General features: G+C 72.3%; 50 protein-coding genes and 3 tRNA genes (2 of these 53 cut by a window edge). 30 read left to right on the forward strand and 23 right to left on the reverse strand.

Translation table 11 applies throughout. The features are described 5' to 3' along the window. A protein-coding gene (locus tag ACWC97_RS04575) for a hypothetical protein (protein ID WP_450647382.1) crosses the window boundary here: on the reverse strand, nt 1-292 show its 5' portion. Its footprint begins 140 nt before the window's first position; only the first 292 of its 432 coding nucleotides appear in the window; it begins with the start codon at nt 290-292; its stop codon lies off the left edge, out of view. Between the two features lie 93 nt (nt 293-385). Here ACWC97_RS04575 and ACWC97_RS04580 point away from each other — a divergent pair, with 93 nt between their 5' ends. From ACWC97_RS04580 to ACWC97_RS04620, 9 genes are all read left to right on the forward strand, one after another. After that, nucleotides 386-712: an SCO4225 family membrane protein gene (locus ACWC97_RS04580; RefSeq protein ID WP_352273973.1), complete on the forward strand. Its 327-nt coding sequence runs from the start codon at nt 386-388 to the stop codon at nt 710-712. Between the two features lie 592 nt (nt 713-1,304). Continuing rightward, on the forward strand, nt 1,305-2,900 hold the full coding sequence (locus ACWC97_RS04585; RefSeq protein WP_450647384.1) for an ABC transporter substrate-binding protein: 1,596 nt from the start codon (nt 1,305-1,307) through the stop codon (nt 2,898-2,900). Nucleotides 2,901-3,105: 205 nt separating this feature from the next. Further along, nucleotides 3,106-4,296 (forward strand): acyl-CoA dehydrogenase family protein, encoded by a 1,191-nt coding sequence (locus ACWC97_RS04590; protein WP_450647472.1) that lies wholly within the window; start codon nt 3,106-3,108, stop codon nt 4,294-4,296. After that, nucleotides 4,293-5,267, forward strand: a complete 975-nt coding sequence (locus ACWC97_RS04595) for a bifunctional MaoC family dehydratase N-terminal/OB-fold nucleic acid binding domain-containing protein (RefSeq protein ID WP_450647386.1) — start codon at nt 4,293-4,295, stop codon at nt 5,265-5,267. The genes ACWC97_RS04590 and ACWC97_RS04595 overlap by 4 nt, the downstream gene beginning before the upstream one ends. A 1-nt stretch (nt 5,268) precedes the next feature. Next, nucleotides 5,269-6,303: an acyl-CoA dehydrogenase family protein gene (locus tag ACWC97_RS04600; RefSeq protein WP_450647387.1), complete on the forward strand. Its 1,035-nt coding sequence runs from the start codon at nt 5,269-5,271 to the stop codon at nt 6,301-6,303. Beyond that, a complete protein-coding gene (locus ACWC97_RS04605; RefSeq protein WP_450647389.1) occupies nt 6,300-6,743 on the forward strand; it encodes a MaoC family dehydratase in 444 nt (147 codons plus the stop codon). Before ACWC97_RS04600 ends, ACWC97_RS04605 begins: the two co-directional genes overlap by 4 nt. Beyond that, a complete protein-coding gene (locus tag ACWC97_RS04610) occupies nt 6,740-7,906 on the forward strand; it encodes a lipid-transfer protein (RefSeq protein WP_352273968.1) in 1,167 nt (388 codons plus the stop codon). The genes ACWC97_RS04605 and ACWC97_RS04610 overlap by 4 nt, the downstream gene beginning before the upstream one ends. 170 nt (nt 7,907-8,076) lie before the next feature. Further along, nucleotides 8,077-8,691, forward strand: coding sequence for a SigE family RNA polymerase sigma factor (locus ACWC97_RS04615; RefSeq protein WP_352273967.1), 615 nt, complete (start codon nt 8,077-8,079; stop codon nt 8,689-8,691). 158 nt (nt 8,692-8,849) lie between these two features. Continuing rightward, entirely contained in the window at nt 8,850-10,496 is a 1,647-nt protein-coding gene (locus tag ACWC97_RS04620; protein ID WP_450647392.1) for a long-chain fatty acid--CoA ligase, read from the forward strand. Between the two features lie 151 nt (nt 10,497-10,647). Here ACWC97_RS04620 and ACWC97_RS04625 read toward each other — a convergent pair whose 3' ends face one another. Together ACWC97_RS04625 and ACWC97_RS04630 are read right to left on the reverse strand one after the other, a co-directional pair. Then, a complete protein-coding gene (locus tag ACWC97_RS04625) occupies nt 10,648-14,625 on the reverse strand; it encodes a PAS domain-containing protein (protein WP_450647393.1) in 3,978 nt (1,325 codons plus the stop codon). 169 nt (nt 14,626-14,794) lie between these two features. Next, nucleotides 14,795-15,268 carry an SSI family serine proteinase inhibitor gene (locus ACWC97_RS04630; protein ID WP_450647395.1) on the reverse strand — a complete coding sequence of 158 codons (474 nt, stop codon included), beginning with the start codon at nt 15,266-15,268 and terminating at the stop codon, nt 14,795-14,797. A 282-nt stretch (nt 15,269-15,550) separates the two neighbouring features. Between ACWC97_RS04630 and ACWC97_RS04635 the strand changes: the two genes are divergently transcribed. Beyond that, a tRNA-Ser gene (locus tag ACWC97_RS04635) sits at nt 15,551-15,641 on the forward strand. Nucleotides 15,642-15,734: 93 nt separating this feature from the next. Here ACWC97_RS04635 and ACWC97_RS04640 read toward each other — a convergent pair. Next, nucleotides 15,735-17,132, reverse strand: a complete 1,398-nt coding sequence (locus ACWC97_RS04640) for a DUF7507 domain-containing protein (RefSeq protein ID WP_450647397.1) — start codon at nt 17,130-17,132, stop codon at nt 15,735-15,737. Nucleotides 17,133-17,641: 509 nt separating this feature from the next. On the opposite strand from ACWC97_RS04640, the gene ACWC97_RS04645 reads away from it, so the two are divergent. After that, a tRNA-Arg gene (locus tag ACWC97_RS04645) sits at nt 17,642-17,714 on the forward strand. A 336-nt stretch (nt 17,715-18,050) separates the two neighbouring features. After that, on the forward strand, nt 18,051-18,311 hold the full coding sequence (locus ACWC97_RS04650) for a hypothetical protein (RefSeq protein WP_352273962.1): 261 nt from the start codon (nt 18,051-18,053) through the stop codon (nt 18,309-18,311). A gap of 279 nt (nt 18,312-18,590) precedes the next feature. Here ACWC97_RS04650 and ACWC97_RS04655 read toward each other — a convergent pair whose 3' ends face one another. Then, on the reverse strand, nt 18,591-18,920 hold the full coding sequence (locus ACWC97_RS04655; protein ID WP_450647399.1) for a hypothetical protein: 330 nt from the start codon (nt 18,918-18,920) through the stop codon (nt 18,591-18,593). Between the two features lie 67 nt (nt 18,921-18,987). Here ACWC97_RS04655 and ACWC97_RS04660 point away from each other — a divergent pair, with 67 nt between their 5' ends. The 6 genes from ACWC97_RS04660 to ACWC97_RS04685 all read left to right on the forward strand — a co-directional run bounded on the left by ACWC97_RS04660 (nt 18,988) and on the right by ACWC97_RS04685 (nt 27,258). After that, complete coding sequence (locus ACWC97_RS04660; RefSeq protein WP_450647401.1) at nt 18,988-19,923, forward strand: DUF2797 domain-containing protein; 936 nt, start codon at nt 18,988-18,990, stop codon at nt 19,921-19,923. A 108-nt stretch (nt 19,924-20,031) separates the two neighbouring features. Next, on the forward strand, nt 20,032-20,910 hold the full coding sequence (locus ACWC97_RS04665; protein WP_450647403.1) for an amidohydrolase family protein: 879 nt from the start codon (nt 20,032-20,034) through the stop codon (nt 20,908-20,910). A gap of 127 nt (nt 20,911-21,037) precedes the next feature. Further along, a complete protein-coding gene (locus ACWC97_RS04670; protein WP_352273958.1) occupies nt 21,038-21,775 on the forward strand; it encodes a response regulator transcription factor in 738 nt (245 codons plus the stop codon). Between the two features lie 31 nt (nt 21,776-21,806). After that, on the forward strand, nt 21,807-23,591 hold the full coding sequence (locus ACWC97_RS04675) for a sensor histidine kinase (protein ID WP_352274223.1): 1,785 nt from the start codon (nt 21,807-21,809) through the stop codon (nt 23,589-23,591). A 95-nt stretch (nt 23,592-23,686) separates the two neighbouring features. Beyond that, on the forward strand, nt 23,687-25,012 hold the full coding sequence (locus ACWC97_RS04680) for a glycosyltransferase (RefSeq protein WP_450647405.1): 1,326 nt from the start codon (nt 23,687-23,689) through the stop codon (nt 25,010-25,012). Beyond that, nucleotides 25,009-27,258, forward strand: coding sequence for an ArnT family glycosyltransferase (locus tag ACWC97_RS04685; RefSeq protein WP_450647407.1), 2,250 nt, complete (start codon nt 25,009-25,011; stop codon nt 27,256-27,258). Before ACWC97_RS04680 ends, ACWC97_RS04685 begins: the two co-directional genes overlap by 4 nt. Nucleotides 27,259-27,264: 6 nt before the next feature. Here ACWC97_RS04685 and ACWC97_RS04690 read toward each other — a convergent pair whose 3' ends face one another. After that, nucleotides 27,265-28,128, reverse strand: coding sequence for an endonuclease/exonuclease/phosphatase family protein (locus tag ACWC97_RS04690; protein WP_352273955.1), 864 nt, complete (start codon nt 28,126-28,128; stop codon nt 27,265-27,267). Between the two features lie 150 nt (nt 28,129-28,278). Here ACWC97_RS04690 and ACWC97_RS04695 point away from each other — a divergent pair, with 150 nt between their 5' ends. Then, complete coding sequence (locus ACWC97_RS04695; protein WP_450647409.1) at nt 28,279-29,808, forward strand: MFS transporter; 1,530 nt, start codon at nt 28,279-28,281, stop codon at nt 29,806-29,808. 33 nt (nt 29,809-29,841) lie between these two features. Continuing rightward, nucleotides 29,842-30,600, forward strand: a complete 759-nt coding sequence (locus tag ACWC97_RS04700) for a TetR/AcrR family transcriptional regulator (RefSeq protein WP_352273953.1) — start codon at nt 29,842-29,844, stop codon at nt 30,598-30,600. Between the two features lie 150 nt (nt 30,601-30,750). Here the strand turns inward: ACWC97_RS04700 and ACWC97_RS04705 are convergent, their stop codons facing one another. From ACWC97_RS04705 to ACWC97_RS04715, 3 genes are all read right to left on the reverse strand, one after another. Next, entirely contained in the window at nt 30,751-31,566 is an 816-nt protein-coding gene (locus tag ACWC97_RS04705; protein ID WP_352273952.1) for a YceI family protein, read from the reverse strand. Between the two features lie 153 nt (nt 31,567-31,719). After that, the gene (locus ACWC97_RS04710; protein ID WP_450647411.1) at nt 31,720-34,224 is read right to left on the reverse strand and encodes an MFS transporter; all 2,505 of its coding nucleotides are present in this window, start codon (nt 34,222-34,224) and stop codon (nt 31,720-31,722) included. A gap of 23 nt (nt 34,225-34,247) precedes the next feature. Next, nucleotides 34,248-34,775, reverse strand: a complete 528-nt coding sequence (locus ACWC97_RS04715; protein WP_450647412.1) for a MarR family winged helix-turn-helix transcriptional regulator — start codon at nt 34,773-34,775, stop codon at nt 34,248-34,250. Nucleotides 34,776-35,309: 534 nt separating this feature from the next. Between ACWC97_RS04715 and ACWC97_RS04720 the strand changes: the two genes are divergently transcribed. Further along, entirely contained in the window at nt 35,310-35,522 is a 213-nt protein-coding gene (locus ACWC97_RS04720; protein WP_352273949.1) for a hypothetical protein, read from the forward strand. 47 nt (nt 35,523-35,569) lie between these two features. On the opposite strand, the gene ACWC97_RS04725 is transcribed toward ACWC97_RS04720, so the two are convergent. From ACWC97_RS04725 to ACWC97_RS04770, 10 genes are all read right to left on the reverse strand, one after another. Then, nucleotides 35,570-36,352 (reverse strand): hypothetical protein, encoded by a 783-nt coding sequence (locus ACWC97_RS04725; protein WP_450647414.1) that lies wholly within the window; start codon nt 36,350-36,352, stop codon nt 35,570-35,572. Nucleotides 36,353-36,418: 66 nt separating this feature from the next. Further along, nucleotides 36,419-37,279, reverse strand: a complete 861-nt coding sequence (locus ACWC97_RS04730) for an RNA polymerase sigma factor SigF (RefSeq protein WP_352273947.1) — start codon at nt 37,277-37,279, stop codon at nt 36,419-36,421. A 235-nt stretch (nt 37,280-37,514) separates the two neighbouring features. Then, on the reverse strand, nt 37,515-38,444 hold the full coding sequence (locus ACWC97_RS04735; RefSeq protein WP_450647416.1) for a SigB/SigF/SigG family RNA polymerase sigma factor: 930 nt from the start codon (nt 38,442-38,444) through the stop codon (nt 37,515-37,517). A gap of 204 nt (nt 38,445-38,648) precedes the next feature. Next, on the reverse strand, nt 38,649-38,942 hold the full coding sequence (locus ACWC97_RS04740; RefSeq protein ID WP_352273945.1) for a Dabb family protein: 294 nt from the start codon (nt 38,940-38,942) through the stop codon (nt 38,649-38,651). A 31-nt stretch (nt 38,943-38,973) separates the two neighbouring features. After that, nucleotides 38,974-39,201 (reverse strand): hypothetical protein, encoded by a 228-nt coding sequence (locus ACWC97_RS04745; RefSeq protein WP_352274240.1) that lies wholly within the window; start codon nt 39,199-39,201, stop codon nt 38,974-38,976. A 493-nt stretch (nt 39,202-39,694) separates the two neighbouring features. Continuing rightward, nucleotides 39,695-40,690, reverse strand: a complete 996-nt coding sequence (locus ACWC97_RS04750; protein WP_450647418.1) for an FAD-dependent oxidoreductase — start codon at nt 40,688-40,690, stop codon at nt 39,695-39,697. 247 nt (nt 40,691-40,937) lie between these two features. Beyond that, nucleotides 40,938-41,022, reverse strand: a tRNA-Ser gene (locus tag ACWC97_RS04755). 45 nt (nt 41,023-41,067) lie between these two features. Beyond that, nucleotides 41,068-41,496: a tRNA adenosine(34) deaminase TadA gene (tadA, locus tag ACWC97_RS04760; protein ID WP_352274222.1), complete on the reverse strand. Its 429-nt coding sequence runs from the start codon at nt 41,494-41,496 to the stop codon at nt 41,068-41,070. Between the two features lie 90 nt (nt 41,497-41,586). Next, complete coding sequence (locus ACWC97_RS04765) at nt 41,587-42,189, reverse strand: tRNA adenosine deaminase-associated protein (protein WP_352274221.1); 603 nt, start codon at nt 42,187-42,189, stop codon at nt 41,587-41,589. A gap of 230 nt (nt 42,190-42,419) precedes the next feature. Further along, nucleotides 42,420-42,707: a hypothetical protein gene (locus tag ACWC97_RS04770; protein WP_352273942.1), complete on the reverse strand. Its 288-nt coding sequence runs from the start codon at nt 42,705-42,707 to the stop codon at nt 42,420-42,422. Nucleotides 42,708-42,810: 103 nt separating this feature from the next. Here ACWC97_RS04770 and upp point away from each other — a divergent pair, with 103 nt between their 5' ends. After that, nucleotides 42,811-43,446, forward strand: a complete 636-nt coding sequence (gene upp, locus ACWC97_RS04775) for a uracil phosphoribosyltransferase (protein WP_352273941.1) — start codon at nt 42,811-42,813, stop codon at nt 43,444-43,446. A 90-nt stretch (nt 43,447-43,536) separates the two neighbouring features. Here the strand turns inward: upp and ACWC97_RS04780 are convergent, their stop codons facing one another. Beyond that, nucleotides 43,537-44,139 carry a LytR C-terminal domain-containing protein gene (locus tag ACWC97_RS04780; RefSeq protein ID WP_352274220.1) on the reverse strand — a complete coding sequence of 201 codons (603 nt, stop codon included), beginning with the start codon at nt 44,137-44,139 and terminating at the stop codon, nt 43,537-43,539. A 179-nt stretch (nt 44,140-44,318) separates the two neighbouring features. Then, nucleotides 44,319-44,615: a type II toxin-antitoxin system VapB family antitoxin gene (locus tag ACWC97_RS04785; protein ID WP_072488263.1), complete on the reverse strand. Its 297-nt coding sequence runs from the start codon at nt 44,613-44,615 to the stop codon at nt 44,319-44,321. A 102-nt stretch (nt 44,616-44,717) separates the two neighbouring features. Here ACWC97_RS04785 and ACWC97_RS04790 point away from each other — a divergent pair, with 102 nt between their 5' ends. Further along, nucleotides 44,718-46,583, forward strand: coding sequence for a helicase HerA-like domain-containing protein (locus tag ACWC97_RS04790; RefSeq protein ID WP_450647420.1), 1,866 nt, complete (start codon nt 44,718-44,720; stop codon nt 46,581-46,583). 43 nt (nt 46,584-46,626) lie between these two features. Here ACWC97_RS04790 and ACWC97_RS04795 read toward each other — a convergent pair whose 3' ends face one another. Beyond that, a complete protein-coding gene (locus tag ACWC97_RS04795; protein WP_352273939.1) occupies nt 46,627-47,250 on the reverse strand; it encodes an HhH-GPD-type base excision DNA repair protein in 624 nt (207 codons plus the stop codon). Nucleotides 47,251-47,475: 225 nt separating this feature from the next. Here ACWC97_RS04795 and ACWC97_RS04800 point away from each other — a divergent pair, with 225 nt between their 5' ends. Continuing rightward, a complete protein-coding gene (locus ACWC97_RS04800; protein WP_352273938.1) occupies nt 47,476-48,327 on the forward strand; it encodes an eCIS core domain-containing protein in 852 nt (283 codons plus the stop codon). Between the two features lie 105 nt (nt 48,328-48,432). On the opposite strand, the gene ACWC97_RS04805 is transcribed toward ACWC97_RS04800, so the two are convergent. Then, complete coding sequence (locus ACWC97_RS04805) at nt 48,433-49,752, reverse strand: COG1470 family protein (RefSeq protein ID WP_450647422.1); 1,320 nt, start codon at nt 49,750-49,752, stop codon at nt 48,433-48,435. A gap of 209 nt (nt 49,753-49,961) precedes the next feature. Here ACWC97_RS04805 and ACWC97_RS04810 point away from each other — a divergent pair, with 209 nt between their 5' ends. The 6 genes from ACWC97_RS04810 to ACWC97_RS04835 all read left to right on the forward strand — a co-directional run. After that, nucleotides 49,962-50,588 (forward strand): helix-turn-helix transcriptional regulator, encoded by a 627-nt coding sequence (locus tag ACWC97_RS04810; protein WP_352273936.1) that lies wholly within the window; start codon nt 49,962-49,964, stop codon nt 50,586-50,588. A 213-nt stretch (nt 50,589-50,801) separates the two neighbouring features. Beyond that, nucleotides 50,802-52,892 carry an HYR domain-containing protein gene (locus ACWC97_RS04815; RefSeq protein WP_450647424.1) on the forward strand — a complete coding sequence of 697 codons (2,091 nt, stop codon included), beginning with the start codon at nt 50,802-50,804 and terminating at the stop codon, nt 52,890-52,892. A 28-nt stretch (nt 52,893-52,920) separates the two neighbouring features. Continuing rightward, entirely contained in the window at nt 52,921-53,724 is an 804-nt protein-coding gene (locus ACWC97_RS04820) for a DUF4255 domain-containing protein (protein ID WP_450647426.1), read from the forward strand. Beyond that, complete coding sequence (locus ACWC97_RS04825; RefSeq protein WP_450647428.1) at nt 53,721-55,784, forward strand: ATP-binding protein; 2,064 nt, start codon at nt 53,721-53,723, stop codon at nt 55,782-55,784. The genes ACWC97_RS04820 and ACWC97_RS04825 overlap by 4 nt, the downstream gene beginning before the upstream one ends. Before the next feature lie 122 nt (nt 55,785-55,906). Then, on the forward strand, nt 55,907-56,704 hold the full coding sequence (locus tag ACWC97_RS04830) for an alpha/beta fold hydrolase (protein ID WP_450647430.1): 798 nt from the start codon (nt 55,907-55,909) through the stop codon (nt 56,702-56,704). Beyond that, nucleotides 56,701-57,671: the 5' portion of a cytochrome P450 gene (locus ACWC97_RS04835; protein ID WP_450647432.1), read on the forward strand. The gene runs 304 nt beyond the window's last position; 971 of the gene's 1,275 nt are visible here — the first part of the coding sequence; its start codon is at nt 56,701-56,703; its stop codon lies beyond the right edge, outside the window. Before ACWC97_RS04830 ends, ACWC97_RS04835 begins: the two co-directional genes overlap by 4 nt.

The raw sequence follows: 57,671 nt of genomic DNA on the forward strand, positions 1-57,671 counted from the left end.
GGTGCAGAGCATCGAGTCGCACCTTCAACGCCTCGGCCTCGGCCTCGGCGGGATCGGACCAGAGCGCGTGCGGCGACTTCATGTCGCAGCCCGGTCTGACGACGATCCTTCCCGCTGCGGTCTCCCGTAGATCGGCCTCGGCCATCTCGGTCATGAAACGGGTGGAGCCGCAGATCGCGACGATACGCGGGAGGCTCAGCAGCCTCTTCGCGTCGGCGAGCTTCTCCTCGGGGGTCAGTGGTTGCGGGTGGGGCACTGGTTCCTCCTGGCGATGTGTCTCTGATCTGCTCATGGGGGCGAGTTGAGTCGAACGTGAGTACGGCTACTCACGACGGGGGTTCGGGCCATCGCGAGCATGGAGGCACCAACAACTTCGGGGGAACCGATGAACGTTCGTGCTCTGGTCCGTATGACCTTCTGCAATGCCGCCTCGGCCGTCTATCTGGGGATCGTCGCCGCGGCCTTCGTGTTCGAGCTGGCCGTCGTGCTGTTCGGGGATCCGGGGATGGTCGGGGTGTGGCCCGTGCTGCTCACCGCGCCCACCTCGCTGGTGGTCGTGGGGGCGGCGGGAGCGGTCTGGGGGACGGGGGCGTCTGCCTGGTTCCTGTTCGTCGCACCCGTCGTGGGGGCTCTGGTCCAGTCGTTCGCGCTGGGGGCGCTGTGGAGTGCGCTGCGTGGCCGACGGGGGCGGATGCGCCCGGCTCAGGGCTGAACCGGATGCCGTCAACGCCCTTGCGAAGTCTGTGAGTTGACTGTGCAAGCGGCCCGGGAAGGGATTCCGGATGCCCTGATAGCCCGCTGTTTCGTGGAATGTGCTGCCGGGTCGGGCGGGTGCGCGGGAGGGGTGGATTCCGGACGGAGTGGGGGCCGTCCGGGGCGCCTCGGCGGGGAGGTCTATATCACGTTTGATCGAGGAGTCTCCGCTGACCAGCGGTGTGGGGGCCGTCAGGCAAGGGAAGTCGCGGCGGGGACCGTTCGATACCAGCCATCTGCTGCGATCGAGCCGGTCGGAAGTGATCGGTCTTGTTGAAAGAGGGGGCGCGACATCACGCCACCTCCTACTAGATTGTCAAAGCGCCACGCGACCGATCATGTTCTGCATCCCGCCGTTCATCAGCTGTCATTTGGCAGCCCGTCACTAGAGAGAATCCTGGCGAACACCATGTCCGGGCAGGCTGTGCACCTGTACCGCCGCGTACGGCCGGGCTGACAGAGCTGGATGGTCGCGACGTTAGCAGTAGATCTGACCTGATCCGGTTGTCCGGGGTCCCCACGCCTCCGGCCGAGAGTATGAGGCACGTTCTGTGAAGGTTCGTACGAGACGATCGGCCGCGTTGATGTCCGGCGGACTGGCGGCGGTGCTGCTGCTGACGGGGTGTGGCTCGGAGGACCAGATCTGGCCGTTCGAGAGCGGCAAGGACCGGATGGTGGTCGGGATGTCCGACGACATCCTGTCGACGGACCCGGCCGCGGGGTACGACCCCGGTTCCTGGCTGCTCTTCAACAACGTCTTCCAGTCGCTGCTGAGCTTCCCGCCCGGAGCCTCCACCCCGGTGCCGGAGGCCGCCGACGAGTGCGGGTTCTCGGACGGCAGCAAGACGTACACCTGCACGCTGCGCGACGGTCTGAAGTTCAGCAACGGCCACAGCCTCACCTCGACGGACGTCAAGTACTCCTTCGACCGGGCCATCAAGATCAACCACCCGGCGGGACCGGCGCCGCTGCTCTCCACGATCGCCTCGATCAGCACTCCGGACGACAAGACCGTCGTGTTCCGGCTCAAGGTGCCCGACGCCACGTTCCCCAGCAAGATCGCCTCGGGCGCCGGCTCCATCGTGGACAGCCGGGTCTATCCCAAGGACGGTCTGCTCACGAGCGGGAAGACAGTCGGGTCCGGGCCGTACAAGCTGGATTCCATCGACAAGGAGCGGGCCGACTTCTCGGTCTACTCCGGCTATCACGGAACCGCCCAGATGAAGAACGACGGCGTGACGATGAAGCTCTACCGGGGAAATCAGCAGGCGCTCAAGTCCGCCCTGGAGAAGGGCGATGTCGATATCGCGTACCGCGGTCTCACCGCCAAGACGATAGCCGACCTGGACACCTCGCCCACCGCCGACAAGGACGGTCTCGACGTCGTCCAGGGCAGCAGCGCGGAAGTCCAGCACATGGTCTTCAACGTCGACGACCCGGTGGTCGGCAAGCTCGCCGTGCGCAAGGCCATCGCCTACCTCATCGACCGGTATGCCCTGGTCAGCAAGGTGTACGAGTCCACGGCGACCCCGCTGTACTCGATCGTCCCGGTCGGCATCACGGGGCACGGCAACTCCTTCTTCAACGTCTACGGGGACAAGCCGCAGCCGCAGAAGGCGAAACAGGTCCTGCGGGACGCTGGAATAACCGAGAAGGTGCGGCTGGTCCTCTGGTCCACGCCCAGCCGGTACGGCCCGGCCACCGACGACGAATTCCAGACCATCGCCGATCAGCTCAACGCCAGCGGGCTCTTCGACGCCAATATGAGGTCCGTTCCCTTCGGTGAGTACGAGAAGGGAATCGCCGAAGGAAAGTACGGCGTCTACGTGAAGGGCTGGGTGCCGGACTATCCCGACCCCGACAACTTCACCCAGCCGTTCTTCGGCGAGGGAAACGTCCTGTCGAACAACTACGACAACAGCGACATCACCAAGGAGATCATTCCGCAGACCTCGTCGATGACCGACCGGTCGAGCGCCCGGTCGGCGTTCATCAAGCTCCAGGACACCGTGGCCCGCGATCTGCCGCTGCTGCCGCTCTGGCAGGGCAAGCAGTACGCCGTCGCCAAGGACAACGTCCGGGGGCTCCAGAACTGCCTGGACACATCGACGGTCTTCCGGTTCTGGGAACTCAGTTCGGCCGGGTAGGCGGCCTCTTCCGAGTCCTGCCGGGACGTCGTGGAACGGCCCGTGCGCGAGTGCTTCGGCACCGTGCGCGGGCCGTTCGTCGTTCCCGGCCCCGGCGGGAGGGGGTGACGGGTGGCGGGCGTCGGTGACCTTGACAGGAACCGCGTATCTGACGGACAGTCAGAAACCCTGATCCGTGAGCACCCTGATCCGGGAGGCGGCCGCCGTGCACCTCGCCCCGACGGAGCGCCAGCTGCGGCTGCGCGCCGAACTCCGCGCCTACTTCCGTGAGGTGATGCCCGCGAGGAGTGCGGGTACGGCCCCGGGGGCGATGGACCCCGACGAGCAGCGGCGCGTCCTGCGCGCGATCGGTGCCGACGGGATGCTCGGACTCGGCTGGCCGGTCGAGTACGGCGGCCAGGGGCGCGGCGCGGACGAGCAGTTCATCTTCTTCGACGAGGCGTACCGGGCGGGCGCCCCCGTCTCGATGGTCACCCTCAACACCGTCGGCCCGACGCTGATGAAGTACGGGACCGAGGAGCAGAAGGCGTACTTCCTGCCCCGGATCCTCAGCGGCGAGCTCGTCTTCGCCATCGGTTACAGCGAGCCGGAGGCCGGGACGGACCTCGCCTCGATGCGCACCCGGGCGGTGCGCGGACAGGACGCCGACGGGAGCGGCCACTGGGTGATCGACGGGCAGAAGATCTTCACCAGCAACGCCCAGAACGCCGACTGGATCTGGCTCGCCTGCCGCACCGATCCCGAGGCGCCCAAGCACCGCGGCATCTCGATCGTGCTCGTCCCGACCGACGCCCCCGGCTTCTCCTGGACCCCGATCGAGACCGTGGGCGGGCTGACCACGACCGCCACCTACTACGACGGGATCCGGGTGCCCGCCACCCATCTCGTCGGGCCGGAGAACGGGGGCTGGGGGCTGATCACCAACCAGCTGAACCACGAGCGGGTGGCGCTCGCGGCGATCGGGATGCAGGCCGAGGACTTCTACGAGGCGGCGCTCGCCCACGCCCGTACCCCGGACCCGGAGACCGGGCGGCGCCCGGCCGACCAGCCGTGGGTACGGACCCGGCTGGCCGAGGCGTACGCCCGGCTGGCGGCGACCCGGCTGCTCAACTGGCGTCTGGTGGCGGAGGTCGGGGCGGGGTCACCGGCGCCGGGCGAGGCGAGCGGGGTGAAGTTCGCCGGGACCGAGAGCGCCGTGGAGGTGTACCGGATGTGCCAGGAGATCGTCGGCGAGGCCGGGCTGCTGAGGGGCGGCTCGCCCGGGGCCTTCGGGGACGGGGAACTGGAGCGGATGAACCGGGCGGCGCAGATCAACACCTTCGGGGGCGGGGTGAGCGAGGTGCAGCGGGAGATCGTCGCGACGATGCGGCTCGGCATGACGAGGGGCAGGCGGTGACGGTGGTGCGGGAGGGGAACGAGGCGGGCCCGGGGAACGACGAGCTGTACGGGCGGCTCAAAGCCTTCGAGGGGCGGCCCGCGGCGACCGCCGGCACCGGGAAGGACCCGGTCAACGCGCCGATGATCAGGCACTGGTGCGAGGCGATGGGCGACGGGAACCCGGCGTACACCGGGCCGGACGCGATCGCCCCGCCGACGATGCTGCAGGCGTGGACGATGGGCGGCCTCTCCGGCCACACCGACCGCTCGGCGGCGTACGAGGAACTGTTCGCGCTGCTCGACGGGGCCGGGTACACCTCGGTGGTCGCGACCGACTGCGAGCAGGAGTACCTGCGGCCGCTGCGGCCCGGGGACCGGATCTCCTTCGACGCGGTGATCGAGGCCGTCTCGGAACGGAAGACGACGAAGCTGGGCACCGGCCACTTCGTCACCACGCGGATGGACGTCCGGGCGGACGGGGAACTCGCGGGCACGCACCGCTTCCGCATCCTCAAGTACGCGCCCGCCGCGAAACCGCGATCCCCGGAGAAGGCGAAACCGGAGCCCGCGAAGAAGGCGGTGCGCCCCCGGCCCGTGGTCAACCGCGACAACGCGGGGTTCTGGCAGGGCGTGGCCGAGCACCGGCTGCTGATCCAGCGCTGCGTCGGCTGCGGCACCCTGCGCTTCCCCTGGCTGCCCGGCTGCAACGCCTGCGGCGGCCTGGAGTGGGACACGGTCGAGGCGAGCGGGGAGGGCACCGTCCACAGCCATGTGGTGATGCACCATCCGCCGTTCCCCGCCTTCGCCCCGGACGGCGGGGGCGGTCCGTACGCGGTCGCGCTGATCGAGCTGGCCGAAGGGGTGCGGATGGTGAGCAACGTCGTCGGGGTGCCGTACGACAAGGTCCGCATCGGTATGCCGGTGCGGCTGGAATTCCTGCGTACGGAACCGGAGTTGGAGCTTCCGGTGTTCCGGGGAGGCGAGGGCTGAGATGGATTTCGCACCCACCGAGGAGCAGTCCGAGGCGCGACGGCTGGCGGCCCGGATCTTCGGCGACCTGTCGACGCCCGAGCGGCTGGCGATCGCGGGCACCGGCACGGACGCCGAGCTGTGGAAGGAGCTGTGCGCGGCCGGGCTGACCGCGGCCGTCGAGGAGATCGGGCTGCTGGGCCTGGTGCTGCTGCTGGAGGAGCAGGGGCGCACAACGGCGCAGGTGCCGTTTGCGGCGAGCTGCGTCCACGGGCTGCTGGCGGTGGCCGCACACGGCAGCGACGAGCAGCGGGAGCGGCTGCTGCCCGCGCTCCGGGACGGCACGGCCGTCGCCACCGGGGCGTTCCCGGAGCGCGGCGGCGTACGGTCCGACGGCGACAAGCGGCTGACCGGGAGCGTGCCGTACGTGCCGTGGCTGCGGGACGCGACGCTGGTGCTCGTCCCGGACCGGGAGCGGCGGCTGTGGCTCGTCGCGGCCGGCGGGCCCGGGGTGCTGGCCGAGCCGGTGGAGACGACCGCGCCGTGGTCGGCGGCGCGGCTGGTGCTGGACGGGGCGGTGGGGGAGCGGCTCGGCGGCGAGGGGGCGTACGCGGGCGTGCTGGCGATGGCACGGACGGCGTTCGCCGGGGTGCAGGCGGGGGTGTGCGCCGGCTCGCTGGCCCGTGCCGTGGCGCATGTGAACACCCGGGAGCAGTTCGGGCGCCCGCTCGCCACCAAGCAGGGGGTGCTGCTGCGGGCCGCCGACGCCCATATGGACACCGAGGCCATCCGGGTCACCGCGTACGAGGCCGCCTGGCGCCACGACGCGGGACTGCCGTACACCCAACGGGCGTTGACCGCTGCCTGGTGGGCGTCGGAGGCGGGGAAGCGGGTGGTGCACGCCGGACAGCATCTGCACGGCGGCACCGGCGCGGACCTCGACCACCCCGTGCACCGCCACTTCCTCTGGGGGCGCCAGCTCGACGCCCATCTGGGGTGCGGCGGCGAAGTGCTCCAGGAACTCGGTGACGCGCTGGTGAAGGAGGGCATGGAGTGAAGGCCGGTGACGAGCTCGCACCGCTGGAGATCGCGGTGACCCGCACCCTGATCGTGGCGGGCGCGATCGCCTCCCGCGACTACCAGGACGTGCACCACGACGCCGGACTCGCCCGGGAGAAGGGCTCCCCGGACATCTTCATGAACATCCTGACGACCAACGGCCTGGTCGGCCGGTACATCACCGACCGGCTCGGCCCCCGGACGGTGCTCCGCAAGGTCGCCATCCGGCTGGGCGCGCCCAACTACCCCGGCGACACGATGGTGTTGCGCGGCACGGTCACCGCCGTGGGCGGCGACGGGACGGCCGAGATCGCCGTCGTCGGCACCAACGGCATCGGCCGTCACGTCACCGGGACCGTGACGGTGGAGGTCGAACCGGACACGAACGAACCGGACACGGACGACATGGACAGGGACGAGGGGCGGGTGGCGGCATGAGCGTACGCGGGGCCGACCGGCTGGGCGGCCGGGCCGCCGTCGTCGGGATCGGCGCGACGGAGTTCTCCAAGGACTCCGGGCGCAGCGAGCTGAAGCTGGCCGTCGAGGCGGTCCGGGCCGCCCTGGACGACGCCGGGCTGACCCCCGCCGACGTCGACGGGCTGGTCACCTTCACCATGGACACCAGCCCGGAGATCACCGTCGCCCAGGCGGCCGGGATCGGCGAGCTGTCGTTCTTCTCCCGCGTCCACTACGGCGGCGGCGCGGCCTGCGCCACCGTGCAGCAGGCGGCGATGGCCGTGGCCTGCGGGGTGGCCGACGTCGTGGTCTGCTACCGCGCGTTCAACGAGCGTTCCGGGCGCCGCTTCGGCTCCGGCGTGCAGCGGCGGGAGCCCACCGCCGAAGGCACCGCGCTCGGCTGGAACCTGCCCTTCGGGCTGCTCACCCCGGCCTCCTGGGTCGCCATGGCCGCCCAGCGCTATCTGCACACCTACGGGCTGACGCCGGAGGCCTTCGGGCACGTCGCGGTCACCGACCGGCGCCACGCCGCCCGGAACCCGGCCGCGTACTTCTACGGGAAGCCGATCACCCTGGCCGACCACGCCGCCTCGCGGTGGATCGTCGAACCGCTGCGGCTGCTGGACTGCTGCCAGGAGACCGACGGCGGGCAGGCGATCGTCGTCACCAGCACCGAGCGGGCCCGGGACCTGCGCCGACCGCCCGCCGTGGTCGTGGCCGCCGCGCAGGGTGCCGGGCGGGCACAGGAGCAGATGACCAGCTTCTACCGCGACGACCTGACCGGACTGCCCGAGATGGGCGTGGTCGCCCGGCAGCTCTGGCGCACCTCCGGCCTCTCCCCCGCCGAGATCGACGTGGGCATCCTCTACGACCACTTCACCCCGTTCGTCCTGATGCAGCTGGAGGAGTTCGGCTTCTGCGGGCCGGGCGAGGCGGCCGACTTCGTCGCGGCGGACGCACTGCCCCTGAACACGCACGGGGGCCAGCTCGGGGAGGCGTACCTCCACGGGATGAACGGGATCGCGGAGGCGGTCCGGCAGATCCGCGGAACGTCGGTGAACCAGGTCCCGGGCGCCGCGAGAACCCTGGTCACCGCGGGCACCGGCGTCCCCACGTCCGGTCTGGTCCTGGGCGCGGACGGCTGATCCCGGGCCCGCCCGTGCCCCTCGGACCCCGACGGCGCCCCCTGATCCGGGCCGACGCGGACTCCACCCACAGGAGGTGGGGCAGTCCCCACCCCTACGTCCTGAGTCGGACGCGCTTTCGGGACCTGGGGCCGATCCCCGTGACGGCGCCCGCTCATAGCGTGGAAGGCATGACCACGCCAGTCTGCACAGGCGGCTCCGGGGGAGCCGTCACCACCGGGCACCGCCCGTACTCCGGGCACGTACCGCGTGCCGCACGGCCCGCGCACACCGCGCGAGCCCCGTACGCCCCGTATCCGTCGTTCACCTCTTTCGTCCGGGCGCGGGGGCCGGTGCTGCTGCGCGCCGCGCGCTCGCTCACCGCCAACCCGAGCGACGCCGAGGACCTGCTGCAGACCGCGCTCACCAAGACCTACGTGGCCTGGGACCGGATCGAGGACCACCGGGCGCTGGACGGATACGTCCGCCGGGCGCTGGTGAACACCAGGACCTCGCAGTGGCGCAAGCGCAAGGTCGACGAGTTCGCCTGCGAGGAGCTGCCGGAGCCGGAGACCGTCCAGGGCCCGGACCCGGCCGAGCACCAGGTGCTGCGTGACGCGATGTGGCGCGCCGTGCTCAGGCTGCCGGACCGGCAGCGCGCGATGGTGGTGCTGCGCTACTACGAGGATCTGAGCGAGGCCCAGACGGCCGAGGTGCTCGGAGTCTCCGTCGGTACGGTCAAGAGCGCGGTCTCGCGGGCGCTCGGCAAGCTCAGGGAGGACCCGGAGCTGGCTCCGGTGCGGTGACCGGCGCAGGCGGGACCGACGGGCCAACCAGTCGAAAGAGTCGAACGAAAAAGTCGAACGAAACTGATTCGTACTCCCGGAAGTAGTGACATACCGAGTGGTATGTGCGCAGAATCAGGCCAACCCTACTGCCGCGTAGCGCCCACCGGGAGGACGCCGTGCTGAGCACCATGCAGGACGTACCGCTGACTGTCACCCGCATCCTCCACCATGGGATGACCATTCATGGGAAGTCGCAGGTCACGACCTGGACCGAGGCCGGACCGCGGCGCCGCAGCTTCGCGGAGACCGGCCGGCGGGCGACGCGGCTCGCGCACGCGCTCCACGACGACCTCGGCATCGACGGCGACCAGCGGGTGGCCACGCTCATGTGGAACAACGCGGAGCATGTCGAGGCATACCTCGCGATTCCCTCCATGGGTGCGGTGCTGCACACGCTCAACCTGCGGCTCCCCGCCGAACAGCTGGTCTGGATCGTCGCGCACGCCGACGACAAGGTCGTGATCGTCAACGGCTCCCTGCTGCCGCTCCTCGCCCCGCTCCTGCCGCAGATGCCCTCGGTCGAGCACGTCGTCGTCGCCGGTCCGGGCGACCTCTCCCTCCTCGACGGGGCCACGCCCCGGGTGCACGACTACGAGGATCTGATCGCCGGCCGGCCCGACCACTACGACTGGCCCGAGCTGGACGAACGCCAGGCCGCCGCCCTCTGCTACACCTCCGGCACCACCGGCGACCCCAAGGGCGTCGTCTACTCCCACCGCTCCATCTACCTGCACTCCATGCAGGTCAACATGGCCGAGTCGATGGGGCTGACCGACCGGGACACCACGCTGGTCGTCGTGCCCCAGTTCCACGTGAACGCGTGGGGCCTGCCGCACGCCACGTTCATGTCCGGCGTCAGCATGCTCATGCCGGACCGGTTCCTCCAGCCCGCCCCGCTCGCCGAGATGATAGAGAGCGAGCGGCCGACCCACGCCGCCGCCGTCCCCACCATCTGGCAGGGGCTGCTCGCCGAGGTCACCGCCCGCCCCCGCGACCTGACCTCCATGGCCCGGGTCACCATCGGCGGCGCCGCCTGCCCGCCCTCCCTCATGGAGGCGTACGACAAGCTGGGCGTCCGCCTCTGCCACGCCTGGGGCATGACGGAGACCTCGCCGCTCGGCACCATGGCCCACCCGCCCGCCGGGCTGACCGCGGAGGAGGAATGGCCCTACCGCGTCACCCAGGGGCGCTTCCCGGCCGGGGTCGAGGCACGGCTGGTCGGCCCCGGCGGCGAGCACCTGCCCTGGGACAACAAGTCCGCCGGTGAGCTGGAGGTGCGCGGCAACTGGATCGCCGGCGCGTACCACGGCGGCCCGGACGACGAACCGCTGCGCCCCGAGGACAAGTTCAGCGCGGACGGGTGGCTGAAAACCGGTGACGTCGGAGTGATCAGCGAGGACGGCTTCCTCACCCTCACCGACCGGGCCAAGGACGTCATCAAGTCCGGTGGCGAGTGGATCTCCAGTGTCGAACTGGAGAACGCGCTGATGGCCCACCCGGACGTGGCCGAGGCCGCGGTCGTCGCCGTCCCGGACGAGAAGTGGGGCGAGCGCCCGCTGGCGACCGTGGTCCTCAAGGACGGCGCGGCCGTCGAATACACCGCGCTGCGGGAGTTCCTCGCGTCGTCCGGCATCGCCAAGTGGCAGCTTCCGGAGCGCTGGACGATCATCCCGTCCGTGCCGAAGACCAGCGTCGGCAAGTTCGACAAGAAGGTGATCCGCAGACAGTACGCGGAGGGCGAGCTGGACATCACCCAGCTCTGAGCCGTCCGGGAACGGCAGGACCGACTGGACCGACAGGACCGGCTGGAACTGCTGGTCCGACAGGACAGGCTGGAACTGCTGGACCGGCAGGAACGACGGGGGCGGTACGGGGGATTCCCGTACCGCCCCCGGTCGTTCGGGAACGACCGCGTCAGTTCGTGCCGATCTTCGCCAGCAGGTCGACGATCCGCGACTGGACCTCGTCGCTCGTGGACCGTTCGGCCAGGAAGAGGACCGTCTCGCCCGAGCCGAGCCTCGGCAGCTCGGCCCCGCTCATGTCGGCGGAGGTGTAGACGACCAGCGGGGTGCGGTTCAACTGGCCGTTCGCCCGGAGCCAGTCGACGATCCCGGCCCGGCGGCGGCGCACCTGCATCAGGTCCATCACCACCAGGTTGGGCCGCGTCCGCCCGGCGAGCGTCACCGCCTCGCTGTCGGTGGCCGCCCGCGCCACCTGCATGCCGCGGCGCTCCAGGGTCTCCGTCAGTGCCAGCGCGATCTCCTCGTGCTCCTCGATCAGCAGCACCCGGGGCGGATGCTGCTCGCTGTCGCGCGGGGCGAGCGCCTTGAGGAGAACGGCCGGGTCGGCCCCGTACGCCGCCTCCCGCGACGCCTGCCCCAGACCGGCCGTCACCAGCACCGGAACCTCCGCCGCCACCGCTGCCTGGCGCAGCGACTGGAGGGCCTTGCGGGTGATGGGGCCGGTCAGCGGATCGACGAAGAGCGCGGCGGGGAACGCCGCGATCTGGGCGTCCACCTCCTCGCGGGAGTGCACGATCACCGGCCGGTAGCCGCGGTCGCTCAACGCCTGCTGGGTGGAGACGTCGGGCGCGGGCCAGACCAGCAGCCGACGCGGGTTGTCCAGCGGCTCCGGGGGCAGCTCGTCGTCGACCGGGAGCGGCGAGGGACGGTTGGCGACCTCGACCGCGCCGCCCGGACCGTCCAACGGCTCCGGCCCCTCGGCACCCTCGTCGGGCGCGCCTATCGCATACGCCCGGCCCTCGGCCTCGGCCTCCGGCGCGGTGTGCGACTGCGCCGGTACGCCCGGGGCTGACGCCGACGGGGCGGTCTGCGGGGCGTGCTCCTCCTCGGGCGGGGCGGCGAGCTTGCGGCGTCGCCCGGCACCGCCGAGCGTCTGGTTCTGCTGGTGCGCGATGTGCTGGGCGAAGGGCACGCCCTGCCCGAGCGTCCGCACGCTGAAGGCACGCCCCTGCGTCGAGTCCGGGGAGACGCCCGGCGCCGGGGTCTCCGCGGGCAGCGGCTGCCGACGCGCGTCCGGCAGCGGCGCGGCGTCCTGCGGGAGGGCGGCGGGCTCGGGGGCCTGGGCGGGCGCGGTGCCGGTGGCGTGCGCGGTCGGCCCGGCGGACGGCTCCGTCGCCCCCTCGCCGGTCACCGGGGCGGGTGCCTCGGCGGGGCGGGCCCGGCGGCGGCCGCTCGGCGCGGCGGGCACCGGGTGCGGCTGCGGCGGCGTGTGGTCGTCGTCGGGGGCGGTGCGCACGGCGTCGTGACGGGCCTGGGGCGGGGCGTCGGCACCACCGGCCGCGACGGGCGGCCGGTCGGCCTCGGCGGGCGGCAGCGCGAACGCGGTCCGGGGTCCGGCGGGCTCGGCCTGGGCGGCCCGCTCCCGGTCGGCGGCGAGCGCCCGCCGGGCCCGGCGCCCCTGCGGCGCCTGAGGCGCTTGCGCGGCCGCCTGGGGCGTCTGAGGCGCCTGCGGGCTCTGCGGTGTCTGCGAACCCTGAGGCGCCTGCGGGCCCTGGGGTGCTTGAGGCGGATGGGGCGTGGAGTTGTCGGTGCCCGGCCGTCCCTGAGCGGGCACCGGAGCCGCCACGGGGGCCGACGGGGCGGCGGTCAGCGCCAACTGCCCCTCGCCGCCCTGCGACGCGCGAGGGTTGCCCGGACCCTCGGTCGTACCCGGTCCGCGATGGCCGTCCGCCGGAACGCCCTGCGGCGGCACGGCCCGGCCGAGCTGCGGACGCCCGCCGCCCTGCGCTCCCTCGGCCGCCGTCACCACGGCGCCCTCGGCAGGAGCGGGCGCGGAAGCGGAGGCGGGCAGGGCCAGCGCCTGTCCGGCCGCCTGCGGCCGCGTATCGGGCTGGACACCGGCCTCGGCCGGGCTCGGCCGTCCCCGCCGACGCCCCGAACCACCCTGCGTGTCCTGCGCCCCGGCAGCTGCCCGAAGCGCCTGTTCGTCCTGGACGGGCTCACGGCGCGCCCGCCGCCGCCCGGTCGGCGGCTCGGCCACCGCCTGCTCGCCACCCGCCCCGGAACCGCCCACCGGGCTCTCCAGGAACGCGTCGGTGGACGCCCGGCGCGCCCGCCGCCGCCCGCTCCCCTGCTGCGCCCCCGCGCCCTCCGGCTCCGGAAGGGCCCCGGCGACGGGCACCTGCGCGCCCTCGTCGACCGGCGACGGCCCGGGCTCCGCACCAGCCCCGGAACCCTGCTCGGGAACGGGAGCGGAAAGGGGCGCGGGACCCTGCTCGGGCGCGCTGGCCGACACCGTCCCCGACCCCGTACCCAGCGGCACTTCCAGCACATACGCGCTGCCGCTCATCCCCGGCACCTCGTGCGTCTGGAGCACGCCGCCGTGCGCCCGCACGATCCCGCGCACGATCGGCTCGTGCACCGGATCGCCCCCGGCGTACGGGCCGCGCACCTCGATGCGGACGACCTCGCCGCGCTGCGCCGCCGCGACGACGACCGTGGAGTCGACGTACCCGCCGCCGGGCACCGGCCGGGCCTTGCCCGTCGAGTCGATGCCGGCGACGTCCGCGACGAGATGGGCGAGCGCGGTCACCAGCCGGTCCGCGTCCACCTCCGCCTCGATCGGCGGCGCGTGCACCGCGAACTGCGCGCGCCCGGGGCCGATCAGCTCGACGGCCGCGTCGATGCCGGCCGTCACGACCGAGTCGAGCAGCACGTTCGTCTTGAGCAGCTTCTCGGAACCGGCGTCCAGGCGCTGGTAGCCGAGCACGTTGTCGACCAGGGTGGTCATCCGGGCGTAGCCCGCGGCCAGGTGGTGCAGGATCTGGTTCGCCTCGGGCCACAGCTGGCCCGCCGGGTCGGCGGCGAGCGTGGCCAGTTCGCCGCGCAACTCCTCCAGCGGGCCGCGCAGCGACTCGCCGAGCACGGCGGTGAGCTGGCCGTGCCGGGCGGTCATCGCCGCCAACCGCTCGCCCTGCTCCTCCAGCTCGACCGCGTACCGCTCGGACCGGTCGGCCAGCTCCGCGCTGTGCCGCTCCGTCAGCTCGGCCAGCTCCGCGGCGTGGTTCGCGGTCAGCTCGGCCAACTCCTCGCGGTGGCGCGAGGCGAGCTCCTCGTAGGGCCTGCGGTCGGTGAACGTCATGACGGCGCCGACCAGCTGGTCCCCGTCCCGGACCGGCGCGGTGGTCAGGTCGACCGGTACCTGGGCGCCGCTCTTGGACCACAGGACCTGGCCGCGCACCCGGTGCTTGCGCCCGGAGCGGAGCGTGTCGGCGAGCGGCGACTCCTCGTACGGGAACGGCTCGCCCTCCCCCCGCGAGTGCAGGATCAGCGGATGCAGCTCCTGGCCGCCCAGATCGCTGGCCCGGAAACCGAGGATCTGCGCGGCGGCGGGGTTGACCAGCACGACCCGGCCGTCCGTGTCCGTGCCGACCACGCCCTCGGCCGCGGCCCGCAGGATCATCTCGGTCTGCCGCTGCGAACGGGCCAGCTCGGCCTCGGTGTCCACCGTGCCCGACAGATCCCGCACGACGAGCATCAGCAGCTCGTCGCCGGTGTATCCGCCGCCGTAGCCACCCTGGAAGTCGGTGTACGCGGCCTGCCCGTCCTCCAGGCTGGCGCTGGTGACCTCGGCGGGGTACTCCGTGCCGTCGGTCCGCCGGGCGGTCATCCGCTTCGGCTTCGTACGGCCCCGCTCGTCGGCCTCCTCGGGGCGCCGCATCGAACCCGGGATCAGCTTGGAGTCGAACTCCGGCAGCAGATCCAGGAGGCCGCGCCCGACGAGCGCGGTGCCCGGCGCCTCGAACATGCCGAGCGCGATCGTGTTGGCGTTGACGACCGTGCCGTTGCAGTTGACGAGCAGCAGCCCGTCGGGGAGTGCATCGAGTATGGCTGCGAGGCGAGCAGCGCCCCGGGATGGCCTGCTGCTCACGACGACGCTTCCTCCCTGATTACCGCACCTTGCTGACAGCGGGCCCCATCTTGCCCCTCGGGCCGCAGCCTGTCACTGAGGGATTCTAAGGGCTGCGAGGCGCCGCGGGGCTGTGGATGAGGGGGAGCTCTCACCAAGGTCCTGTGCATACGGTGTACGAACCCGTCCCTCAGCCGACCTCGGGAAGCACCGGCCGCAGCGTGTTCCAGCGCGCGATCTCGCAGCCGTCGCTCCGGTCGAACGCCGCGTCGACGCCCCGGCCGCGCCAGGTTCCGGTGATCCGGGCGGTCGCCGGGCCGCCGAACTGCATGGTGCACAGCGCGTCCCGGGCCACCGGGGCGAACGGGGCCGCTCCTCTGCCCGCCAGCTCGTCCAGCCGGTCACAGGCCGCCCGGGCCGCCGGATGACTGCCGCCCGGCGGGGCGCAACGGAGCCGGAAGACGCCGTCGGCCCCGGCGTGTCCCGAGCCGGAGACCGTGATCGTCAACTGGGTGCGGGCATGAGAGCGGGCGCCGTCCGCACTCATGCCCGCACCCGCCGCCGGAGCGGCGAGGGCCGTGACGGCGACGAGGGCCACGAGAGCCGCGGGGGTGAGGCGGCGCGCCGTACGGTACGGACGAGACGCGCGGGACGCATGGGACATGCGGGCTCCTGGACTCGGGTGCGCCGGCGAGCTGCCGACGGGCGGAACGAACGGGACACGGGGCGGGGCAGGGGCGAGGGGCAGGGAGACAGGAAGCCGGCTTCCCGTTTCACCCGTTTTCCCGCCCTCTCTCCCTAACGCTCCACACGCCGTGGCGTTGCGCGTCGGGAAGCGCTTTGCCCTCGCACCCGACTGCCTAGTACCGTGGGCACCGATTGGTGACGCACCGCTTGGCTGTGTCATCATCTGCACGCACCATTCGCGCTCGCGCGAAGCGTGCATGGAGGCGTCGCCTAGTCCGGTCTATGGCGCCGCACTGCTAATGCGGTTTGGGTCTTAAAGCCCATCGAGGGTTCAAATCCCTCCGCCTCCGCCCTTCGATCAGGGAGTTCGGCCCACAGCGGCTGAACTCCCTGAGTCGTTTCCGGGATCTTTCACCTTCGGTGCCCATGGAGACCCCGGGAGGCTACGGACGGGTGGCGCAGGGGTCGCAGCAGCTCGGGGCGGGCTCGACGCAGACGGTGACGGAGTCGGTGTTGTTCCCGGGGTCGAGGTCCTTCTCGTTGCCCCGGACCGTGGCGGAGTTGGTGACCCGGCCTGGCGCGGTGGCCTTGGCGCGCAGGACGAGAGTGACCCGGGCGCCGTCGTCCAGGACGCCCACGGTCCACCGCCCGGCGACCGGGTCGTAGACGCCGGGGCCCTCCGCGGAGAGGAGGACGAGGCCGTCCGGGAGCCGGTCGGTGACGGTGACGCCGGTGGCCCGGTTCGGTCCGGCGTTGTGCGCGGTGATCCGGTACGTCACGGTCTGGCCCACGGTGACGGTGGTCGCGTCGGCCGCCTTGACCACGCTCAGATCGGCGGCCGGGTTGACCTGCGTGACCCGCTCGTCGGAGGTGGCGGTCAGCGGCTCCGGGGTGTCGCCGAGCCGGTTCTCGTACGTGGCGGTGGCGGTGTTCGCGATCTGCCGGCCGCCGGAGGCGCGGTCGATGGTGACTCGGTACTCGGCCGTGGTGCCGGTGGGCAGGGTCTCGGTGTTGGGCAGGCTGCCGCCCTCCCCGGCCGCGGCGCCGTTGCCGAGCCCGAAGACGACCTTGCCGCCCGGGGCGTCGTAGTACGCCTGGTCGCCGTCGTGCGCGTCCGTCTTCGCCCCGGCGTTCGGGCCGTCGACGATGCGCAGCGACCCGGGCACGTATGTCGTCCCCGGCGGGACGGCGTCGGTCAGCACGAGGTTCTCGGCCGCGCCGCCGCCCTCGTTCCGGGCGTTGATCCGGTAGGTGATGACGTCGCCCACGTCCAGCGGCCCGGTCGGAGCGGCGTCCTTGGTGAGGACGACGTACGGGGCGGTGCCGAAGAAGATGCCGTCCAGGAAATTGCCGATGCTCTGGTTGCCGCCGGCCGCGGAGACGGACCGGAAGGCGAAGCGCGTCAGGGTCTGCCCGGCCGGGACGGTGTACGTGCCGGTGTAGTAGCCCCAGGCGGTGGTGCCGTCGGTGAAGCGCCGCTGCTGCACCGTGGCGCCGGGCGCGCCGATGTCCAGCGCCATGGTGTCGTCGCCCTGGCGGCCGCGATGGTAGAGCCGCCAGTACAGCTTCGTGCCGGGCGTGGTGGGCAGGTCCTGGTAGAGCGTGGAGACCTGGTTGGCGTTGAGCTCGGCGAACTGGGTGCCCTCGGCCGACGGCACCCCGTTGAAGCCCGAGCGCCACAGCTCGATCCGGTGGTCGGTGGCGGTGGTGAGCCAGCCCGGGACGCGTTTGGGTGCCTGGGTCTGCGAGGCGTCCGGCAGGATCTCCACGCCGGTGACGGCGGGCTGTTCGAAGCCGCCGTTGGCCAGGGCGACCCGGAGCGGAGCAGGAGGTGTGGACATGGTTCTTCCCCTCACGTCGACGCTGCTGGAACACGCCGCCGTACTACCGGCCGCACCTCCGTGCGCCGCGGCGGACCCGATACGTCCCGTAGCGCACCGCACCCGGCATGGTTACGTAAAGTGACGAACGTCGACGTTCAGCCAACCCGCCCCACCGGGTTTTGCCACCCGCATCCCGGACGGGCCCCTGTCGCCGCCCCCTTTGCGCCGCCCCACCCGCACCACACGCACCGCATGGGCCCCTGGTCCTCTCCCGCCCACTCCGTCATGGCCGGAAGTCCCCGCTGTATCCCGACGCCCCACCCTTGCGCAGAGTGAAACTCTCACCATCGAAGTTGACGCCTGCTCCCCGTCGTCAACAGTCGCCCCGCATCTCGGCCGCGCGGACGCGAATCGCGGCATTTGCGCAGGTCAGGGAGGGTTTGGCTAATGGATTTCGCGCTACGGCGCAGGTCATGTAATGTTGTTCTCGCAACGCCGACCGGGAAGAAAAAAACCGGGAAGCACAAGCACTCGTAGCTTAACGGATAGAGCATCTGACTACGGATCAGAAGGTTGCAGGTTCGAATCCTGCCGAGTGCACAGCAAGCAAGAGGCCCGGACGAGAGTCCGGGCCTCTTGCGTTGTCGGGGTGTACAGCAGCGAAGTACAACAACACCCTGACTGCATCGACCCGTGCGGGGAGGATGCGGCGGTTGCGGCCAGCGACGACGGACGTCTGGTGGAGACGGCCGACATCGTCGTACCCGCAGCCCTCTGCGCCATCGTCCACCAGGTCCGTATCAGCTTGGAGTCGCAGTACTCGCCGGGGACTGGAACTTTGACCAGGACCGATCGTTCTCGCCACGGAAAGGCTGGCATCGTACTCGGACGACCGCCGGCCACGGCGGTGCTCAGGGGAGGGGATTGGCTGTGGTTGTGGGTATCGGGCTGGTCGTACTGGGGCTGGCGGGCATGGCGTGGGGAGCCATGTTCCTCTTCAACTTGCGGGGCGCGGCGGACAAGGCAGTTGCGCGGCGAGACGCCGTCAGGGCCGTGACCGCCGCGCGGACGCTGGATATGGGGCTTACGGAGCCGTCGCGACTCGGTGCCTGGTTCTTCCGGCTCATGGGCGGCATCGCCTTTCTTGGCTCACCCGTGGTCGCGCTCGCCGGTCTCGCCATCGCGACGCTCGAATGACTCGCAGGCGCCCGCTCCTACGGGGTGCGGCGTGGACGTGGCCGCCAGGGGGCGAGCGTTAGGGGGTGCCCCTCCGGCGGCCACGGACAAGGTGAACGTGCCCCGTTCCGGGGACGACGGTGCTGGTTCCGGTCGAGGAGGCGGACGGGTGGGCGAAGGCCGGACCGGACATCGACTTCGCGGGCTACCTGGTGGTCGCCCGGCGCGTCACATCGGGGTGCGGCACCGGCGGGGGCGGGGCGGATCGGGTTCTGAAGGGGCGGTGGCGCCGGGGACTCCTCAGGCGAAGGGCTCGTGGTGCCAGCGCCAGCCGGCGGTTCCGTCGGCGTGGATGTGGAGCAGGAACTCGGGGACGGGGGTGCCGTCGGGGAAGGTCAGGGTGAGGGCGGCGCGTATGCGGTCGTAGCAGGACTCGGCGCGTTCCCAGTCCTCCGCGTCGACGGCCGCCTCCTGTTCGGCGAAGAGAGGGCGGAACTCCTCGAAGCCGGGCAGCGTTTCCATGTCGGCGTGCGCCCATGGCATGTCGGAGCCGGTCACGGTCAGGCGGGCGATGGTGCGGTCGCCGTGGTGGAGGTGCCAGACGGCGGGGGCAGGGTCCGGGGTGTTCATGGGGTCATGATGGCGGGCGGCTCCGACAGGCCGGTGGGGGCTGAGGCTGGGGTTGGAGGTAGGGGCTGTGGCGTGGCGGTGCACCGGGTTGCGGTGGGGGGACGAGGGGCCCGTGCTCGGGTGGCGACGGGGTGGGGTGGCGCGGGGGAGTGCGCTGGCGTACGGGGCGGAGCTGGGGTTTCGTGCCGTGGGGGAGCGGGGGTGTGTCGGGGCGCGGGGGAACGTGTGCCCGGTGGGGGCCGTGGTGCCGGGGCGCAGTACGGGGGCGCGGTGCCCGGAGTGCGCACGGCTGGACCGGGCGCATTCGGTGGCCGCCGACACGATCGCGGACGATCCGAGGACGTACCGGGTGTACCTCGCCTGGTTCGGGCCCGGGATGGTGAAGGTCGGGATCACCGCGGAGGAGCGGGGTGCGGCGCGGCTGCGGGAGCAGGGGGCCGTGGTGTTCGGCTGGCTGGGGCGCGGGCCGTTGATGGCGTGCCGTCGTACGGAGGAGGTGCTGCGGGCGGCGTTCGGGGTGCCGGACCGGATCCCGTACGCGCGGAAGCGGGCGGTGCGGGGGGCGCTGCCGGGGATGGAGGGGCGTGGTGAGGAGGTCGCCGGGCTCTACCGGCGGGCGATGGCGCTGACGGAGACCGGGGCATGGCCGGAGTCGCTGGAGCGGTTGCCGTTCGAAGCGGTCGACCAGGTGGCGCTGTTCGGGCTCGACGGGGTGGAAGCGGCGGGCGGGGTGCGGTGGGCCGTGACCGAGCTGGTGGCCGGGGGCGCGGTCGGCGGGCGGCTGGTGGCGGTGGCCGGGCCGGACCTCCATCTGGCGGTGGTGGACGGGGAAGCAGCGGGGGACGGGGAAGCAGCGGGGGACGGGACGGCGCCGGACGGGGTGGTGGTGCTGGACACCCGGCTGATGACCGGGTGGGAGCTGGTGGCGGCGGACGCGCGGGGCGGGGTGGACGTGCCGGTCGTGGACCTCGGGGGAGGTGGGGTGCAGGACGGGCTGTTCTGAGGGCTGGTGGGGCGTGGGGGTGCTGCGCCGAGGGGCGGTGGGGTGCGGTGGCGGCTGTTCTGAGATCGTCGGAGCGGTTCGAGTGACCGGAGGGAAGGGTGGTGCGCGGTGGGTGAGGACGCCCGTGACGTCGTGCGGTTCTGGGAGCGGTTGGGGCTGCCGGGGATCATCGACGTACATACGCATTTCATGCCGGAGCAGGTGCTGCGCAAGGTGTGGGCGTACTTCGACTCCGCCGGGCCGCTGACCGGGATGGAGTGGCCGATCGCCTACCGGCGCGACGAGGAGGAACGGCTCGCGCTGCTCAGGTCGTTCGGCGTGCTCCGGTTCACCTCGATGCTCTACCCGCACAAGGCCGGGATGGCCGCCTGGCTGAACGGCTGGGCCGCCGACTTCGCCCGCCGGACGCCGGACTGCCTGCACACCGCGACCTTCTTCCCGGAGGAGGGCGTCGAGCAGTACGTGCGCGAGGCCGTCGAGGCGGGGGCGCGGGTCTTCAAGGCGCATGTCCAGGTCGGCGGCTACGACCCCAACGACCCGCTCCTCGAACCGGTCTGGGGCCTCCTCGCCGAGGCCGCGATCCCGGTGGTGATCCACTGCGGTTCGGGCCCGGCGCCCGGCAGGCACACCGGCCCCGGACCGGTCGCCCGGCTGCTCGCCCGGCACCCCCGGCTGCCGCTGGTCGTGGCGCACCTGGGGATGCCGGAGTACGAGGAGTTCCTGGCGCTCGCGGAGACGTACCCGGAGGTGCGGCTCGACACGACGATGGCGTTCACCGACTTCACCGAGGGGTTCAGCCCCTTCCCGGCGGCCGGGCGGGGGCGGCTCGCGGCGCTCGGGGACCGGATCCTGCTGGGTACGGACTTCCCGAACATCCCGTACCCGTACGCCCATCAGCTCCACGCGCTGGAACGGCTGGAGCTGGGGGACGACTGGCTGCGAGCGGTCTGCCACGGGAACGCCCGGAAGCTCTTCGGGGAGGGATGAACCAGGGGCCCGGAAGGTCTTCGGGGAGGGGTGACGGGGGCCCGGAGACGGCCCGGCCGGGATTTTCTCAGGGAATTCACAGGAACGGGTAAGAGGGCTTTCAGGGGAGCCGCACAGGCTCGGGGCCATGACAACGACCTTGCCCCAGGGGCGTACCGAACTGCTGAGGGCGGACCGCACCCCCGTCCGCGTGCTGGTGGTGGACGACGAGGCACCGCTCGCCGAGCTGCTCTCCATGGCCCTGCGCTACGAGGGCTGGGAGGTGCGCAGCGCCGGGGACGGGGCGGGGGCGGTCCGGGCGGCGCGGGACTTCCGGCCCGACGTGGTGATCCTCGACGTGATGCTGCCGGACACCGACGGGCTCGCCGTGCTCGGCCGGCTGCGGCGGGAGATCGCCGAGGTGCCGGTGCTGTTCCTGACCGCGCGGGACGCGGTGGAGGACCGGATCGCCGGGCTCACGGCGGGCGGTGACGACTACGTGACCAAGCCGTTCAGCCTGGAGGAGGTCGTGGCGCGGCTGCGCGGGCTGATCCGGCGCTCCGGCACGGCGGCGGTACGCGGCGAGTCGACGCTCGTCGTCGGTGATCTGGTCCTCGACGAGGACAGCCACGAGGTGAGCCGGGGCGGGGCCTCCATCCATCTCACCGCGACCGAGTTCGAGCTGCTGCGCTACCTGATGCGCAATCCGCGCCGGGTGCTCAGCAAGGCCCAGATCCTGGACCGGGTGTGGAACTACGACTTCGGCGGCCAGGCCAACGTCGTCGAGCTGTACATCTCGTACCTGCGCAAGAAGATCGACGCGGGCCGGTCGCCGATGATCCACACCCGGCGCGGGGCCGGGTACCTCATCAAGCCCGGTGAGTAGCAGCAGTAACGGCCACGGGCGCGGGCGCCGGTTGCGGGGGCCGTGGACGCTGCGGACCCGGCTGGTGGTCTCGGCGGTCACGCTGATCGCCGTCGTCGCCTCGGTCATCGGCTCGGTCACCACGATCGCCTACCGCAGCTATCTGTACGGCAAGCTCGACGACCAGTTGCACGCCGTCGCCGTACGGGCCGGGAAGCCGCCCGGGGGCGGGGGGCCGGTGCCCGGCGGCGGCATACCCCAGCCCCATGACCCGCTGGCCTTCGTCGATGTGCGCGGGCTGCCGGTCGGCGCCTTCGGGGCGGTGCTGGCCGGGGACGGCAAGGTCACCGCTTCGCGCGTCGTCGTGGAGAGCGGTACGGGGACGGGGACGGGGACAGGAACGGGGTTCGGGGCCGGGTACGAGAGCGGCGGCCGGCCGATGACCGGGGCCCAGCTGAGCGCCCTCGCGGCGGCGGGGATCGTGGCCGGGGACGGGGCGCGGGGCGTCGATCTGCCGGGGCTCGGCGCCAACCGGGTCGAGGCGGTCGTGGACCCGCTGGGCAACACCCTGCTCGTCGGTCTCCCCGCCGCCGAGGTGGGTGCCGCGCTGACCACCCTGATCGTCGTCGAGGTCTGCGTCACCGCCGCCGGGCTGATCGCGGCCGGGCTCGCGGGCGCCGCGATCGTCGGGGTCGCCCTGCGCCCGCTCCGCCGGATCGCCGCCACCGCCACCCTGGTCTCCGAACTCCCGCTGCACAGCGGTGAGGTGGCCCCCCTGGAACGGGTCCCGCAGGCCCAGGCCGACCCGCGCACCGAGGTCGGGCAGGTGGGCGCCGCGCTCAACCGGATGCTGGACCACGTCGGTTCGGCCCTGGCGGCACGGCAGCGGAGCGAGACCCGGGTGCGCCAGTTCGTCGCGGACGCCAGCCACGAGCTGCGCACCCCGCTCGCCTCGATCCGCGGCTACGCCGAACTGACCCGGCGCGGCGGTGAGGAGACCGGGCCCGACACCCGGCACGCGCTGGGGCGGATCGAGTCCGAGGCGGAGCGGATGACGGGCATGGTGGAGGACCTGCTGCTGCTCGCCCGGCTGGACTCCGGGCGTCCGCTGGGCAGGGAGCGCACCGATCTGTCGTCGCTGGTCGTCGACGCGGTGAGCGACGCCCGCGCCGCCGACACCGGGGCCCGTGGGCCCGCCCAGGTCGGTGCCCACGGGCGGGCCGGGCCCGGGGTCCGCGAGCCCGGTGGCGCCGCCCCCGCCGGAGCCCCCGCCGCCGACACCGGGGTCCCCGCCGGGGCCCGCCGGCCCGGCCCAACCGGGGAGGAACGGTTCGACGTCCATCACTGGCGGCTCGATCTTCCGGACGAGCCCGTCACCGTGCAGGGCGACCCCACCCGGCTCCACCAGGTGCTGGTCAACCTGCTGGCGAACGCCCGTACCCACACCCCGCCGGGGACGACCGTCACCACCCGGGTGCGGCCGGACGCCGGACGGGCGCGGGTGGTCCTGGAGGTCGAGGACGACGGACCGGGCATCCCGTCCGGGCTGCTGCCGCACGTCTTCGAGCGGTTCGCGCGCGGGGACGCCTCACGCTCGCGCGGCGCGGGCTCCACCGGGCTCGGGCTGGCCATCGTGCAGGCCGTCGTCGCCGCGCACGGCGGGCGGGTCGCGGTGGAATCGGTGCCGGGGCGCACGGTGTTCGCCGTCCACCTGCCCGCGACGGAACAGCGGCCGGGGGCGGAGCGGCGGCCGGAGGTGGAACTCCGGCCGGACACGGAACACCGGCCGGAGTCGGAACAGCGGCACGCGACGGAACAGCGGCCCGGGACGGAGTAGCGGCCCGCGACGGAGCGGCGTCCGGCCGTGTACTCACAGGTCGGGGACAGGCTCGGCACACCGGTGTGACAGCGCGGGCGGCGAGGGTCGTCCGTATGCCGACCGACACGCCTTGGAGCGTCACCGCCCTGCCGCCCCGGGACCACCTCACCGTAGAAACGGCCGCCGGGCCGGCCGATCCCGCGGGGGCGGCCGTGCTCGACGTGGTGATCCCCGTCCACAACGAGGAGAAGGACCTCGAACCCTGTGTGCGCCGCCTGCACGACCATCTGGCGCGCACCTTCCCGTACGGCTTCCGGATCACCGTCGCCGACAACGCCAGCACCGACCGGACACCGCGGGTGGCGGCCCGGCTCGCGGCCGAGCTGCCCCGGGTCCGCTCGTACCGGCTGGAGCAGAAGGGGCGGGGGCGGGCACTGCGGACCGTCTGGACCGACTCGGAGGCACCGGTCCTCGCCTACATGGACGTCGACCTGTCCACCGACCTCAACGCGCTGCTGCCGCTGGTCGCCCCGCTGATCTCGGGCCACTCCGACCTGGCGATCGGCTCCCGGCTGTCGCGCGGCTCCCGGGTGGTGCGCGGCTCGAAGCGGGAGTTCGTCTCGCGCTCCTACAACCTGATCCTGCGCTCCTCGCTGGCCGCCCGGTTCAGCGACGCCCAGTGCGGGTTCAAGGCCATCCGCCGCGATGTCGCGGAACGGCTGCTGCCGATGGTGGAGGACCCGGGCTGGTTCTTCGACACCGAGATGCTGGTGCTCGCCGAACGCGCCGGGCTGCGCATCCACGAAGTGCCGGTCGACTGGGTCGACGACCCCGACTCCAGCGTCCACATCGTGCGGACGGCCGTCGACGACCTGAAAGGCGTGTGGCGGGTGGGGCGGGCGCTGGCGGTCGGCACGCTGCCGCTGGACCGGCTGGCCCGCCCCTTCGGCGACGACCCGCGCGACCGGGCGGTCGGCGGGGTGCCCGGCCCACTGGCCCGCCAGCTCGTCGGCTTCTGCGCGGTCGGCGCGCTCTCCACGCTCTGCTACCTCGCCCTGTACTCGCTCTTCCGGCTCGGCGCGGGCCCGCAGCTCGCCAACGCCGGTGCGCTGCTGGTGTCCGCCGTCGCCAACACCGCGGCCAACCGGCGGCTCACCTTCGGCGTACGGGGGCGGCGCGGGGCCGTCCGCCACCAGGCGCAGGGGCTGGTGGTGTTCGCCATCGGCCTCGCGCTGACCAGCGGTTCGCTGGCGGCGCTGGGGGCGGCGTCCGGCTCGCCCTCGCACACGACGGAGCTCGCCGTGCTGATCGCGGCCAACCTCGCGGCGACGGTGCTGCGCTTCCTGCTGCTGCGCGCCTGGGTCTTCCCCGAGCGGGCCGCGCCCCGGGGCCAGGAGTCCGCCGACGCCCTCCACCACGAACGGGAGACCCACCGATGAGCACGCCGCACCCCGACCGCCGCCGGGCCGCCCGGGTCTGGCGGGGCAGGCCCGAGGACCCGCGCTGGGCGCGGCCGGCCTTCCTCGTCCTGCTGCTGCTCATCGCGGCGGCCTACCTCTGGAACCTCAGCGCCTCCGGATACGCCAACTCCTTCTACTCCGCCGCCGCGCAGGCCGGCAGCCGCAGCTGGAAGGCGTTCTTCTTCGGCTCGCTGGACGCGGCCAACGCCATCACCGTCGACAAACCCCCGGCCGCCCTCTGGCCGATGGCCCTGTCGGTGCGGGTCTTCGGCCTCAACTCCTGGGCGATCCTGGCCCCGCAGGTCCTGATGGGCGTCGCCACCGCCGGGGTGCTCCACGCGGCCGTGCGGCGCCGGTTCAACGCGGTGGCCGGGCTGATCGCCACGGCCGTCCTCGCGCTGACCCCGGTCGCCGCGCTGATGTTCCGCTTCAACAACCCGGACGCGCTGCTCGCCCTGCTGATGACCGTCACGGTCTACTGCGTGCTGCGCGCTCTGGAGCACGGCCGTACGAAGTGGCTGGTGTGGGCGGGGGCGGCGGTCGGCCTCGCGTTCCTGGCCAAGTCCCTCCAGGCGTTCCTGATCCTGCCGCCACTTGCCGTGCTGTACGCGGTCTGCGCGCCCGTACCGGTACGCCGGCGGCTCGGCCAGCTCGGGCTGTCGGCCCTGGTCATGGTCGTCGCGGGCGGCTGGTGGGTGGCGGTCGTCGAACTCTGGCCCGCCTCCTCCCGCCCGTACGTCGGCGGCTCGCAGCACAACTCCTTCCTGGAGCTGACCTTCGGCTACAACGGGCTGGGCCGGATCAACGGCGACGAGACCGGCAGCGTCGGCGGCGGAGGCGGACCGGGCGGTGGACCGGGCGGCGGTCAGTGGGGCGAGACCGGTATCGGCCGGATGTTCAACTCCGAGATCGGCGGCCAGATCTCCTGGCTGCTGCCCGCCGCGCTGATCCTGCTGGTCGCGGGGGTCTGGCTGACCCGGCGCACGGCGCGGACGGACACCGCCCGCGCGGCCTTCCTCGCCTGGGGCGGGGCACTGCTGACGACCGCGGCCGTCTTCAGCTTCATGGCGGGCATCTTCCACCAGTACTACACGGTGGCCCTCGCCCCGTACGTGGCGGCGCTGGCCGGGATGGGCGCCACGGTGCTGTGGGAGGAGCGCGCCCGGTGGTGGGCGCGGAACGTGCTGGCGGGGACCGTCGCCGTGACGGCCTGCTGGGCCTACGCGCTGCTGGGGCGGACCCCGGACTACCTGCCGTGGCTGCGGTGGGCGGTGCTCGTCGCGGGGATCGCGGCGGCGCTCGGGCTGCTGCTCGTCCCGCTGCTGGGGCGCCCGGTGGCGTACCTCGCCGTGGGGCTGGGGCTCGCCGCGTCGCTGGCGGGGCCGACCGCGTACGCCGTGACCACGCTGGACACCGGCCACCAGGGCTCGATCGTCACGGCGGGCCCGTCCGGCGGCGGGATGTTCGGCGGCGGCGGACCGGGCAGAGGCGGCGGGCGCGGGGGCCGGGGCGGCTTCGGCGGCTTCGGCGGGGCGGGGTACGGGATGGGCTTCCCCGGCCAGGGGGGCGGCGCACAGGGCGGTACGCAGGGCACGCCGCCCGGGGGCGCGCTGCCCGGGGGTGCCCCGCCGGGCGGGACCAACCCGTCGAACGGCCAGAACGGCCAGAACGGCCAGGGCACCCCGCCCAACCAGAACGGCCAGAACGGCCAGAACGGCCAGAACGGCCAGAACGGCCAGAACGGCCAGAACGGCCAGATGCCCGGTTTCCCCGGCGGCAACGGCCCTGGTGGCGAAGGCATGGGGAGCGGCATGGGAGGCGGCGGCATGGGCGGACTGCTCAACGGCGCCACCGTGGACGCCGAGGCCGAACGGCTTCTGACGAAGGATGCCGGGACGTACACCTGGGCCGCCGCCGCCATCGGCTCCCAGAACGCCGCCAGCTACCAACTCGCCACCGAGGAGCCGGTGATGGCGATCGGCGGCTTCAACGGAAGTGATCCGTCCCCGACGCTCGCCCAGTTCGAGCAGTACGTCGAGGACGGCCGCATCCACTACTTCATCGCGGGCGGCATGGGCGGCGGCGGTGGAGGCAGGGGAGGCATGGGCGGCAGCGGTGAGGGAACCGCCTCGCAGATCTCCTCCTGGGTGGAGAAGAACTTCGAGAAGGTCACCGTCGGCAACGCCACCTTCTACGACCTGACCAGCCCGAAGAGCGGTTCCTGACGCGCCTCAGCGCCGCAGCAGCAGATCGGCGACGACGGGGCGGTGGTCCGAGGCGAGCGACTCGGCCACCGCCGCGCCGCGCGCCCGTACCGTGTCCTTCGACACCGCCACGTAGTCGATCCGTTTCACCGGATTCTCCGCCGGGAACGTGGGACCGCCCGGTTCGACATCCGTCAACTCCTGCCACAGAGGGGCGAGTTCGGGTGCGCCGGGCGCCGCGTTGAAGTCGCCGAGCAGCACCTGGCGGACCGGTCCGCGCTCCGAGGCCCGGTCCTCCGCCATGATCCGGCGGGTGTCGGCGACCTGGGCGATCCGGACGGACGGGTCCGCCCGGTAGTCCAGATGGGTCGCGTAGACGTGCACCGGCAGCCCCTTCACCCGTACGACCACCTCGCCGAAGCCGGGCGCGGGCGCCGGAACCGGGTCCGGGTCCTGGGTGGAGAGCCGGGTGAGGTCGTGGTTCTCGGCGCTCACGATCGGATACCGGGACAGCACCGCGACCCCGAACTCCCGCCGGGGCTCCCCGGGCGCGACCGGATCGAGGTCGTAGATCGGGGCGAACGACACCCGCATGCCCAGCCGCCCGGCCAGCTCCGCCGCGAGGTCCCGCCACTCGCTGCGGGTGCCCCAGCGCACGTCGACCTCCTGGAGGCCGATCACATCGGCGTCCAGTGCGCGCAGCGCCCCGGCCTGCCGGTCGAGGTCGAAGACGTTGTCCATGCCCGCGCCCGCATGGATGTTGTACGTGGCCACCCGGAGCGGGACGGCGGGCCCGCGCCCCTCCCCGGCGGCCGCCGCGGGCGGCGCGAGCACCGACGCCAACAGCCCTGCCGACACGAGTACTTCGACCGTACGACGACGCACTGACATGCCACTCCAACCCTGGGAAGTCCTGTCGATCAGCGCCGAGCACGGTACCGCGCGGAAAAGAGTTGTACACCGTACAGGTGAGCTATACGGTGTACAGCGCGCACTACCCGTACACCGTAGAGGAACAGGAACAAGGAAGAAGGAGACCGCATGACGGCGACTGTCGCCGGACAGAAGAACCTTGCGTCCCCCGGCCATCCGCAGCGCTGGCTGATCCTCGGCGTCATCTGCCTCGCCCAGCTCACCGTGCTGCTCGACAACACCGTTCTCAACGTGGCGATCCCCTCCCTCACCCGGGAGCTGCACGCCTCCACCGCCGATGTGCAGTGGATGATCAACGCCTACTCGCTGGTCCAGTCGGGCCTGCTGCTGACGGCCGGCAGCTCCGCCGACCGCTACGGCCGCAAGAAGATGCTGGTCGCCGGGCTGGCGCTGTTCGGCATCGGCTCGCTGGTCGCCGGGGTGGCGCAGTCGTCCGCGCAGCTGATTGCCGCCCGCGCGGGCATGGGCGTCGGCGGCGCCCTGCTGATGACCACGACCCTCGCCGTCATCGTGCAGATCTTCGACGAGGGCGAGCGGGTGAAGGCGATCGGCATCTGGTCGACCGTCAGCTCGCTCGGCTTCGCCGTCGGACCGCTGATCGGCGGGGTGATGCTGGACCACTTCTGGTGGGGCGCGATCTTCCTGATCAACATCCCGGTCGCGGCCCTCGGGCTGGTCGCCGTGGTCCGGCTGGTCCCCGAGTCGAAGAACCCGGCGGGCGAGCGCCCCGACCTGTTCGGCGCGCTGCTCTCCACGATCGGCATGACCTGCGTCGTGTACGCGATCATCTCCGGCCCCGAGCACGGCTGGAGCTCCGGCCGGGTGCTGCTGACCGCCTTCGCCGGGGCCGCCGTCCTCACCGGATTCGTGCTGTGGGAGCTGCGTATCCCGTACCCGATGCTGGACATGCACTTCTTCCGGAACCAGCGGTTCGTCGGGGCGGTGGCGGGCGCGATCCTGGTCGCCTTCGGGATGGGCGGCTCGCTCTTCCTGCTCACCCAGCAGCTCCAGTTCGTCCTCGGCTACGGGCCGTTGGAGGCCGGGCTGCGGACGGCGCCGCTGGCGCTGACCGTCGTCGCGCTCAACCTCACCGGGCTCGGCGCGCGGCTGGTGCCCCGGCTGGGGACGCCGGGCACGATCGCGTCCGGGATGACCCTGCTGGCGGCGGGTCTCGCCGCGATCGCCCTGCTCGGCGGGGTCGGGTACGGGGGCATGCTGCTCGGGCTCGTCGTGATGGGCGCGGGCATCGCGATCGCCATGCCCGCCATGGCCAACGCGATCATGGGCGCCATTCCGCCGGAGAAGGCGGGCGTGGGTGCCGGGGTCAACGGCACGCTCGCCGAGTTCGGCAACGGGCTGGGCGTCGCGGTGCTCGGCGCGGTGCTGGGCTCGCGGTTCTCGGCGCTGGTGCCGGCGGCGGTGGGGGCCGCGTCGCTGCCCGCCGCGCTCGCCGCGGCCACCGACGCCGGGGAACGGGCGCGGATCACCGATGCCTTCGCCTCCGGGCTGGAGACCAGCCAGCTCTTCGGGGCGGTCGCCGTACTGGCGGGCGGGGTGCTCGCCGCCGTACTGCTGCACCGCGCGGGCCGCTCGGAGCCGGTACGGGCGGACGCGGACGGTAACGCGGCGGCGGCATAGCATCAGGGGCGGGGGAGACGAGGAGGGTGCGTCATGGTGTCCGCGGCCGACCGGGTGAAGAAGCCCGTCAGGACCAGTGTCTGGCTGGAACAGCGGCCTCCCTCGCGCGCCCGGAGGCCGGACCAGGCGGCCGGGCTGGACCGGGAGAGGATCACCACGACCTCGGTCCGGCTGCTGGACGCCGAGGGGCTGGCCAAGTTCTCCATGCGCAGGCTGGCCGCCGAGCTCGACGTCACCGCGATGTCCCTGTACTGGTACGTCGACACCAAGGACGACCTGCTGGAACTGGCCCTCGACACGGTCTACGGCGAGTTCGTGGTGCCCCCCGAGGACGCCCACTGGCACGAGCGGCTGCGCGGACTGGCCGCCGAGTACCGCGCGCTGCTCGTCCGGCACGTCTGGGTGTCGACGCTCGCCGGCCACTTCCTCAACATCGGCCCGCACGCGATGCTGATGTCGTACGCCGTCCAGGACGTCATCCGGGCGACCGGCCTCCCGGCCCACCACCAGACCGGCGCGCTCTCCGCGGTCTTCCAGTTCGTGTACGGGTTCGGCACCGTCGAGGGGCACTTCGCGGAGCGCAGCACGGCGGCCGGGCTCAGCCAGGACGAGTACTACCGGCAGGCGATGAGCACGATCCGCTCCCAGCCGCAGCACAGCCGGATCATCGAGTCCTCGCAGGAGGTCATGGACGCCCGGGGCGGCGGCACGGTCGAGGAGATGCGCGACCGGGACTTCGAGGTCGCCCTGGAGCTGCTGATCGCGGGCATCGAGGCGATGCGGGACCGCTGAGCCCGGTCACGGGCCGTTCTATGGCGTCCGACAGCACGATGCTGCTGTGTTCGTCGGGATGTGGGGTGCCGGGTCCGCAGACCACGACGGCACCCCACCGGCCACGACGGAACTCGACCGGCGACGATGGTCGCGTGGTGTTCCGCCCGGTTACGAGGGCAGCGTCTCGCCCTGCACGGCCTGGATGTCGAGCTCCACCCGCAGCGTCGTGCCGATCGCCGCGATGCCCGCCTGCACCACCTGGTTGTAGTTCATCGCGAAGTCCTCGCGGTGCAGCTCGGCCGTGGCGTTGAAGGCGGCGCGCACCCCGCCCCACGGGTCGGGGCCGGTGCCCAGGTAGCTCAGGTCCAGGTCGACGGGGCGGACCACGCCGCGCATCGACAGTTCGCCGTGGACCAGCCAGCGGTCGGGGCCGGTCGGGGTCAGCCCGTCCGAGCGGTAGGTGATCTCCGGGAAGCGCTCCGCGTCCAGGAAGTCGGGCGAGCGCAGGTGCTTGTCGCGCATGCTGTTGCCGGTGTCGATGCTCGACGCGGCGATGACGGCCTCGACCCGGGAGAGCTGGACGTCCTCCGCGATCTCGATGCGGCCGCTGAACTCGGTGAACCGGCCGCGCACACTGGAGATCCCCAGGTGCTGCGCGACCGCGGCGACCGAGCAGTGCGCCGGATCCAGCGACCAGGCCCCCGGCGGCGGCAGCTCCACCCCGCCCTGCCGGCTCAGCACCACCGTGCCCGCCTCGACCCGCCCGCTCGCCGTGACCATGGCGGTCGAGGCGGCGGGGGCGTACCCGACCGCCGTGACGATCACCGTGTACGCCCCGGCGTCCAGGCTGCCCTCGGTCCGTACCGCCCCGTCCTCGTCGGCGGCGGCGCGCAGCACCTGCGTTCCGGTCATGTCGGTGACCGTCACGACCGCGTGCTGGACCGCCCAGCCGTCGCGGGTCCGTACCTGTGCGCGAAGTCCCATCCGGTTCTCTCTCCTAGCTCCATGACTCGTTCAAAGAGTCGGGCCCCGGGCGGGGACGGCAGGCCGTCCCCTGCCTGTCGTCCCCACGCCGGGGCCCATTTCCACCTGCCGGCCGGTGCCTCCGCTCGAAAGCACCGGCCGGCCGGGGGTCTGTTACTCGCCGGGGTGGGCGAGTTCGATGTCGTGGCCGTCGGCCCCGCGGCCTGCCACGGTCAGCGCGCTCGCCACCGGCGGGTAGCCGGTCGCGACGACCGAGTACTCGCCCGCGTCCAGGTCGGTGAAGGCGTACGCCCCGTCCTCCCCGGTCGTCGAGGTGGCGACCACATTGCCCGCCGCGTCGACCAGTGTGACCCGGGCGTCCGGCAGCGGACGACGCGCGGTACCCGCCCGCACGACTCCCTGGATCAGCGCACCGGCCTGGAGCACGGCCTCGACCCGGGTGATCCCCTGGCCGCCGACCTCCACCGGCAGCGCCAGCGGCCGGAAGCCGAGGGCGTTGACCGCGACGGTCACGGTGCCGGGGACCAGCTCGCCGAAGGCGAACTCGCCCGCCCCGTCGGACGACCCGGTGGCCAGGACGTCGCCGCGCACATCGGTCACGACGACCATGGCGCCCTCGACCGGGTCGGAGGATTCCGCCGACCGTACGAGACCGGCGAGCCCGCTCGTACCCGAGAGCAGGATGTCGAACGCGAGCGGCTCGTCGCCCACGACCACCGTGGACGCCTGCGGCTGGAAACCGTCGGCGGAGGCGATCAGGACGTAGCTGCCGGAGCCCGGGGCGTCCAGCTCGTACGTGCCGTCGGCCTGGGCGACGGAGCGTCCCAGCTGGCGGCCGGCCAGTGAGATCAGCGTGACGGCGGCACCGGCCACCGGCGCGCTCTCCGCACCGCGCACCACACCGTGCACCGCCGTGCCCCGAAGGGCGGGCGCCGGGGCGGCGGCCGGGGCCGCGTCCTCGACGGCCGTCGCGGCGGGAGCCGGGACGGCCGCGACCGCGACCGGAGCCTTGGCCAGGGCGTCGGCCGGAACCTCGGCAGCGGCCGGGGTCTCGGCAGTGGCCGGGGCCTCGCTCGACGCGTTGGTCTTGAGCGCGACCTCCTTGATGAAGATCGTGATCAGGAAGGCGATCAGCGCGGCCGGGGCGGCGTACAGGAAGACGTCGCCGACACCGTGCCCGTAGGCGCTCTCCACGACCGAACGGAACGGCTCGGGCAGCTCACGGACGTTGGGGATGCCCCCGCCGCCGGTGCCGCCGTGGCCCATGGCCGCCCCCTTGGGACCGAGCTCCGCGAGCCCTTCCTTCACGTAGTGGGTGACGCGGTTCGCCATGACGGCACCCAGCGCCGAGACGCCGATCGCACCACCGAGGGAACGGAAGAAGGTGACGACGGAGCTGGCCGCGCCGAGGTCGGACGGGGCGACCTGGTTCTGCGTGGCGAGCACCAGGTTCTGCATCATCATGCCGATGCCGAGACCCATGACGGCCATGAAGACCGCGATGTGCCAGTACTCGGTGTCGTAGCGGAGGGTGCCCAGCAGGCCCAGTCCGGCGGTGACCAGGAAGCCACCGCTGACCAGCCAGGCCTTCCAGCGGCCGGTCTTGGTGATGATCTGGCCGGAGACCGTGGAGGAGATGAACAGACCCGCGATCATCGGGATCGTCATGACGCCCGACATCGTCGGCGACTTGCCGCGCGCCAGCTGGAAGTACTGGCTGAAGAAGACGGTGCCCGCGAACATCGCGATACCGACGAACAGCGAGGCCAGCGAGGCCAGCGCGATGGTGCGGTTGCCGAAGAGGCGCAGCGGGATGATCGGCTCGCTGGCCTTGGACTCGATGGCGACGAAGATCGCGCCGAGGACGACGGAACCGACGACCATCACGGCGGTCTGCCAGGACAGCCAGTCGTACTTGTCACCCGCGAAGGTCACCCAGACCAGCAGCAGCGACACGGCGGCGCTGATGAAGAACGCGCCCCACCAGTCGACCTTGACCTCACGCTTCACGACCGGGAGCTTCAGCGTCTTCTGGAGCACGATCAGCGCGATGACGGCGAACGGAACACCGACGTAGAAGCACCAGCGCCAGCCCATCCAGCTGGTGTCCGTGATGACACCGCCGAGCAGCGGACCGCCGACGGTGGCGACGGCGAAGACCGCGCCGATGTAACCGCTGTAGCGGCCGCGCTCGCGCGGGGCGATCATCGCGGCCATCACGATCTGCGCGAGGGCGGAGAGACCGCCGACGCCGATGCCCTGGACGACACGGCAGGCGATCAGCATGCCGCTGCTGGTCGACAGACCGGCGACGACCGAGCCCGCGACGTAGATCACCAGGGATATCTGGACCAGCAGCTTCTTGCTGAACAGGTCGGAGAGCTTGCCCCAGAGCGGGGTGGTGGCGGTCATCGCCAGCAGCGAGGCCGTGACGACCCAGGTGTAGGCGCTCTGGCCGCCGCCGAGGTCGGAGATGATCTCGGGCAGGGCGTTGGAGACGACCGTCGACGACAGGATCGCGACGAACATGCCGAGCATCAGCCCGGCCAGTGCCTCCATGATCTGCCGGTGTGTCATCGGCGCGCCGGACGCGGGGTCCGGCGACCCCCCGTGCTTGGCGTGGCCGCCCCGCACACCGGTCGGTGTGGTCGTAGCCATTTAAGTCCTTGTCTTTGCTTCTGTTACACAGGTGTACGGGTGTGTACGTCGTGGTCGTGGTCGCTGCCGACCGGTCGGGAGCGGCAGTCGCCGCTGTGCTTTCCGGGGCCGCACCCGCCGGGCCCGCGGCAGGCGAAGCTGTCGCGCAGCCGGGCCAGCAGCGTGTTGAGCTGCCCGACCTCCTCGTCCGACCAGTCGGAGAGGTTGTGGGCGAACATCTCGGTGGTCCGCCGGTTCAGATCGCCGAGTACGTCATGTCCCTCGGGGGTCAGCCGCAGGATGCGGGACCGCTTGTCCGCCGGATCCGGGGACCGCACGATCCAGCCGCGCTCCGCTACATGGGCGACATGACGGCTTGTCACCGACATGTCGACGTCCAGCAGCTCGGCCAGCCGGCTGATCCGCATCTCGCCGTGCTGCCGGAGCAGGGCCAGCACGGCGGCGGACCCGCCCGGGCACTCGGCGGGGAGGATGCGGGCGAGACCGCGCTTGACGGCCCCTACGGCGCTGAGTTGCCGGGCCAGTTCTTCGTACTGACTCCGTGCGGCCACGGGACCCCCAGACATCGCATCTCACCGGCGCATCTTGTTGCTTAGGGCAACCATAGAAGCCGTTGGTTGCTGCAGGCAAACGAAAGGGGACTTGCAGAAGTAAAGGAACGCAAAAGGCTGTGTAGGGGCGAAGTCAAGCCCGCAGTACAGGGGTGGTGCGTGGGGCGCGGTGTGTGTCATGCCACAGCAGAGCCCCCGGTGGCACCCGGCCCGATGCCCGCCGCCGACCCTGCCTCGCAGGGGCCGGACCGGTGCGTTGGTCCATGTTCTGGCGGAGGTGCAGTCCCCCCGGGGCACGTCCCGCCTGAGGTGCAGTCCGCCCCGGGGCATGTCCTGTCGGAGGCGCAGTCGACCCGGGCACGTCCTTCGGGAGGCGCTGCCGGTCCTGGGGCGTCCGCCCTGGAGCCCGGGGTCCACCGCGCGCTCACCCGCACTCGCCCCGCCCCCGACCTGGCCCTTCCTCTCCTCACCCCTCTTCCCCTTCCCCGACCCGGGGGTTGGGCGGCAGAGCCGAGTTCGCTAGGGTCCTGGCCCATGGCACACAACCCCCACGCCCCGCAGGGCCCCGAGGGCAACCACGACCCGGCCGGCAGCACCCAGATGTTCCGCGCCTTCGTCGACGAGGGCGAGCCGCAGCGTCGGCAGCAGCCGGCCGCCTCGTCCGGAGGACCGAGGACCGGGGTGATCGTCGGCGTCGTCGTGGTGATCGCCGTCCTCGCCGCGGTGGCCTGGCTCGCGCTCGGCTGACCGTCCCGGCGGCCGCGCCGGCCGCCGGCCGGCACACACGTCCCCTGTCACTTCGATACGGCGGTGACGTCCCGGGTCTCGACATGCATGCCCAGGGGCACCCGCCAGGCGTCCACGCAGACGGTGTACGTCGCCGTCCGCGCCGCTCCCGCGTCGATCGGCGCGGGGAGCGGCCCGGTCGACTCCACGGTCGCCCAGTCGACCCCCAGCGAACCGATCACGTGCGTGGCGAAGGTGACCGTTCCCGCGCGCACCGGTGAGCCCCCGGTGTTCCGGAACTCGACGGTCACCTTCTCGCACCAGCGCTCGTCCGCCGCCTCCCGTACGGGGGCGCCCACCCTCAGCTCGGCGGGCCCGGAGGGCGTACCGGGGGCGGATGGCGTCGAGGGCCCGGTGGGCTTCGGCGGGGCCGAGGGCACGGTGGGGCGGGGCGTCGCTCCCGTACCGCGTCCGGGGACGCCGGAGGGCGACCGCGAGGCGCTCCCGGAGGGATCGCTGGACCCGCTCCCGGACCCGTTTCCGTCCGGGCCGCCCGCCTTCCCGCCCCTCCCGCTTCCGCTCCCGTCCACTCCTCCACCGGTGTCGGCTCCGGCACCGGGCCCGGCTCCGGGGCTTCCGCCGTCCGGGTCGAGCGGGACCAGGGTGACCTTGCCCGGCGCGCCCCCCGCACTCGTCCCCGGCTCCGTACCGGCCGCCCCGAGCGCCGCGTGGCCCGTCTCCGCCGCACCGCCACCGCAGGCGGCGAGCGCCCCGCCCAGACACAGCACGGCCGCCGAGGCGGCGATCAGGGTGCCCCGGCGGCCGTTCGATCCGAGAATCCGACGTCGCATCGCGCCAGTGTGGCTGACGGTCCGTCAAATCGGAAGGGTCGCGCTCCGGTACGGAAATCCACGGCGTCAGTCGGCGATGAGTCCTTCCCGCAGCTGGGCGAGCGTACGGGTCAGCAGGCGCGAGACGTGCATCTGCGAGATCCCGACCTCCTCGCCGATCTGCGACTGGGTCATGTTGGCGAAGAAGCGCAGCATGATGATCTGGCGCTCACGCGGCGGCAGCTTGGCCAGCAGCGGCTTGAGCGACTCTCGGTACTCGACGCCCTCCAGGGCCGAGTCCTCGTACCCGAGCCGGTCCGCGAGGGAGCCCTCGCCGCCGTCGTCCTCGGGGGAGGGCGAGTCCAGCGAGGAGGCGGTGTACGCGTTGCCGACGGCGAGCCCGTCGACCACGTCCTCCTCGGAGACGCCGAGCGCCTTCGCCAGCTCGGGGACGGTCGGCGAGCGGTCGAGCTTCTGCGCGAGCTCGTCGCTGGCCTTCGTCAGCGCCAGCCGGAGCTCCTGGAGCCGGCGCGGCACCCGCACCGACCAGGAGGTGTCGCGGAAGAACCTCTTGATCTCCCCGACGACGGTCGGCATCGCGAAGGTCGGGAACTCCACGCCCCGCTCGCAGTCGAACCGGTCGATTGCCTTGATCAGGCCGATCGTGCCGACCTGGACGATGTCCTCCATCGGCTCGTTGCGGCTGCGGAACCGGGCCGCCGCGTACCGCACCAGCGGGAGGTTCAGCTCGATGAGTGTGTCCCGTACGTAGGCGCGCTCCGGGCTGTCCGTGCCGTCCGGGGACGGTTCGAGGGCGGCGAGCCGCAGGAACAGGGAGCGGGACAGCGTGCGGGTGTCGATGGCTTCCGGCGGGCTGGTGAGCACTGCGGGTGCCGGTTCGCTCTTCGTGAGCGTGAGCACCTTCGAGCTGCCCTGTTCTGCGGACATGCCACCCCCTTGAGGTCGCGGACGGTCGCGTCGAGCCGCGACCATCGGAGGAACGCAGCCTCCACCTGAATACCGGAGGCGGGGCCACGGCAAACGCGGTTCCCGCAGAATGTCACATGTCGGCAACACGCTGTAGTGACATGTCGACAAGTCTTTGTGACATAAGCGCAGTTAACAAGGGGTGTAGGCCATTCGGGCCCCGGAAAACGGACTTCGCGTGCTGTACCCGATCCGGTTACGCGTCGATCCTGTTTGCGGACCGGAGTCGGGCGAAGCTGCGGGCCAGCAATCGGGACACGTGCATCTGGGAGACGCCCAGTTCGGCACTGATCTGGGACTGCGTCAGGTTGCTGTAGTAGCGCAGCAGCAGGATGCGCTGTTCGCGCTCGGGCAACTGTACGAGCAGGTGCCGGACGAGGTCGCGGTGTTCGACCCCGGCGAGCGCCGGGTCCTCGTACCCGAGCCGGTCGAGCAGTCCGGGCAGCCCGTCGCCCTCCTGGGCGGCCTCCAGCGAGGTCGCGTGGTACGAGCGCCCCGCCTCGATGCAGGCGAGCACCTCGTCCTCGGAGATCCTCAGCCGCTCGGCGATCTCGGCGGTGGTGGGCGAACGGCCGTGAGCGGTCGTCAGGTCCTCGGTGGCGCCGGTGACCTGGACCCAGAGTTCGTGCAGTCGGCGGGGGACGTGGACGGTCCGTACGTTGTCCCGGAAGTATCGTTTGATCTCCCCGACGACGGTCGGCATGGCGAAGGTCGGAAACTGGACACCGCGCTCGGGGTCGAACCGGTCGATCGCGTTGATCAACCCGATCGTGCCGACCTGGACGACGTCCTCCATCGGCTCGTTCCGGCTGCGGAACCGCGCGGCGGCGTACCGCACCAGTGGCAGGTTCGCCTCGATCAGCGCCGCCCGCACCCGGCCGTGCTCGGGAGTTCCCGGCTCCAGGTTCTTGAGCTCGCCGAAGAGGACCTGGGTGAGTGCCCGGGTGTCCGCCCCCCGGCTCCGGGCGGCCTGCGCGGGCCCGACCGACCCGCCGGATGCGGCCGTACTGGCGGCCTGCCCCGCCGGGGTCGCGGGGCCCGGCTGGCCGGCGGGGCTCGGCTGACCGGACTCCTGACCGGGTTGGCCGGACTGGGGAGGCACTTGAGGCGCTGCACTGGCCGGCACGATGACGCCACCCCTTTGCGGTCAACTCCATCAATTCATCCATCAAAAGCGGTCATAGCATCACAAGACATGTCCACTGTGTGCAAGCACCGTATAGCGTCGTGTTGGGTTCAACGTGGTTTAAAAAACCGGAAAAGCCCCTCACCATGGTGGTGAAGGGCTCGAAGGCGGTCCGGACCGAAAGGGGAAACCGGTCCGAATGAATCAGAACGGGTAGTCGGCGATCACCCAGGTGGCGAATTCGCGCCACTGGCCGGCGGCGGCCTGGTGGGCGGGGTGCTCGATGTAGCGCTTCAGGGCGTCCTCGTCGGCGACCGCGGAGTTGATGGCGAAGTCGTAGGCGATCGGCCGGTCCGTGATGTTCCAGGCGCACTCCCAGAACTCCAGCTCCGGGATCTGCCCCTCCAGCTCCTGGAAGGCCCTGGCCCCGGCCACGGCTCGCGGGTCGTCCCGCTCGACACCGTCGTTCAGCTTGAACAGGACCAGATGGCGGATCACGGACCACTCCTTTTCCCGCTGCGCTACTTCTCTACTTCACGAGCTCCGACATGAAGGAGCCGACGCCCTTCGCGGCGCTCGCAATGCCCTCGAACCCTACCTGCACGAGGTCCGCCGCACGCTCAGGGGCAGTGATGATCGTGTACAGGACAAAGATGACTATGATGTAGAGAGCTATCTTTCTCGCTTGCGCCATCAGCCCCTGCCTCCCCTTCGGCCGTCTGTCGATCTCCTGCGCAGTCGGTGAGTCTATCCGCACGTATGGCCGGATCCCTTGGGGCACCGTGAGCTCTCACGGCACTTTTAAGGACCAAGGACCCATCGATCAAGGCCCTTCGCCCGCCCACCCGGCCCCCACGGAGGAGCAGGATGGACGGTGAGCCCGGCGGATGAGGCAGGAATCCAAAGGGCGCAGGAACGGCCCCTCACTGTGGGGCCCTCCCGCGGTCCACCCCCCCGTACCGCGCCGAGGGCTTGAGGCCCCGTTCCCACCGGGGGAAGCGGCTTGTCCCCCCGATGCCGCTTCCCCCGACCTGCACTTCCCGCCCCGCGTCGGGGCTTACGCGAGGCCCGCGCAACCCGCCGGGCACGCAACGGATCACCAGCCGCACCGGCATCCATTCCGGAAGACCCCCGCACGCGCGGGGACGGCAGGCGGCCGACAACGATCACGCGGTCGCCGCGCGGGCCACCCCCGCACACGCGGGGACGAGACTTCGGACCTGGGTGTTTACGTGGCGGAGGGCCTGATTTCATTCTGTGCGTCCGAGTCGGGCAATGCCCGACGGGTGGTCCTGTTGGCGGCCACCGCGCAGACCGGTGGGGACTTGATGGTCCGGTGGTGGTACGTCGCGGCTCGCGTAATACGCGCGGAGGGCGGCTTCGGCGCCGGAGCCGAGGGCGGTCTGGATGCGCTGGTAGCGGGGGGAGCGGAGGTCGCCGGCGACGATGAGGCGGGGGCGCTGGGCGGCCGGTGGGCAGTAGCCGGTGGGGGCGGGGCGGAGGTCGCCGGGCGGGGGTGCGGGGGCGTTGCCGATGCTCAGGTAGGTGGCGTCGGCCGTGAGGCGGTGGGGGTTCCCGTCGCGGTCCAGGGCCTCGGCCGTTGCCGGGAGGCGCAGGGTGAGGTGGGCCACGGGGTGCAGGGCGACGCGGGGGTCGTCGCGGATCTCCTCGACCTTGTAGTCGTCGCTCGCCGGGTAGGCGACCAGGAAGCGGGTCCGCGTACCCGGGTGGGCGCGCAGGAACGTACCGATCAGGCGGTCGCCGCCGAGGACCAGGAGGGTGCGGCCCTCGGCGTCCGCCGCATCGGCGCGCCAGAGCGGCGGCAGCGGAGGTGTTGCCGGTGGGGCGACCGTGATCCAGGGGGTGTCGTGCGGCTGGACCGGGCCCACCCCGGTGGCGACGACGGCGTACGGGGCGGTCAGGCGGCGACCGTCGTCGAGCGTGGCGGCCGCGTGGTCGTCGTACGCGTGCAACGCGGTGACCCGGCTGCCGAGTTCGGTCCGGCAGAGCGGGGTGCCGGTCAGGAGCTCGTCGGTGATGGCGGTGGCCAGGGAGATGCCGTCGGTATGGCCGCCCAGGACGTTGTTCAGGGCCGGGATCCGGTACAGGTTGCGGCAGAGCGCGTCCGGCTCGACCAGGATCGACCGCATGCCCACGCTCGCCGCCGTACGGGCCGCCGCGCAGCCGGCCGGGCCTCCGCCGACGACGAGGAGATCGGTGTCGAAGGCGTGGCGCGGGGAGGGCATGGGGTCATTCCAGCACCTGGGGCGGCCGGGCGGTACATGACCCGTGCAGGTGGTGTGCCGGGTTCGTCATTGTGCGGGGAAAGCACCCCCAGGGTCAGGGGTGCGGCTCCGGCGCCAAGGTCATCGACCGGGTACGGCCCGCGGGCGGAGGGGCGGAGACGGAGCTTCGGAACTCGCCACCCCATCGGGCGGGTGCTCGGGAAAACTCGAAGGGCCCGACGCGATGCGTCGGGCCCTTCATCAAGAGCGGTAGCGGAGGGATTTGAACCCTCGGTGAGTTTCCCCACACTCGCTTTCGAGGCGAGCTCCTTCGGCCGCTCGGACACGCTACCGAGAGAGAGCTTAGACCATCGCGGGCCGGGAGAAGAAATCGGTTCTCAGCGGGTGCGGAAGAAGGCCGTCAGCAGGCTCGCGCACTCCGCTTCCAGCACGCCCTGGATCACTTCGGGCCGGTGGTTGAGGCGCCGGTCGCGCACGAGGTCCCAGAGGGAGCCGGCCGCGCCCGCCTTCTCGTCGCGGGCCCCGTAGACCACCCGGTCCACCCGGGACTGGACCAGGGCGCCCGCGCACATCGTGCAGGGTTCCAGGGTGACCACCAGGGTGCATCCGGTGAGGCGCCACTCGCCGTGGGACGCGGCGGCCCGGCGCAGGGCGAGGACCTCGGCGTGCGCGGTCGGGTCGCCGGTGGCCTCGCGTTCGTTGTGACCCGTGGCGAGCAGCGCGCCGTCCGGTCCGAGGACGACGGCGCCGACCGGCACATCGCCGGCCCGCGCCGCCAGATCGGCCTCGGCCAGGGCGCGGCGCATGTGCGCCCGCCACGGGTCTCTCACGGGGTCGTACGGTTCGCGCGCTTCGTGCGGGTGGTGCGGGTGCGGTGGTTCACTCACCCGCGGACCTTAACGGACGGTCTCCAGGACCTCGGCCGCGCCCAGCGCGTCCGCGATCTCCGCCAGTACGTCCGTGCGCAGCATCAGCAGCTCGGCCTCGGGGAGTCCGAGGTCGGCCAGGACGAGGGTGTCGCCGAGCGGGCCCGCCGGTACGGCGTCGGCGTCGGCGCCGAATCCGTCGTCCGGGTCGTTGGAGTCGGAGTCGGTATCGGAGCCGGTGTCGGTATCGGTGTCGGAGGTGTGGTCGGGGGTCGTGTCCGGTTCGCCGTCCTCCGTGCCGTCGAGGCCGACGAGCTCTTCGAGGGCGGCGATCGTGTCCTCGGCCTCGGGTTCACGGCCGAGCAGTTCGTCGGTGAGCAGGATCTCCCCGTACGAGGAACGGGCGGCGGCGGTGGCGTCCGAGACGAAGATCCGGGGGTCGTCCTCGCCATCCACCCGGACGACGCCGAACCAGGCGTCCTCCTGCTCGATGAAGACGAGCACCGTGTCCTCGTCCACCGAGGCGTCACGGGCCAGATCAGTCAGGTCGGACAGGGTCTCCACATCGTCGAGTTCCGTGTCGCTCGCTTCCCACCCGTCTTCGGTGCGCGCGAGCAGTGCGGCGAAGTACACCGTGACTCTCCCACTGGTCATAGGGGCGTCGGTCCGGCGGGAGGGCATCCGGTGGCCCGGCTGTCCTGAGTCCCGCCCAATCGGAATCGTGGCAGAAACTAGGCGTTCGGGAGAGGAGTTCGGCCGTTGCGTCGGCCATCAGTTCTCCTGGACGCGGCCAGCAGAGGGACGCCGGGCACCGCACGGTCACCGGTGGGGCGCCGTACGGCCACCGGTGCGATGCCGGGCGGCTACCAGCGGAAGGTACGCATGCGCATCGCCTGGCGCATCCGGGCCGCCCGCGCGCGCCGGGGCTGGACGCGGTCGCGGAGCGCCTTCGCCTCGTGGAGCTCGCGCAGGAACTGGGCGCGGCGCCGACGGCGGGCCGCGGCGCTCTCCTCGGGGTCGACGGGGCCGGCGGCGTCCTCGGGGGCCACGGGATCCGGAAGCTCCCGCGAGCCCGGCAAGGTCGACGAGCCCGGCGGGTCCTGCGCGTCCGGCTGGGTCCGCCTTCGCTTCCGCTTGTCGCCGTCCGGCATCGACTCATCACCCCAAGGCTGGGTCCGTATGCCCCCACCTTCCCCCCGAACATGCGGTTGATGCCAGCGCACGGGTGCGGGAGGCCCGGTTACTGTTGAGTCCATGCGGATCCACGTCGTCGACCATCCACTGGTCGCGCACAAACTCACCACCCTGCGCGACAGGCGCACCGACTCGCCGACGTTCCGGCGCCTCGCCGACGAGCTGGTCACCCTGCTCGCCTACGAAGCCACCCGGGACGTGCGCACCGAACAGGTCGACATCGAGACCCCGGTCACGACCACGACCGGCGTGAAGCTGTCGTACCCGCGACCCCTGGTCGTGCCGATCCTGCGGGCCGGTCTGGGCATGCTCGACGGCATGGTGCGGCTGCTGCCCACCGCCGAGGTCGGCTTCCTGGGCATGATCCGCAACGAGGAGACGCTCAAGGCCGAGACGTACGCCACCCGGATGCCGGAGGACCTCTCGGGCCGCCAGGTGTACGTCCTGGACCCGATGCTGGCCACCGGCGGCACGCTGGTCGCGGCCATCCGCGAGCTGATCGAGCGCGGTGCGGACGACGTCACCGCGGTCGTGCTCCTCGCGGCGCCGGAGGGCGTCGAGGTCATGGAGCGCGAGCTGGCCGGTACGCCGGTGACGGTGGTCACCGCTTCGGTCGACGAGCGGCTCAACGAGAACGGCTACATCGTGCCGGGCCTCGGCGACGCGGGCGACCGGATGTACGGCACGGTCGACTGACGTACGCAGCGGTCGGCCAGGGCCCCGGGGGAAATGGCGGCCCGGAGACTCTTGTGGCGTGTACGGCTGCCGGGACCGGCCCGGCAGCCGTCAGCAGGACGGGGCGGGGGCCGGCTTCGTCAGCTCGGCGAGGGCCGCGGCCGCTGCCTTCGGCGTGTCGAACGCCGTGAACTTCTTGCCGAGGATCAGATCGACGTCCGCCGTTTTGCGGGCGTCGGTCTTCGGCGTGGCACCGTGCAGCTGCGTTCCGAGCACCGGGAACGAGTCGTTGGTGGCCGAGGGGGCGCCCAGCAGCACACCGGGACCGGGGACCTTCTTGTCGTACTCGGCCGGGGCGTTGCCCACCTTGCCGATGGCGAAACCGCGCTTCTTCAGCTCGTCGGCGGCTTGCTTCGCGAGCCCGCCGCGGGTCGTCGCGTTGTAGACGTTGACGGTGATCTTCGAGGGCTTCGGCAGCGCCTTCGCGTGGGCGGTGGAGGTGGACGGCCGGGCGGTCGGGCAGTCCGTCTTGTGGTCCGCGGCGTCGGCCTTCCGGTCGCCGCCGGTGAAGACGTCGATGAGCTGCATCGTGCCCCAGCCGGCCAGCCCGAGGGCGACCACGGAGGCGGTGGCAGCGAGGATCAGCCTGCCGCGGCGCCGGGGGCGGCGCATCCGTGGGTAGGTGTTTCCGGTGATGCGGTACTTTCCGCCCATGCCGGGGGGAGTGAGCATGCTCATGGGCGCAGCGTAGTGCGGCTCGGTGATGATGCCTACTAAATGATCAACGGATCGCACCCGTCCGGGTGTGAATGCACCCGAACGAACCCCGGGGCGGCCTGCGGGCCGTACAGGGGCTCGCCCGCTCCCGGGCCGCGGGGGCGGGGCCGCTTCGGTCAGCCGAGTTCGAGCACCCGGGCGTGCAGGACCTGACGCTGCTGAAGCGCGGCGCGGACCGCGCGGTGCAGCCCGTCCTCCAGGTAGAGGTCGCCCTGCCACTTCACGACGTGTGCGAACAGGTCGCCGTAGAACGTCGAGTCCTCGGCGAGGAGGGTTTCGAGGTCCAGGTTGCCCTTGGTGGTCACCAGCTGATCGAGGCGGACCGGGCGCGGCGCGACGTCCGCCCACTGCCGGGTGCTTTCCCGGCCGTGGTCGGGATAAGGCCGCCCATTTCCGATGCGCTTGAAGATCACACGGAAAGCCTACCGGGCTGGAGCCTCCGGGCGCAGCCATGGGCCCGGACTGCGATGCTGGCGAGAACGCCACAAATGCAGGCATTCCGGAATGGGGCCCTGATGAGTGACAGCGATGGCGCGAACGGCGGTACGGGCAACGGTCCGGGGCCGGACGCCGCTTCCGGGGCTGGTCCGGGGCACGGCCCGGGCGCGGCCGACGGCGCGGTGCCGGGCGGGGCCGGGGCAACCGGGGGAGATACGGGCGAACGGGTGGGTGAACGTGCGGCCCCGGGCGCGCCGCGGCCCCCGGGCGCGGGCGTACGGGATGCGGGCGCCGGATCCGGGGCCGCTACGGGCGCGGGGGACGCGAGTGGAAGCGGCGACGGGGGTGGAAGCGGCGACGGTGACGGGACTGGAGGCGGCGCAGGGAGTGGAGCGCTGCCGGAGCCGGTGCGGGGGATCGTCGCGGGGTACGCCGTCGCCGGGGCCGGGCTCGACCTGGGCGCGCTGCTCTGGGACGGGGACTGCCTGCCCGGGGCGCGGATCCGGATCCCGCTGGGGATGCTCAACCGGCACGGACTCGTCGCGGGCGCCACCGGGACCGGCAAGACCAAGACGCTCCAGCTCATCGCCGAGCAGCTCTCGGCCGAGGGCGTCCCCGTCTTCCTCGCCGACATGAAGGGCGACCTCTCGGGCATCGCCGCCCCGGGCGTACCGGGCGGGAAGGTCGGACAGCGGGCGGCCCAGGTGGGGCAGGAGTGGCGGCCGGAGGGCTTCCCCTGCGCGTTCTACGCGCTCGGCGGCATCGGCCCCGGCATCCCGCTGCGGGCCACGGTCACCAGCTTCGGCCCCGTACTCCTCGCCAAGGTGCTGCGGCTCAACCGGACGCAGGAGGAGTCGCTCGGCCTGATCTTCCATTATGCCGACGCCAAAGGGCTGGAGTTGGTGGACCTGAAGGATCTCCGGGCGGTGGTCGCGTTTCTCGTGTCGGACACCGGAAAGGCGGAACTCAAGGAGATCGGCGGACTTTCCACGTCCACCGCAGGAGTGATCCTCCGGTCGTTGACCGCGCTCGAACAGCAGGGCGCCGGTGATTTTTTCGGGGAACCGGAATTCGATACGACGGAGTTCCTGCGGCAGGCACCGGACGGGCGCGGGATCGTCTCCGTACTGGAATTGGCGGCGGTGCAGGACCGGCCGCAGCTCTTCTCCACCTTTCTGATGTGGCTGCTTGCCGATCTCTTCCACGATCTTCCGGAGGTCGGCGATCTCGACCGGCCGAAGCTGGTCTTCTTCTTCGACGAGGCGCATCTGCTCTTCGACGGGGCCTCGGCGGCCTTTCTGGAATCGATCACCCGGACCGTGCGGCTGATCCGTTCCAAGGGCGTGGGCGTCTTCTTCGTCACGCAGACACCGCGCGACGTGCCCCCGGACGTGCTCGGTCAGCTCGGGAACCGGGTGCAGCACGCGCTGCGCGCCTTCACCCCGGACGACGCGAAGGCGCTGCGGGCGACGGTGAAGACCTTCCCGAAGTCGCCGTACGACCTGGAGAAGGTGCTGACCGGGCTGGGCACCGGCGAGGCCGTGGTGACGGTGCTGAGCGAGAGCGGCGCGCCGACGCCGGTCGCCGCCGTCCGGCTGCGGGCGCCGAACTCCCTGATGGGGCCGTACCCGGCGGCCGAGCTGGAGGCGGCGGTGCGGGCCTCGCCGCTGTACGGGCGGTACGCGCAGGCGGTGGACCGGGAGTCGGCGTACGAGAGGCTGAGCGCTCCTCCCGCGAGGGACGGCCGGGAGGACCGGGAGGACCGGGAGGCAGAGCGGCGGGAGACCGGGGCGGCGCGGGGGAGGGCCGCCGAGGAGGACACCTCGCTGGTCGAGCAGGTGGTGGCGAGCGGGATGTTCCGGTCGCTGGCCCGCTCCGTGGGGACGCAGCTCGGGCGGGAGATCTCGCGGTCGCTCTTCGGTACGGCCCGGCGCAGGCGGTAGCGGAGGCCGTCACTTCCCCGCGGCTCTCACTTCCCTCCGGCTCTCACTTTCCGGCGGCGCGTTTGGCGGTCTTGGCCGCCTGCTTGAGGTGCTGCTTGTAGGCGCGTACCTCGGCGAGCGACTCCGGGCCGGTGATGTCGGCGACCGAGCGGTGCGAGCCGGCCTCCCCGTACGGGCCCGCCGCCTCGCGCCAGCCCTCGGGCCGTACGCCGAACTGCTTGCCGAGGAGCGCCAGGAAGATCTGCGCCTTCTGGGTGCCGAAGCCGGGCAGCGCGTTCAGCCGCTTGAGCAGGTCGGCGCCGTCGGACGCGCCCGTCCACACCGCGCTCGCGTCGCCGTCGTACTCCGCGACCAGGTACTGGCAGAGCTGCTGGACCCTCTTGGCCATGGAGCCGGGGTAGCGGTGCAGGGCGGGCTTGGTGGTGAAGAGTTCGACGAACGCCTCGGGGTCCAGGGCGGCGATCTCATGGGCGTCCAGATCGTCCCGGCCCATCCGCCGGGCCAGGGAGTACGGGCCGCTGAAGGCCCACTCCATCGGCACCTGCTGGTCCAGCAACATGCCCACCAGGGCGGCGAGCGGGCTGCGGGAGAGGAGTGCGTCGGCCTCCGGCTCCTGGGCGATCCGCAGGGTGGTGTGCGGCGGCCGGTCCTTGTCGCTCCGGGTCATGCCCCGATCATCGCGACGACGGTGCGGCCCGGCCACTTCACCGGCGGCCGGTGCGCCCGTTCGCCGTACGCGCGGGCCGGGCGCGGCCCGGACGGGTGCCCGAACGGGCAGGACCGGCTGCCCCCGGCCGGCGGGGTCCGGGCTGGACGGGGCACGGGCGGCGTCGTGATGGTGGAACGGTGAGGCCATCATGACGCGCTCCCGGCCGGGGCGCGGGCAGGGGAGATGACGATGCACGCACAGGAATGGGACCAGGAGCACGACCACGACCACACCGGGCACGAGCACGACCGCGCGGGGCACGACCACGGGCACGACGAGCCCGTGTCCGCCGCGCGGACCCCCGAGGTGCGGGAGCCCGCGGACACCGGGCGGCTCTACCGCGCGGCGGCGGCCGGACGGGCCGACGTGGTCGGTGCCGGCGGCATGGGCGTGCTCCAGCGGGCGGTCGGCAACAGCGCCGTGGGGGCGATGCTCCAGCGCAAGAAGGCGGCCGGGCAGGAGCCCGGGACGGAGGAGCGCTCCCCCGTGCACGACGTGGTCTCCTCGGGCGGCGGGGCACCGCTGGACACCGACACCAGGGCCGACATGGAGGCCCGGATGGGCGCGGACTTCTCCGACGTACGCGTCCACACCGACTCCGCCGCCCACGACTCCGCGAAGGGCGTCGGGGCGCACGCGTACACGGTCGGCAACAACGTGGTCTTCCAGCGGGACGCCTACGACCCCGCCTCGCCGCAGGGACGCACCACCCTGGCCCATGAGCTGACCCATGTGATCCAGCAGCGCAACGGCCCGGTGGACGGTACGGAGACGGCGGGCGGCATCCGGGTCAGCGACCCGTCCGACCGGTTCGAACGGGAGGCCGTCGCCAACGCGGACCGGGTGCTCGCGGACCCGGCCCCGGCGCCCGCCGCGGAGACCCCCGCGCCCGCACCGGCCTCCGCGGCAGGTCCGGCGGCCGTGCAGCGGGCCGCGACGGAGGACGAGGACGAGCAGCCCGCCGACGTGCAGGGCTCCTTCGTACAGCGGGCGAAGGAGGGCGGCGAGGAGGAGGAAGAGGCCCCGGCCGAGTGAGCCGGAGCCTCTTGTTCCGTGCCTTGTGTCCTCCTGGAGGAGCCGGTAAGGCCGATCCGGAGGAGCGAGCAAGGCCGATCCGGAGGGCGGTGGGGCCGGCCGGTCTCAGTCCGCCGCGTCCGTCCTCATCGTCCCGCCGAGGAAGAGCGACTCCGAACACCGCGAGGGCGTCGGCGCGTTCACCGGCTTCCCGATCTTGTGGCAGTCGACGGTCATGGTGACCTTGCCCCCGGCGGGCACCATGATCGGCGTGACGAAGTGGTAGTCGGAGTCCCGGAAGTTCTCCATCGCCAGCCGGAACAAGGGCGCGCCCCGGCCCGCCGAGATCTCCAGCGTTCCCGCGTCGCCCTGCGGGTTCTGGACCACGACGTCGGTCAGCTCGAACGTGTGCCCGCTGGGCACCTGGAGCGCGGCCCCGGTGTTCGGGCCGCCGCCCACCGAGTCCCTGACCTGCACCTGGGCGCTGGTCGGGGTGGTGGCTCCGGCGCCGGACGACGAGCCGGAGCTCGGTGAGGGGCTCGGCCTCGGCGAGCCGCCGTTCGCGCCTGAGGAATCGCCGCCGCCCGAGGCGCCCGCCGATCCGCCCTTCTCGGGGGCCTTGCTCTTGTCGGCCGCGGCGGCGGACCGTACCGCCTCCGGGGTGACCGCCTCCCGGGCCGCCGACTTCACGGCCGGGCGCAGCAGCGCGTACCAGAGCCCGACCAGCGCGATCAGCAGCACGGCGGCCAGGATCAGGGCCCGGGGCAGCCAGCGCGGCAGGATGGGTTCCTGCTGGTAGACACCGTCCACGACGACCGGTGCGACCGGGGCCTGGTCCTCGCCCACCTCCGGGGTGGCGACCAGTTGGAACGGGTGCGTGACCGGGATGCCGCGCCAAACGCGCTTGGCGGGGCGTATCCGCACCCTGCCGAAGTCCGCCCGGCCGGGCTCGATCAGCAGGGACTCCGCCGCGAACGAGACCCGGGCCCGCTCGGTGCCGGACTGGGCTCCCAGCCGGACGGTGAGCGGGGCGTTGCCCCGGTTGTCGACGGCGAGCTGATGCCGGCCGCCCCAGGCGCCGTGCGAGCTGCGCGGTACGAGTTCGGCGGTCGTCTCGACGAAGGGGAGCACGGTGACCCGCCCCTCGGGCACCACGGCGTCGCCCTGTTCACTGGTGGGGACGACCCGGATGCCGAAGGTCGTCTCCCCCGCGGGCACGGTCGAGTCCCGGGGCGGCCGCAGCTTGAGGGAGACGGTCCGGGAGTCGCCCGGGTACAGCGAGAGCGTGGCCGGCTCGACCGTCGACCAGGCGGCGCAGGCACCGAGCACCTCGAAGCGGTACTCCTCCACGGTGCTGCCGGAGTTGAGGATCCGCAGGGGGAGAGTGGTCTCCTCGCCCGGTGCGGCCGTGACGGATGCCTCGTCGAGGCTTGCCGTGAGACTCATAGGGCGCACCGTAGGTTCGGTACCGGTCGTCGCCATCGGCCGTGGAGGAACACATTCGGGCAGATTCCGTGCCCGGAACGGCTTTTTTGTTTCCCTTCAAGGAAAGGCGGGCATCTTTTGACCGCCTCAGGCGAATGAGGCAGACGAAACAGCCGTGTTGGTTGTGTTCGACGTGATGCCATCGGCTGTTGCCCAGGGGGAGCATTGCCATGGATCGCACCACTGTCGCATTAAGAGCTCAGGACCCGATCTCGCAGGCGGGTGTGGCCAGTCAATTACGTACGCGACCCGAGGTCAGCGTGGTGGAGTGGGGGGAAGGGGAGTCCTCTCCGCAGATTGTGATCGTCGTCGTGGACGCGGTCGACGAAGCGGTGCTGACGATGCTGCGGCATATTCAGCGCACCAGCACCTCGCGCACCGTTCTGGTGACCACGGACATCGACGAACAGAAGCTGGTGAGCGCCGCGGAGTGCGGTGTCGCCGGGGTGGTCAGGCGCTCCGAATCGACGCCGGAGCATCTGGTGCAGGTGATCGGCACGGTGGCGCGGGGCGAGGGGCATCTCCCGTCCGACCTGCTGGGCCGGCTGCTGGAGGAGGTGGGCCGCCTCCAGGGGCAGGTGCTCGGCCCGCGCGGGTTGCACTTCACGGGGCTCGCGGCGCGCGAGGTGGATGTGCTGAGGCTGGTCGCGGAGGGATACGACACCGCGGACATCGCCACGAAGCTCTCGTACTCCGAACGCACCATCAAGAACGTGCTGCACTCGGTGATGACCCGGCTGCAGCTGCGGAACCGCTCGCACGCGGTGGCGTACGCGATGCGCCAGGGGCTGATCTGAACCGACCAGCGACCAGTGACCCGCTGCCGCTCCGTCGGTGGGGGCGGGGCCCTGCTGCCCTTTCGGGCAGTGGGGGCTTCCCGGGGGTGTGACTTCCGTACCGCTGCGCGTCGCCCGTCCGCGCGGGACCCTGACGCCCGGTGTGCCGACCGGCGTCCGGTGTGTCGACCGGCATGCGGTGCCGTCGGGTCGGGCGAGGACGGGGAGGCTTCCGTGCGCTGGTTACAGCCGCTTCGGCGGACGTCACGGTCACGGCCGGGTACGCGGTGGCCGGGCGGACGGGCGTCCGGGCGGCACCGGACCCTCGCCGCGCTCCGGGTCCCCGCGCTCGCGCTGCTGCTCGTGGTCACCGGCATCGCGCCCGGCTCGGCCGTCACCGCCGGGGCGCCGTCGGTCGACGTGCCCGAACCCTGGGTCACACCGGCCGAGTTCACCGACGCGGTCGACCCGGGCGGTTCCACGGGCGTGGACAAGCAGGTGCGTACGCCGGCGATCCCGCCCCGGCCGGACGTGGTCCTGCTGGTGGACGGCACGGGCAGCATGGGCGTCCCGATCGGTGACGTGCAGAAAGGGCTGAACCAGATCACGGAGAAGGTCCGTGAGCAACAGCCGGACTCCCGCTTCGCGGTGGCCACCTACGGCGACGAGAAGGACGATCCCACGGCGGAGTTCGCCGTTCTCCAGGGGCTGACCACGAACCTGGAGGACGTGCAGACGCAGGGGGTCGACAAGCTGGACACCTCCCGCGGATACAGGAGCAAGGGCCCGTCGGAGGACTGGATCTACGCGCTGTGGAAAGTGGCCAACGGCGCGGACGGCGGCACGGTCTTCCGGGAGGGAGCCAGCCCGGTCGTGGTTCTGGTAGGCGACGCGTCGAGCCACAATCCCAGCAACAAGATCCCGTACGAGGAGGCGGTGTTCGCCCTCCAGGACAAGGGAGTGCGGGTCATCGCCGTCGACGTGGAGACCGACAACGGTGACGGGCTCAACGGCACCGGATACAGCAGCGAGACCTACCAGGACCCGTACCACGACCCCGACCAGGCCAAGCGGATCGCCGAGGCCACCAACGGCCGGATGCTGAACGGAATCCCCGGCGACGGTGTCACCGACGCCATCATCGAGGGCTTGAGCAACCTCCCCACCAGCGTCGGCTACCGGCTCGACGACTGCGACCCGCACCTCTCCGTCAGCCTCGATCCGCCCACCCAGCAGCTCACCAGTGGCGAGACCGCGCACTTCGCGGAGAACATCGACGTCTCCGCCGACGCGCCGCAGGGTGCCCGGCTGAGCTGCACCGTCCAGTTCCTGCTGGGTACCCAGGTCCCCGGTGCGGAGGCGATCGGGCCGGCCGCGGTGGCCGACCCGGACTTCCAGGAGCAGGTCACCATCGACGTGAACGACATCGCCGCACCCGTCGTCACCGTCGACGACCTGACCGTCCGAGCCGAGGACAAGGGCGGCGCCCACGTCACGTACACCGCGACCGCCGAGGACGCCACCGACGGCACGCTCCCGGTGACCTGCGAGCCCGCCTCCGGTTCGCTCTTCCCGGTCGGCATCACGACGGTGACCTGCACGGCGACCGACTCGGCGGGCAACACGGGAACGGACAGCGCCCGGATCGAGGTCCTGGAACCCCCCGTCCCGCCCTCGGCGGACCTGGCGGTGAAGGCCGATGTCAGCCCCGACCGGACGTACACCGGGCGCCAGGCCCATGCCCGTTTCGTCATCACCAACGCGGGCCCGGACCCGGCGACGGGCGTGGTCCTCGGCACCAGCTGGCCGAAGACCGCCAAGGCGGGGGACCGTACCCTGCCCGCCCTGACCCGCTGCACGGCGGCGAAGCCCTGCACGGTGCCGTCCGGCGGCCGGATCGAGGTGACCCAGAACGCCACGTACCGCGCGGCGGTCACCGGGGACGTACGGGCCACCGTGCGCGGCACGCTGCCGGACCGCCGTACGACCGACAACGAGGACACCGACCGGCTCCGTGTCCTGAAGCCCTCGCTGACCGTGACCCCGCAGGTCGCCAAACCGGGGCAGCCGGTGCTGGCCCGGGGCAAGGACTATCCGCCGGGGGCGACGGTACGTTTCACGTGGAACATCGGCATCACACCCGGTGGAGCCACGGCCGTGGTGGGCCGCGACGGCACCTTCGAGGTGCAGGTCCTGGTCCTGCGCAAGGACAAGCTGGGGCCGCGCGTCCTGCGAGTGGACGCGCACGATCTGGCCCGGCTCCAGAAACCGGTCCTGGTGGTGCAGCGGAACCTCCAGCCGCCGGACTTCGCGGGCCGCGCATGAGCGCCGCCGACCGCACGGGGGTGACCGGGTGATCCACGAAGTCGATGACGTGCTGCGGGCCCTGATCAGGGCGGAGGTGCTCGGCGGCGGCCAGATCGCGGTCGTCTTCGACGCCCCGACCCGGGAGTGGGCGGCGAAGGTCAACGCACCGATGGTCAATCTGTACCTGTACGACATCCGTGAGGACATGCGCAGACGCGAGCGCGGTCTGCACAACGATTACGACGAGCGGGGCACGATCGTCGCGCGTCGCCGCCCGCCCCGCTTCTTCAAGCTGTCGTACCTGATCACCGCGTGGACCAAGCGCCCGGAGGACGAACACCGGCTGCTCTCGTCCCTGCTGGGCTGCCTGCTGCGGTACGAGGCGCTGCCGCCGGACCGGATGGCGGGCACCCTGGCGGAGATCGGCGCACCGGTGCCGATGTCGATCGCGCTGCCGCCGCCCGAGGACCGCTCGTTCGCGGATGTGTGGAGCGCGCTGGGCGGGGAGCTGAAACCCTCGCTCGACCTGGTCGTCAGCGTGCCGGTGACCGCGTCGCCGAGCTACGCGGTCGGGCCGCCGGTGGGCGACGAGGGGCTGGAGGCCCGGTTCGGGGACATCCCCGAGCGCGCCGAACCCGTCTCGGAACCGATGCCGGGGCGCGGCAGGCTCCCGGTGTACGGAGGGCGCCCGGGGCGGCCGTCCGGGGCGCCCGCCGGGCGGGTCCCCGACGGGGAGCGGCGGCGCGGGCTGTCCCTCCGCATCACGGAGACCCGGAGGACGGGCAACGGACGCGCGGGGGCCGGGGCGGAGGCTCCGGGAACCGGGACTACGGAGGACCGTGCTGAATGACCACCGTGGGTGATCCGAACCTGCGCCATCTGCTCGCCCGCGCGGTGGCCGTGGAACAGCGCATCCGGCGGGCGGTCGAGGCCCGGCAGCTCACCGATCCGGAGCCGGACGACGCCTTCCGCGGCCTCTACCTCACGGACGAGAGCATCGCCCGGCTGCTGGACGAGTCCGGAGCCCGCGCGTTCCCGGACCCGGTGCCCGCGCACGGGGCGGGAGACGGGCCAGGGGCGGAGCCGGGGACGGGGACGGGGCCGGAGTCCAGGTTGACCTCGCTGGCCGCCGAGTTCGGCCTGACCGAGCTCGACGTCGAGATCCTGCTCATCACGCTCGTACCGGATCTCGACGACCGCTTCGAGGCGTTCTACGGCTACCTCAACGACGACGTCACCCGCCGCCGCCCCTCCATCGGCCTCGCCCTCGGCCTGTGCGGGCTGTCCCCCGCCGACCAGGAGGCGCGCGGCCGGCTCGCGGCCCGTGGACCGCTCCGGGAGGGCCGTCTGCTGCTCGTCGAGGATCTGGACCGGCCGTTCCTCAGCCGGGCGCTGCGCGTCCCCGACCGGGTCACCGCCCACCTGCTGGGCGACGACACCCCGGACCCGCGCCTCGCGGAGCTGCTCGCCCCGTGGCACGCCGTACCCGGCGTCGGCGACCCCGTCCCGCTCGCCGGGGCCCTCGCCCACGGCGTCCCGCTCGCCTACCTCCGCGAGGACCAGGGCGGCGCCGGCACCGCCCTCGCGGCCTCCGCGCTGACCTGCGCCGGCCACCGGGTCCTCGGCCTGGACCTGGCCCGCCTCGCCGAGGACCCGGCCCCCGCCGAAGCCGTCCGCGCCCTGGTCCGGGAGGCCCGGCTGACCGGCGCGGGGCTGGTCTGCGCCCCGCTCGACGCCGTCGCCCGCGACCACCCCGGTCTCCTGCGGCTGCTCACCGGCACCCCGGTCCCCACGATCCTGGTGGGCCGGGCGCCCTGGGACGCGGCCTGGTCCGCCGCCCCGCCCCTGCTCCTGCACGCCCCGCGCGTCGAACCCGCCACCAGGGCGGCCCTCTGGACCGACGCGTACGACGCGCCCGTCCCCCCGGCCGTCGACGTGGACCGGCTGCTCTCGCCCTTCCTGCTCACCCCGGAACAGATCACCCGCGCCGCCCGGGGCGCCGCCCAGACCACCCACCTGGACGGCGGCACCCTCACCCCCGACCACGTACGCCAGGGCGCCCGTGCCCAGAACGCGGCGGGCCTGGACCGGCTGGCCCGCCGCATCGAACCCGCCGTCGGCTGGGACGACCTGGTGCTCCCGCCCGACACCCGTGCCCAGCTCCGCGAACTCACCGCCCGCGCCCGCCACCGCGACCGGGTCCTGGGGGAGTGGGGCATGCGCCCGGGCGGCGGCCGGGGGCGCGGCGTCTCGGCGCTCTTCGCGGGTGACTCCGGCACCGGCAAGACGATGTCGGCCGAGGTCATCGCCGCCGACCTGGGCCTGGACCTCTACACCGTCGACCTCGCGACGGTCATCGACAAGTACGTGGGCGAGACGGAGAAGAACCTGGAGCGGATCTTCTCCGAGGCGGCGGGCGTGAACGGCGTCCTCCTCTTCGACGAGGCCGACGCGATCTTCGGCAAGCGCTCGGACGTCAAGGACGCCCACGACCGCTACGCGAACGTCGAGAGCGCCTACCTCCTCCAGCGCATGGAGTCCTTCGACGGCCTGGCCATCCTCGCCACCAACCTCCGGGCCAACCTGGACGACGCCTTCACCCGCCGCCTGGACCTCGTCGTCGACTTCCCGGTCCCGGACCCCGAGCAGCGGCACGTCCTCTGGGAACGCTGCCTGGGCCCCGTACTGCCCCGGGGCGGGGACCTGGACCTGGCGTTCTGCGCGGAGAACTTCGAGCTGGCGGGCGGCAACATCCGCTCGATCGCGGTGACCGCCGCGTACCTGGCCGCGGACACCGGCGAACCGGTGACGATGCCCACCCTGATCCACGCCGTCCAGCGCGAGTACCAGAAGCTGGGCCGGCTCACCCTGGCCTCGGAATTCGGCCCGTACCTGGAGCTGCTGGCCTGAGAACCGGTCGGCGCGGGCCCTATTGCGCGGGTGCGGAGTTGGCGCGACCGTGGTCCCGAACCGGTGAGCCGTTCCCTCGTACCCGTACCCGTACGCACATCCGTACTGCCATGGGAGTCAGCGTGACCGCACTGCCCGTTCCGCCCGTTCCCTCGCCCCACGAGTTGCCCCATGAGCTGCATGGAGAGGGCCCTCACAAGGTGATCGCGGTGCACGGCTGGCTCGCCGACCGTTCCGCGTACGCCCCCGTGCTGCCCGACATCGACCTCGGCTCGTTCACCTACGCCGTGGTGGACCTGCGCGGATACGGGGAGGCCCGCGGCGCGAACGGCGTGTTCACCACGGCCGAAGGCGCCGGGGACGTGCTCGCGCTGGCCGACCGGCTCGGCTGGGAGCGGTTCTCGCTGATCGGCCACTCGATGGGCGGATCGGTCGTCCAGCGGGTACTGGCCGACGCTCCGGAGCGGGTACGCAGGATCGTCGGGGTCTCGCCGGTCCCCGCCTCCGGGCTGCCGCTCCCGCCCGAGCAGTGGGAACTCTTCGCCGGGGCGGCCGACACCCCGGCCAACCGCCGGACCATCCTCGACACCACCACCGGGGGCCGCCGCCCGGCCGGCTGGCTGGACCGGATGGTGCGCCGTTCGGTGGAGTGCAGCGACGCGAAGGCGTTCCGGGCCTGGCTGGACTCCTGGGCGGGCGAGGACTTCCACGACCGGATCGAGGGCTCGCCCGTACCCGCCCTCGCCGTCGCGGGCGCCCTGGACCCGGCGCTGTCGGCGGAGTTGCAGCGCGCCACCTGGATGCGCTGGTACCCGAAGGGCGAGCTGGTGGAGCTGCCGGGGTGCGGCCACTACGCGATGGACGAGACCCCGCTCGACCTGATCCGGGTGGTGGAGGACTTCCTGCGGGCGGACGCGTGAGCGGTTCCGTGCCCGTCGCCGTCCCGGACGTCTTCGACCCGAGGCTGTACGGGCAGGGCGTCCCGCACGACCGCTACCGCGTCCTGCGCGACCACCACCCGGTGGCGTGGCAGGAGGAGCCGGAGGTGCTCGGCTGGCCGGAGGGCCCCGGCTTCTGGGCGGTCGCCCGGCACGCGGACGTGGTGCGGGTGCTGAAGGACTCCGCGACGTTCTCCTCGTACCTGGGCGCCACCCAGATCCGCGACCCGGACCCCGCCGACCTGCCGTTCATCCGCCGCATGATGCTCAACCAGGACCCGCCGCACCACCGCCGCCTGCGCACCCTGGTCAGCCGCGCCTTCACCCCGAAGCGCGTCGACCACTTCGCAACGGCCGTACGCGAACGGGCCCGCACCCTCCTCAGCCGTGCCGTCACCGAGGCGCGGGCCGGGGACGGCACCTGCGACCTCGTCGCCCACGTCACCGACGACTACGCGCTGCTCAACCTCACCGACCTGCTCGGCGTACCGGACCCCGACCGCGCCCTGCTCCTCCGCTGGACGCAACGCGTCATCGGCTACCAGGACCCCGACGAGGCCGGAACGCCCACCCTCGGCCCGGACGGCAGACCGGTCAACCCGCGCTCCCCGTCGGCCCTGCGCGACATGTTCGACTACGCCCACGCCCTGGCCGCCCACAAACGCCGCCACCCGGCCGACGACGTGATGACGGCCCTGGCCACGGACCCCGAACTCACCGCGCCCGAACTGGAGATGTTCTTTTTCCTCTTGGTGGTGGCCGGCAACGACACGGTACGCAGCGCGGCCCCGGGCGGCCTGAGCCTGCTGGCCCAACATCCGGAGGAGTACGCGAGGTTGTGCCGGGGTGACGCGGGAATGGCGACGGCCGTGGACGAACTCCTCCGCCGCCACCCCCCAGTCCTCACCTTTCGCCGCACGGCCACCCAGGACACCGAACTGTCCGGCAC

It is taken from the genome of Streptomyces sp. NPDC001108, assembly GCF_053598535.1.

Bases quoted from the DNA above. Each gene is read 5' to 3' on its own strand.
- upp (WP_352273941.1), top strand. From the start codon at position 42,811: ATGCGGATCCACGTCGTCGACCATCCACTGGTCGCGCACAAACTCACC.
- ACWC97_RS04580 (WP_352273973.1), top strand. From the start codon at position 386: ATGAACGTTCGTGCTCTGGTCCGTATGACCTTCTGCAATGCCGCCTCG.
- ACWC97_RS04825 (WP_450647428.1), top strand. From the start codon at position 53,721: ATGACCACCGTGGGTGATCCGAACCTGCGCCATCTGCTCGCCCGCGCG.
- ACWC97_RS04790 (WP_450647420.1), top strand. From the start codon at position 44,718: ATGAGTGACAGCGATGGCGCGAACGGCGGTACGGGCAACGGTCCGGGG.
- ACWC97_RS04750 (WP_450647418.1), bottom strand. From the start codon at position 40,690: ATGCCCTCCCCGCGCCACGCCTTCGACACCGATCTCCTCGTCGTCGGC.
- ACWC97_RS04700 (WP_352273953.1), top strand. From the start codon at position 29,842: ATGGTGTCCGCGGCCGACCGGGTGAAGAAGCCCGTCAGGACCAGTGTC.
- ACWC97_RS04615 (WP_352273967.1), top strand. From the start codon at position 8,077: ATGACCACGCCAGTCTGCACAGGCGGCTCCGGGGGAGCCGTCACCACC.
- ACWC97_RS04670 (WP_352273958.1), top strand. From the start codon at position 21,038: ATGACAACGACCTTGCCCCAGGGGCGTACCGAACTGCTGAGGGCGGAC.
- ACWC97_RS04640 (WP_450647397.1), bottom strand. From the start codon at position 17,132: ATGTCCACACCTCCTGCTCCGCTCCGGGTCGCCCTGGCCAACGGCGGC.
- ACWC97_RS04695 (WP_450647409.1), top strand. From the start codon at position 28,279: ATGACGGCGACTGTCGCCGGACAGAAGAACCTTGCGTCCCCCGGCCAT.
- ACWC97_RS04780 (WP_352274220.1), bottom strand. From the start codon at position 44,139: ATGGGCGGAAAGTACCGCATCACCGGAAACACCTACCCACGGATGCGC.
- ACWC97_RS04600 (WP_450647387.1), top strand. From the start codon at position 5,269: ATGGATTTCGCACCCACCGAGGAGCAGTCCGAGGCGCGACGGCTGGCG.
- ACWC97_RS04690 (WP_352273955.1), bottom strand. From the start codon at position 28,128: ATGTCAGTGCGTCGTCGTACGGTCGAAGTACTCGTGTCGGCAGGGCTG.
- ACWC97_RS04770 (WP_352273942.1), bottom strand. From the start codon at position 42,707: ATGCCGGACGGCGACAAGCGGAAGCGAAGGCGGACCCAGCCGGACGCG.
- ACWC97_RS04655 (WP_450647399.1), bottom strand. From the start codon at position 18,920: ATGAACACCCCGGACCCTGCCCCCGCCGTCTGGCACCTCCACCACGGC.
- ACWC97_RS04630 (WP_450647395.1), bottom strand. From the start codon at position 15,268: ATGTCCCATGCGTCCCGCGCGTCTCGTCCGTACCGTACGGCGCGCCGC.
- ACWC97_RS04795 (WP_352273939.1), bottom strand. From the start codon at position 47,250: ATGACCCGGAGCGACAAGGACCGGCCGCCGCACACCACCCTGCGGATC.
- ACWC97_RS04710 (WP_450647411.1), bottom strand. From the start codon at position 34,224: ATGGCTACGACCACACCGACCGGTGTGCGGGGCGGCCACGCCAAGCAC.
- ACWC97_RS04810 (WP_352273936.1), top strand. From the start codon at position 49,962: ATGGATCGCACCACTGTCGCATTAAGAGCTCAGGACCCGATCTCGCAG.
- tadA (WP_352274222.1), bottom strand. From the start codon at position 41,496: ATGCGCCGCGCCCTGGCCGAGGCCGATCTGGCGGCGCGGGCCGGCGAT.
- ACWC97_RS04680 (WP_450647405.1), top strand. From the start codon at position 23,687: ATGCCGACCGACACGCCTTGGAGCGTCACCGCCCTGCCGCCCCGGGAC.
- ACWC97_RS04800 (WP_352273938.1), top strand. From the start codon at position 47,476: ATGACGATGCACGCACAGGAATGGGACCAGGAGCACGACCACGACCAC.
- ACWC97_RS04705 (WP_352273952.1), bottom strand. From the start codon at position 31,566: ATGGGACTTCGCGCACAGGTACGGACCCGCGACGGCTGGGCGGTCCAG.
- ACWC97_RS04725 (WP_450647414.1), bottom strand. From the start codon at position 36,352: ATGCGACGTCGGATTCTCGGATCGAACGGCCGCCGGGGCACCCTGATC.
- ACWC97_RS04805 (WP_450647422.1), bottom strand. From the start codon at position 49,752: ATGAGTCTCACGGCAAGCCTCGACGAGGCATCCGTCACGGCCGCACCG.
- ACWC97_RS04610 (WP_352273968.1), top strand. From the start codon at position 6,740: ATGAGCGTACGCGGGGCCGACCGGCTGGGCGGCCGGGCCGCCGTCGTC.
- ACWC97_RS04720 (WP_352273949.1), top strand. From the start codon at position 35,310: ATGGCACACAACCCCCACGCCCCGCAGGGCCCCGAGGGCAACCACGAC.
- ACWC97_RS04730 (WP_352273947.1), bottom strand. From the start codon at position 37,279: ATGTCCGCAGAACAGGGCAGCTCGAAGGTGCTCACGCTCACGAAGAGC.
- ACWC97_RS04685 (WP_450647407.1), top strand. From the start codon at position 25,009: ATGAGCACGCCGCACCCCGACCGCCGCCGGGCCGCCCGGGTCTGGCGG.